We start from the raw sequence: 43,423 nt of genomic DNA on the forward strand, positions 1-43,423 counted from the left end.
GACCGGCGGGTCCAACGTACAGTTTGCGGTCAACCCGGCCAACGGTGACCTGGTCGTCATCGAGATGAACCCCCGGGTCAGCCGGTCCTCGGCGCTGGCCAGCAAGGCGACCGGGTTCCCGATCGCCAAGATCGCCGCCCGGCTGGCGGTTGGCTACACCCTGGACGAGATCCCCAACGACATCACCGAGAAGACCCCGGCCTGCTTCGAGCCGGTGATCGACTACGTCGTCACCAAGGTGCCGCGCTGGAACTTCGAAAAGTTCCCCGGCGTCCCCGAGGTCCTCGGCACCCAGATGCAGGCGGTGGGCGAGGTGATGTCGATCGGGCGCACCTTCCCCGAGTCTCTGCAAAAATCGTTGCGTTCGCTCGAGAGCGGCCACTTCGGCCTGGGCGCCGACCCGACCGAGGTGGCGCTGGCCGAGGTGGACGACGACGAGCTGGCCGGGCGGGTGGTCGTTGCCACCCCGGATCGCATCTTTGAGGTGGGCGAGACCCTGCGGCGCGGCTGGGGGGTCGAGCGGGTGGCCGAGCTCACGGCGATCGACCCGTGGTTCCTCGACGAGATGTCGACGATCTACGAGGAGCGCGAGACGATCCAAGCGGCCACGCCCGACACGCTGAGCCGCGCCGGATGGCGGCGGGCCAAGCGGCTGGGCTTTGCCGACGCCCAGCTCGCCCACCTGTGGGGGGTGGAGGAGGCGACGGTGCGCACCGCCCGCCTGGCGGCCGGCGTCGTGCCCACCTACAAGACGGTCGACACCTGCGCCGCCGAGTTCGAGGCGGACACGCCCTATCACTACAGCACGTGGGAGGACGAGACCGAGGTGCAACCCTCGGACACCCCGCGGGTGCTGATCCTCGGGTCGGGGCCCAACCGCATCGGGCAGGGCATCGAGTTCGACTACTGCTGCGTGCACGCCAGCTTCGCCCTGCGCGACGCCGGGTACGACACGGTGATGGTCAACTGCAACCCGGAGACCGTGTCCACCGACTACGACACGTCCAGCCGGTTGTACTTCGAGCCCCTCACGCTCGAGGACGTGCAGTCGGTGATCGACGCCGAGTCCGAGGCCGGCCCGGTCGCCGGCGTGATCGTGTCGCTCGGCGGGCAGACCCCGCTGAAGCTGGCGGGCGACCTACCCGAGGAATTGATCCTCGGCACCTCGCCGGCCTCGATCGACCTGGCCGAGGACCGCAACCGCTGGGGCGCCCTGTGCGCCCAGCTCGAGATTCCCCAGCCGCCCGGTGGAACCGCCACCACCCTCGAAGGCGCCCGTGAGGTGACCGAGCGGATCGGCTATCCGGCGCTGGTCCGGCCGAGCTACGTGCTCGGTGGCCGGGCGATGGAGATCGTCTACGACGACGACGATCTGGCCCGCGCCTGGTCCGCCCTCGCCCTCGAAGGCTCGCTGGGCCGGGAGGGCGGGCTGTCCGCCGACCGACCCGTGCTGGTCGACCGGTTCCTCGAGGACGCCACCGAGGTGGACGTCGACGCCATCCGCGACGCCTCCGGCGAGGTGCTGATCGGCGGCATCATGGAACACGTCGAGGAGGCCGGGGTGCACTCGGGCGACTCGGCCTGTGTCATCCCGCCGGTCACGCTGGGTGCCGGCGTCATCGACGTGCTGGGCGACGCCACCCGCCGCATCGCCGAGGCGCTCGACGTCAAGGGGCTGATCAACGTCCAGTTCGCCGTCAAGCGGGCCGGCATCCACCCCGACGCCGCCCAGGTGTTCGTCATCGAGGCCAACCCACGCGCCAGCCGCACCGTGCCGTTCGTCGCCAAGGCGACCGGGCGCCCGCTGGTGAAGATCGCCGCCCGGGTGATGGCCGGCGCAACGCTTGGCGAACTGCGCACCGAGGGCCTGCTCGGCGAGGTGTCCAGCGGGGACCACACCGCGGTCAAGGAGGCGGTGCTGCCCTTCAACCGCTTCCCGGAGGCCGACCCGCTGCCCGGGCCCGAGATGCGTTCGACCGGCGAGGTGATGGGCATCGACCTGACGCCGGGCCTGGCCTTCGCCAAGGCCCAGCTGGCCGCCGGCGATCGCCTGCCCGAGGGCGGCTGCGTGTTCCTCTCGCTGGCCGACCGCGACAAGGTGGCCGGTTTGGAGGTGGCCCGCGGGCTGATCGGCCTCGGCTTCGAGCTGATGGCCACCGGCGGCACCGCCACCGCCCTGGCGGACGCCGGCATCGCCGTCACCGGCACGATCACCAAGGTGGCCGACGCCGATTCGGGCACCGAGGGTGCCACCGCCCCCGAGCTGATCGCCGACGGGGAGATCGGCCTGGTGATCAACACGCCGAGGGGTCGCGGCCCCCGGGCGGACGGTCACGAGATCCGCGAGGCGGCGGGTCGGCACAACGTGCCGCTGATGACCACGATCTCGGCCGCCTCCGCCGCCGTGCGGGGCATGTCGGACCGCCGGGCCCACCCGATGGCGGTGCGCACCCTGCAGGAGTACCAGGCCGGCGTCGACCGCAGTTCGGCGGCCGATCACCGTGCCGACGAGCGGGGCGCAGCGTCGGACCAACGTGGTTGATCTCACCACAGCGGTCGGGGCGGTTGGCCTGCCCAACCCGGGGATGTGCGCCCCGGGCACCGCCGGTCACGGGGCCGAACTCGGCGCCTTCGTCGACCTGGCCCAGCTCGGTGCGGTCGTGGTCAAGTCACTGTCGGCCGGCCCGTGGCCGGGCAACCCGGCGCCCAGGGTGCACCCGTTGAGCACCGGCATGATCAACTCGGTCGGGCTGGAAGGCCCCGGGATCGCCGCCTGGGCGCACGACGAGCTTCCTGCGCTCCGCCGGGCCCAAGCCCGGGTGGTCGTGTCGATCTGGGGTCGCAGCGTCGAGGACTACGCCGCCGCCGCCGACGCGCTCGCCGAGCATGCGCCCGCCGGGACGGCGAGCGACCCGATCGTTGCGGTCGAGATCAACCTGTCGTGCCCAAACCTGGCCGGCAAGAAGATGTTTGCCCACGACGTCGGCGCCGCCGCCGACGTGATCACCGCCACCGCCGGGCTGGCATATCCCCGCTGGGCCAAGCTGTCGCCCAACACCGACGCGCTGGTGGCGGTGGCCGAGGCGTGCGCCGGGGCCGGGGCCGACGCGGTGACCCTGACCAACACCCTGCTCGGCCTAGTGATCGACACCGACAGTCGCCGCCCGGCGCTGGGCGGTGGCGGGGGAGGGGTGTCGGGGCCGGGCCTGGGCCCGATCGCGGTGCGGGCGGTGTGGGAGGTGGCCCGGGCCATGCCCGAGCTGCCCATCGTCGGCGTCGGCGGGGTGCACGATGCCAACTCGGCGTTGCAGCTGTTGATGGCCGGCGCCTCGGCGGTGCAGGTGGGCACCGCCAACTTCGCCGACCCCCGGGCGACGATCCGGGTGCTCGACGAGCTGGCGAGCTGGTGCGACAGCCATGGGGTGGCGACGATCGCCGAGCTGATCGGTGCGGCCCACCCATGAGCGCAACACCTCAGGCGGTGTATCGTCGCTGCGCGCCCATGGCCGTCCAGGCCGCTTTCTCCCCAAACCGGAAGAGGACCACATCGTGAACGTGAGCGACGGAACCGGCGTCCACTCGGTCGATCCCGAGTCGGAGGACGTTCCCGACGAGCCCGATTGGGCCGAGCCGTCGGTGCGCAACCACCTGTGCCTGGTGTTGGACACCGACGACATGGTGCAGGCCGAACGCACCGCCATTGCGCTGATGGGATACTTCGGGGTGGTCAAAGTGGGCCTTGAGCTGTTCTCGGCCGCCGGCCCCAACGCGATCGCCTCGCTGACCGACCTGGGCTTCGACGTCTTCTGCGACCTCAAGCTGCACGACATCCCGACGACGGTCGGCCGCGCCAGCCGGGTGCTCGGCTCGATGGGCGCCACCTACCTCACCCTGCACGCCAGCGGTGGAACCGACATGTTGCGCGCCGGCGTCGAGGGTCTGGCCGAGGGTGCGGCCAACGCGGGCCAGATGATCCCCCAGGCGTTGGCGGTCACCGTGCTCACCAGCGACGACACCGCAGCCCCCCATGTCGCGGCCGAGCGCATGCGCATGGCGATGGAGGCCGGCTGCGGCGGCCTGGTGCTCGCCGCCGAGGATCTGCACGACGCCTTCACCCTCGCCCCCAAGATGACCCGGGTGGTGCCCGGCATTCGAAGCGCCGGCGGCGACACCCACGACCAGGCGCGCCCGGCCACCCCCGGCGAGGCCATCTCCGCCGGGGCCGACCTGTTGGTCGTCGGGCGGGCGGTCACCCAGGCGGACGACCCGGTTGCGGCGTCGGCATCGATCGCCGACGAGGTCCGAGCGACCCTCGCCCTCCGTTGAGCGCCGACCGCGCTCGGGCCCACGACTGGGTTGCCTCCACACGGCGACGCTGGCAGGGGCTGCTCGACCGGCTGGCCGACGGCACGATCACCCTGGACCGGCTCTGGCTCGAGGCGGATCGAGACCCGGCGGCGGCCGAGCTGAAGCTGCTGGTGGCGCTCGAGGCCCGACCCGGCGCCAAGAAGGTGCTCACCCGGCGGGCCCTCGACGCTCTCGGCCTTCCGCAGTCGATCACCCTCGGCGAACTCGACGACCGGCTGCGCCGGCGCTTGGAGGCGGTGTTCGCCGACCCGGCTGCGCCCGACGCCACGGCCCTACCCGACTCGGCCGGCACCGACGCGACCCAGCCCGACCAGGCGGGCCTGATCATCGTGATCTCCGGTCCTGGCGGCGTCGGCAAAGGCACGGTGGTGCACCGGCTCCTCGAGCGGGATCCCCGCCTGTGGCTCAGCCGCTCCTGGACCACCCGCGCTCCCCGGCCGGGCGAGGCGGAGGATGCGTACCGGTGGGCGACGACCGAGGAGTTCGGCGCCCACGCCGATTCCGGGGGGTTTCTCGAATGGGTCGAGTTTCTCGACTACCGCCAGGGTTCCCCGGTACCCGATCCGCCACCGGGATGCGACGTTGTCTTCGAGATCGACGTCGCCGGAGCCAGGGCGCTGCGCGAACGCTGGGACGACGCGCTGTGCGTGTTCATCGATACACCCAGTCGCGTGGAGCAGGAGGCCCGCCTCCGCGGCCGTGGCGACGACCCCGAGCGCATCGCGCAGCGGCTGATCAAGGCCGATGAAGAGGTGGCGGCGGCCCTGGCGATGGATGCCATCGTCGTGATCAACGATGACGTCGAGGCGACGGTCGACGAGTTGCAGGCGCTGATCGAATCGGCCCGTCGAGCCCGCCGGCAACCGGGCGGCCCGGCCCCGGCGTAGCCCAATCCACCGGTCGTCGGCGGGGGCCTGTGACCCGGTCCGCTGCGCTATGATGATTTGCTGCGCGTTCGCCAGGCGCCGCCATCCGCACACGAGGAGCCCCCAGCACCGATGAACACCCGCCACGACACGATGATCGAGCCCCAGGTGGAAGGTCTTCTCGACCGGGCGGGATCCAAGTTCTCGCTGGTGACGCTCGCCGCCCGTCGTGCGCGTCAGATCAACGACTACGTGCATCAGCTGGGCCGTACCTCCGGCGGAGCGATCCCGCCGCAGGTGGCGTCGAATGCCTCCAAGCCGCTCTCGATCGCCTTCGAGGAGATCGCTGCGGACAAGATCCTGCCGGTGAACGCCCCCGGGCGCGACAACCCCGCCGGCGTCCAGCTGGACGATGAGGGCCACGTGGTGCACCCGGGTGACGCCTCCGACGACTCCGACGACCCGACCGCGGGCTGAACCACCAAGGTGATTGAACGCCGATGAATGCCACCGGGGCGACCGAGGGGGACGGCCCGCTCGCCGGTCGCCACATCGTCCTTGGCGTCACCGGTGGCATCGCCGCCTACAAGGCGATCGAACTCTGCCGCCGCCTGATCGATGCCGGGGCCTACGTCGCCCCGGTGCTCACCGAGGGCGCCCAGCGCTTCGTCGGGGCGGCCACGTTCTCGGCGCTCGCCTCCGAGCCCGCCCAGAGCTCGCTGTTCGACGGGCCCCATCCCATTCCCCATACCCGTTTGGGTCAGCGCACCGACCTGGTGCTGGTCGCCCCGGCCACGGCACGGGTGCTGTCCGACCTGACGACGGGACGCTCCGACGACCTGCTGGTCGCCACGCTGCTCGCCACCGAGGCGCCGGTGATGGTGGCGCCGGCGATGCACACCGAGATGTGGCGCCATCCGTCGGTCGTCGACAACCTGGCGCTGCTGCGCCGCCGTGGCGTCGTCATCGTCGATCCCGAGTCGGGGCGTCTGGCCGGTGGTGACGTCGGCGAAGGGCGGCTGGCCGGCCCGGAGCGCATCGTCGACCGGGCGATCGAGTTGCTCACCGCCGGCTCCGAACCCGCCGCCCTTCCCGCCGGGGCCCGCCCGCTTCCCGCCGCAAGCGGCGATGTGGGCATGGGATGGCGCGGCCGACGGGTGCTCGTATCGGCCGGGGGAACCCGTGAGGCGATCGACCCGGTGCGCTTCCTCGGCAACCGCTCGACCGGCAAGCAGGGCCATGCACTGGCCGAGGAGGCCGCCCAGCTCGGCGCGGCGGTCACGCTGGTGACCACCTCCGAGCTCCCGACATCACCGGCAATCGAACGGCGACAGGTGACGTCGGCCGCCGAGATGGCCGACGCGGTGCTCGAGGCTGCCCCGAGCATGGACCTCGTGATCATGGCCGCCGCTGTCGCCGACTTCACCCCCGCCGCCGTCGCCGACTGCAAGCTGAAAAAGGCCGATGGGGCGCCGAGCATCGAGCTGGTCCCCACCCAGGACATTCTCGCCGAGCTGGGCCGCCGCAAGCCTGCGTCGCAGGTGCTGGTCGGCTTTGCGGCGGAGACCGACGATGTCGAGGCCAACGCAGCCGCCAAACTCGAGCGCAAGGGCGCCGACCTGCTCGTCGTCAACGACGTCGGTGCCCCCGGGGTGGGGTTCGGCCACGACACCAACGAGGTGCTCATCCTCGGCCACTCCGGCGAGCGGATCAGCGTGCCGCTGACCGACAAGTCGGCGGTGGCAGCGCGGGTGCTCGAATGCGCCGGAGCGCTGGCCGCCGCACGCGCTGCGTCGTCCTAAGCCCTCGCGTCCTCTGACGAGACCCGGCCGCTTCCATCTCGGTGGCGACCGTCACCTACCATTCATCCCGCTTCAACCAATTCGCGATTTTCAACCCTTGAGGAGCTCAACGTGGCCAAGTGGACATTTACGTCGGAGTCGGTGACCGAAGGTCATCCCGACAAGATGGCCGACCAGATCTCGGACTCGGTGCTCGACGCCCTGCTCGAGCAGGATCCCGACTCCCGGGTGGCCTGCGAGACGATGGTGACCACCGGCCTGGCGATCGTCGCCGGCGAAATCTCCACCAAGGCCTACGTCGACATCCAGTCGATCGTGCGCCAGACGATCCGCGACATCGGCTACGACCGCGAGGACGTCGGCTACGACGGCTCCACCTGCGGCGTGCTCGTCGCCATCGATGAGCAGTCGGTCGACATCGCTCAGGGCATCGACGACTCCGAAGAGGTGCGTTCGGGCACCTCCGGCGAAGAGGACCAGCTCGACCAGCAGGGCGCCGGCGACCAGGGCATGATGTTCGGCTACGCCTGCGACGAGACCCCGGAGCTGATGCCGCTGCCGATCCACACGGCCCACCGCCTGGCCGAGCGGATGGCCGAGGTCCGCAAGGCCGGCACGATTCCCTACCTGCGTCCGGACGCCAAGACCCAGGTGACCTTCGAGTACGAGGATGGCAAGCCGGTCGGGCTCAAGGCCGTGCTGATCTCCACCCAGCACAACGAGGGCGTCGACCGCGACGCCGACATCCGCCCGGACCTGATCGAGTCGGTGATCCGGCCGACGATCCCGGAGCGCTTCGCCAACGACGACTTCGACGTCTATGTCAACCCGACCGGTCGCTTCGTCATCGGCGGCCCGGTGGGCGACGCCGGGCTGACCGGCCGCAAGATCATCGTCGACACCTACGGCGGCTCGGCCCGCCACGGCGGCGGCGCCTTCTCGGGCAAGGACCCCTCCAAGGTCGACCGTTCGGCTGCCTACGCCACCCGCTGGGTGGCCAAGAACGTGGTCGCCTCCGGCGCCGCCACCCGCTGCGAGGTGCAGGTGGCCTACGCCATCGGCATGGCGCACCCGATCTCGATCTTCGTCGAGACCTTCGGCACCGAGACGGTCGAGAACTCGAAGATCGAGGCCGCCGTGCGCGACGTGTTCGACCTGCGCCCCGCTGCGATCGTGCGCGACCTCGACCTGCGACGCCCGATCTACCGCCCGACGGCCGCCTACGGCCACTTCGGCCGGACCGGTCCCGGCTTCACCTGGGAGCTGACCAACCGGGCGGACGACCTCCGTTCGGCCCTGGGGCTCTGAGCTCGAGGTCCACAGCCAACCCGGACGAGCCCCGGCTGCCCTTCGGGGAGCCGGAGGCTGGGTTGCCCGGGGAGCCAGAGGTTCGGCTCCCGGACACGCCCGCCACCCCTCTGCCGGCTGAGACCGGCCCCCCGCCCGAGGGGCGACTCGTTCGGGTACTGCCCGAGCCGGCTCGCATCGGGCGGGCGTTCGACTATTCGGTCCCCGACGCGACCGACGGCCCACTCGAGGTGGGCTCGATGGTGCGCGTTGCGCTGGCGGGGCGCCCGGTGGGCGGCTGGGTGCTCGAGTGCGACGTCACCCCGCCCGACGGCGTGACCCTCCAACCGATCCGCAAGATCACCGGTCACGGGCCGCCGGCCGAGGTGATCGACCTGTGCCGCTGGGCGGCACGGCGCTGGGCCGGACGCCTGGCAACGTTTCTCACCACCGCCAGCCCGCACCGGGCGGTGCCGGCGCTGCCCAACCCGCCGACCCCCGGTCCGCCACCCACCGCCTCCGAGGCCGAGATCGCCGAGGTGGTGGCCGCAGCACTCGAGCATCCGGTGGCCACGCTGCGGCTGGCGCCCGCCGCCGACCCCCTGGGCGCCGTCCTCGCTGGGCTGGCGCAGCGGTGGGAGCAGGGGCCGGGCCTGGTCGTCGTGCCCGAGCACGCCCAGGCAGCCCAGCTGACCCGGGCGTTGCGTCGGGCCGGCGTCACGGCGGTGCCCTACGACCGGGCCTGGGCCGCAGCGAAAGCCGGGGGATCGACGGTGGTCGGCACCCGGGCGGCGGCGTTTTCGCCCCAGGGTGACCTGGGGGTGGTCGTCATCGTCGACGAGCACGACGAGTCGCTCCAGGAGGAGGGCTCGCCCAGCTGGCACGCCCGCGAGGTGCTCGTCGAGCGCTGCGCCCGTCTGGGGGTGCCCCTGCTGTTGATCTCGCCGGTGCCCAGCCAGGAAGCGGTGGCACTCGGACCGGTGCTGTCGTTGTCGCGGAGCGCCGAACGGTCGGGATGGCCGCCGATCGACCTGATCGACCTCCGGGCCGAGGATCCCCGGGTCGGGTTGTTCCACCCGCGGATCGTCGCCGCGGCGCGGGCCGCCCATCGCCCGGTGTTCGTCCTCAACCGCACCGGTCGCTCACGGTTGTCGATCTGTCGCAACTGCTCGGCGACCGCCACCTGCGAACGCTGCGACGCTGCGGTCAGCCGGCTCGAAACGGGCATCTTCACCTGCCCCCGCTGCGCCCACGAACGCCCGGAGGTGTGTCTCGCCTGTCGGGGCACCGCCTTCGCCAACCTGCGCCTGGGGGTCAGCCGTGTGGTCGAGGAGGCCTCAGCCCTGCTCGGCGTCGACGTGGCCGAGGCGACCGGCGCCTCCGGCGGACGCGACGGGCTGCCCGAGGGGGGCCCGGTGGTTGGCACCGAGGCCGTGCTGCACCGCGCCGGCAGCGCCGACCTGGTGGTGTTCTTGGACTTCGATCAGGAGCTGTTGGCGCCCCGCTACCGGGCGGCCGAGCAGGCGCTGGCCTTGCTGGCCCGGGCGGCCCGACTGGTCGGGCCCCGCGCCGGCGGGGGCCGGGTGATCGTCCCCACCCGCGAGCCCGAGCATCCGGTACTGCACGCCGCCGTGCTCGCCGACCCCGACCGGGCCGTCGCCGCCGAACGATCGCGTCGCCAGCTACCCGCCCCCCCCCCGTCCGGCGCGGTCGCCGAGATCGCCGGCCAGGCCGCTCCCGCCTACGTCGAACGGCTCACCCCGTTGCTTGACGACGTGCCCGATGCCCAGCTGCTCAACCCCGAGGACGGACGGTGGCTGCTGCGCGCCCCCGGCTGGCAACAGCTGAGCGCGTTGCTCGACCAGGTCGAACGCCCACCCGGGCGCCTGCGCCTCCGGGTCGACCCGCTGCGCCTGTAACGGGTCCGACTACCGGCGTGGTTCGATCGACAGCACCCGGTAGCCGGCCTTGGAACCCAGGCGCTCCACCGGATGCCCCCGGTCCTCCAGATGGCGGTGCAACGAGTCACCACCCAGGTTCTTGCTCATGACGAACACCGCCCGGCCGTCGGGCGCCAGGCGGTCCAGCCACGACTCGAGCAGCGGATAGAGCTCGGCCTTGCCGATGCGCACCGGTGGGTTGGACCACAACAGGTCGATCGGGGCATCGGGACCCCCGTCGGGGCCGACGGTGCGGATCCGCCCGGGTGCCAACCGTTGGGCGTTGATCGCACACAGCTCGCGCGCCCGATCGTTGGGCTCGACCGCCCACACGGTGCCGGTCGGGGTGCGACGCGCCAGTGCCACGCTCAGCGGCCCCCAGCCGGCCCCGAGGTCGACCAGCACGGCGGCGTCGGGCGGGGGTGGCGGTGCCAGCCGCAACAGCGTGGCCGACCCCAGGTCCAGGCGACCGGGCGAAAACACCCCGGAATCGGTCTGGAAGGTCAGCGTCTCACCGTCGAGCGTCACCTCGATCTGCCGGGTGCGCCGCTTGGAGCTCGGTTGGGCGCTGAAATACTGCTGATCCACCGGCGGAGTGTAGGCCGGTGATCTTCGAGGAGCCGGCCCCCGGCGGTACGCTGGGACCATGACTGCGTCACGCATCCGCATCGTCGGCGACCCGGTACTGCGCCAGCGCGCCGAGGTGGTCGATGACATCGACGAACGCCTGGTTCGCCTGGCGGCGGACATGGCCGAGACGATGTACGCCGCGCCCGGCCTCGGTCTGGCCGCCCCACAGGTGGGCATCAAGCAGCGCTTTTTTGTCTATGACCTCGGTGACGACGGCGGTCCAAAGGCCCTGATCAACCCCGAGATCGTCGAGTCGGACGGCGAGTGGCTCTTCGACGAGGGCTGTCTCTCGGTACCCGGCCTCTACTTCGAGATCGCCCGCCCCAGGCAGGTCCACGTGCGGGGGATCGACCTCGACGGCAACGAGGTCGACTGGGAGGCCGACGAGCTCGCCGCCCGCCTGATCCAACACGAGCTCGATCACCTCGACGGCGTGCTGCTGCTCGACCATCTCGAGGCCGATCAGCGCAAGATGGCCAAGAAGCAGGTGCGCGAGATGATGATGGGGGAGCGCGGCCCCGACGAGCTGCCCGACCGATCCAGGAAGCGGCTGGGCAGCGACGCCCTCTTCGGCGGGAGTCGGTGAGCGACGCCCAGCCCCTTCCTCCGCCCCCGACCCGGCCGACCAGCATCGTCTACTTCGGCTCGCCCGCCGAGGCGGTGGCGCCCCTCGAGGCGCTCATCGCCGCCGGCCATCGGGTCGATCTGGTCGTCAGCGCGCCCGACCGGCGGCGCAGCCGCCGGGGCTCGCCGACGCCGACCCCGGTCAAGGCGGCAGCGCTTCGGCTGGGCCTGAAGGTGACCGACGACCTGACCGATGCGGCCACAGCGGCCGAGGACGGCGCCGACCTGGGCGTTGTCGTCGCCTACGGACAGATCCTGCGCCGGCCGCTGCTCGAAGCGCTGCCGATGGTCAACCTGCACTTCTCCCTGCTGCCCCGCTGGCGGGGAGCCGCCCCGGTCGAGCGGGCACTGCTCGCCGGTGACGATGCCACGGGCGTGGCGGTGATGGGTGTCGAGGGGGGCCTCGACACCGGGCCGGTCTATGCCGAGGTCGCCGTGCCGATCGCTCCGACCAGCACTGCCGCCGAGCTACGGACCGAGCTGAGCGCTCGAGGCGCCGAGCTGCTGATCGACACCCTCGGTTCCGGGTTGACCGATCCCCGCCCGCAATCGGGGACCACCACCTACGCCACAAAGATCACGGGCGACGATCTCGAACTGCGCTTCGACGAGGCCCCCGCGATCGAGCTGGACCGTCGGGTGCGGGTCGGCGGGGCATGGACCACACTGCGTGGCGAGCGGCTGAAGGTGTGGCGGGCCGAGATCGTCGCACCCTCCGCGGCCGAGATTCCACCGCCCGGCGTGCTCGACGCCGACATCGTCGGCACCGCCTGCGGGGGCCTGCGCCTGGTCGAAGTGCAGCTGGCCGGTCGGGCCCGCCAGGACGCCACCGAGTTCCTGCGCGGCCTGCGCCCCGAGCCGGGGGAGCGCCTCGGTGGCTGAACGACGCGCTGCCAACCGAACTGCCCACCGCCCGGCGAAGGGTGCGGAGGTACCGGGCGTGGCGCCCCGGCGCCTGGCGCTCGACCTGCTCGCCCGCATCGAGGACGACGGCGCGTGGGCCAACCTGGTCGTGCCTCGGGCCCTCGACCGCTGCGACCTGGGCGACGCCGACCGGCGCCTGGTCACCGAGCTGACCTACGGCACGGTGCGCCAGCGCCGCCGCCTGGATGCGATCATCGACCCGTTCCTCGACCGCCGACCCGCCGACGTGGCGGTGCGGGCTCTGCGTCTGGGCGTCTACCAGCTGGAGGTGGGATTTCCCGACCATGCCGCGCTCAACACGACGGTTGGCGCCGTGCCCAAGCGGTGGCGGGGCCTGGTCAACGCCGTGCTGCGCAACGTGGTGCGGTCCGACCCGCCCCGGTGGCGCAGCCTGGGCGAAGAGCTGTCCTATCCGGACTGGATCGTCGAACGACTTGAAACCGACCTCGGTCGCGATGTGGCCGAGGAGGCTTTGGAGGCGATGAACCGGCCGGTGGCGCCCACCGTGCGAGCCGACGGCTACACCCAGGACCGGGCGTCGACCTGGGTGACCGATGCGGTCGGCGCCCTCCCGGGTGAGCTCGTCGTCGACGTGTGCGCCGCCCCCGGCGGCAAGGCGACCGGCATGGCGGCCTCCGGCGCAACGGTCATCGCCGCCGATCTGGTCGCCCACCGGGTCGATCTGGTCGTCGAGAACGCCGCCAGGCTGGGCTCGGACGTGCATGCGGTGCGCGCCGACGCCACGTCACCGCCCCTGCGCAACCGCAGCGCCGACCGGGTGCTCGTCGATGCGCCCTGTTCCGGGCTGGGGGTCATGCACCGCCGTCCCGACCTGCGCTGGCGGGTGGCTCCCGAGGATCCGGCCAACCTGGCCAAGCTGCAGCGCCGCCTGCTCGAGGCGGCGGCGCCGCTGGTCAAGCCGGGCGGCACCCTCACCTACAGCGTCTGCACCCTCACCCGGGCCGAGAGCGTCGACGTGGTCGAAGCGTTCCTCGACGACCACCCCGAGTTTGGCGCCGACGCGCCGCTGGAAGGCCCCTGGGAGAGCGACGGCCCGGTGTCGATTCTGTTGCCCCAGCGTGAAGGCACCGACGGCATGGCCCTGGCTACCCTGCACCGGGCACCCCAGCACTAACATTCATCCCCGGCCACCACGGCCACGCAGATGGCAAGGAGACAGATGACTGGCGACGCCGGGACGACCGACGCAACCGAGGACAAGCAGCAGGCGAAGGTGCTCACCGTATCCGACGGGGTGATGGCCGGCGTCCGCAAGGATTCCTCGGGCGCGGGCTTGGTGTCGCACCTGGAGGCCGCCGGCTTCGAGGTGATCGAGCATCGCACCATCTCCGACGGCGTCGACAACGTCTCCAACACGCTTTCCTACATGGCCCTCAACTTCGTCGGTCTCATCGCCACGACCGGCGGCACCGGATTCGGTCCTCGGGATGACACCCCGGAAGGCACCCGCCGCATCCTCGACAAGCCGGCCCCCGGGCTGACGACCGCCATGGCCACCGCGTCGCCACTCAACCGCCTGTCGCGCGGTGTGGCCGGCGTTCGGGGTCGATCGTTGATCCTCAACCTGCCCGGCTCGCCCGGCGGCGCGGTCGAGACCCTCGAGTCGGTCCTCGACGTCGTCCCCCACGCGCTCGCGCTCCTCGGCGGGAAGCGGGATCCGCACCCGACCCCCGATCAGTAGGGCCGAGATCGACATCATCACCACCACCCGGGATCGGGAGCTGATGCAGCGGGCGATCGCCGCCGGCGCCGACGCGCGCTGGGTGGCCACACCCAACCCGTGGGTGGGTGCGATCCTGGTGACCGCCGACGGCGAGCTGATCACCGGCGCCACCCGTGCACCCGGCCAGGCCCACGCCGAGAAGGTGGCGATCGAGCGGGCCGGCGACCGCGCCGCCGGTGCCACGATGTACGTCACCCTCGAGCCGTGCGCCCATCACGGCCGCACGCCGCCGTGCACCGAGGCCATCATCGCAGCGGGCCTGGCCCGGGTCGTCGTCGGCGTGCTCGACCCCGACCCCCGCACCGACGGCACCGGCGTGGAGGCACTCCGGGCTGCGGGCATCACGGTCGACGTCGGCGTGGTCGCCGACAAGGTGGAGGCCCAGCTGGCCCCCTACCTGCACCAGCGCCGCACCGGCCGGCCCTTCGTCGTGCTCAAGCTGGCGGCGTCCCTCGACGGCTACACCGCCGCTCCCGACGGCAGCTCCAAGTGGATCACGGGCCCCGCCTCCCGCAGCGACGGTCACCGCCTGCGAGCCGAAAGTGACGCCATCATCGTCGGCGCCCAGACGGTCCGTAACGACGACCCCAACCTGACCGTTCGCGACTGGCAGCCGCCCACCGGCGCCCATCCCGAGGACTACAACCCGGTTCGGGTCGTCTTGGGCTCGGCGCCCGAGGGCGCCCTGATCCACCCCTGCCTCGAGCTGTCCGGGGACCCGGAGGACGTGCTCGTCGATCTGGCCGAGCGGGGCATGGTCCAGGTGCTGATCGAGGGCGGGGCTGCGGTGGCCGGGGCATTTCACCGGGCCGGACTGGTCGACCGATACGTCCTGTACTTCGCTCCGGCGCTCTTCGGCGGCGATGACGCCCGCAGCCTGTTCTCCGGGCCGGGGGCGTGGAGCATGGGCGACGTTTGGCGGGGTGAGCTGATCTCGGTCGACCGCCTGGGCGACGACGTGCGCATCGAACTGGCCGCCCGGCCGCCCGAGAAGCCGGCTGAGGCCGACCATGTCACCGATCACCTGGAGCACTGAAGCGATGTTCACCGGAATCGTCGAGGAGCTTGGCCGGCTGCACTCCCAGCGCGGCCAACGGGTGCGGATCGCCGCCGACACGGTGATCGAGGATGCCCGGCTGGGCGACTCGATCGCCGTCAACGGGTGTTGTCTGACCGTCGTCGCCCAGGGCGACGGCTGGTGGGAGGCCGACGTGTCGGACGAGACCGAACGGCGCACCAACCTGGGCGACCTGGCTGTGGGCGACCCGGTCAACCTCGAGCGGCCTCTGCGTCTGTCCGACCGCCTCGGCGGTCACCTGGTGCAGGGCCACGTCGACGCGGTCGCCGAGGTGCTCGAGCCGGTGCCCGACCTTCGGGTGGCCATCCCCGACGGGCTCCAGCGGTACCTGGTCGAGAAGGGCTCGGTGACCGTCGACGGCGTCAGCCTCACCGTGGCGTCGCTCGATGACACCTCGTTCACCGTGGCGGTCATCCCGCACACCGCCGAGGTCACCAACCTGGGTCGGCGCGGGGTGGGGGAGCGGGTGAACCTGGAGGTTGACGTGGTGGCCAAGTACGTGGAATCGATGTTGGGCGGAACCCCCGACCAGCAGCATGCAACCGACAGGAGCGACGATGAGTGAAGCCACAGCCGAAAGGGGCGAGGCGACGACATTCTGCACGGTGCCCGAGGCGATCGCTGCGATCGCCCGCGGTGAGGTCGTCGTTGTCGTCGACGATGAGGACCGAGAGAACGAGGGCGACCTGATCATCGCCGCCGAGGCGGCCACGCCCGAGGCGCTCGCCTTCTTCGTCCGCCACACCTCGGGGGTGATCTGCGTGTCGGTCACCGGTGACCGCCTCGACGAGCTCGACATTCCCTTGATGGTGCGCGACAACAACACCGAGAGCCAGCGCACCGCCTTCACCTACACCGTCGATGCGATCGAGGGTGTCACCACCGGCATCTCGGCCGCCGACCGTTCCAAAACGATCGCCACGCTGATCGATCCCGCCAGCCGTCCGGCCGACCTGTCCCGGCCCGGCCACATCTTCCCGCTGCGCTACGCCGAGGGCGGGGTACTCAAGCGCGCCGGCCACACCGAGGCGGCCGTCGACCTGGCCCGCATGGCCGGGATGTATCCGGCAGGCGTGCTGTGCGAGATCGTCAACGACGACGGCACGATGTCCCGGGTGCCCGACCTGGAGAAGTTCTGCGCCGAGCACGACCTGTTGATGGTGTCGATCGCGCAGCTGATCCGCTACCGCCGACAGAACGAGAAGCTGGTCCGCCGGGTTGCGGAGGCCCGCATCCCCACCGTGTGGGGCGACTTCACCTGCTTCGCGTACGAGTCGGTGCTCGACGGTCAACAGCACGTTGCGCTGGTGCGCGGCGCCGTGTCCGGTGAGCAGAACGTGTTGGTGCGCGTGCACTCCGAGTGCCTCACCGGCGACGTGTTCGGCAGCCTGCGCTGCGATTGCGGTGTCCAGCTCGACGCCGCCATGGCCCAGATCGCCGAGGACGGCCTGGGCGTCGTCGTCTACCTGCGTGGCCACGAGGGGCGCGGCATCGGCATCGGGCACAAGATCCGGGCCTACTCGCTCCAGGACGAGGGCCTCGACACCGTCGAGGCCAACGAGGCGCTGGGCCTGCCGGTCGACTCCCGCGAGTACGGCATCGGCTCGCAGATCCTCAATGACCTGGGCATCACCACCATGCGGTTGATGACCAACAACCCGGCCAAGTACGGCGGGCTCGACGGCTTCGGGCTGGAGATCACCGAGCGGGTGCCGATCGAGTCGGTGCCCAACCCCGAAAACCTGCGCTACCTACAGACCAAGCGGGAGCTGATGGGCCATCTGCTCCCCGGTTTGGACGACGAAGTGGAGAGCCCATGAACGTGATCGAAGGAAACCTCGACGGCACCGGCCTGAGGATCGGCATCGTCGCCGGTCGTTTCAACGACCTGATCACCTCCCGCCTGTTGGAGGGCGCCCGCGACGGTCTGGTCCGCCACGGCGTCGACGAGGACGACATCACCGTCGTGATGGTGCCGGGCGCCTTCGAGATTCCGGTGGCAGCGCGTCGCTGCGCCCAGTCCGGCGCCTTCGATGCGGTGATCACGCTCGGCGCGGTGATCAAGGGCTCGACCGACCATTACGAGCACGTCGCCGGCCAGGCGGCGGCGGGGATCGCCCGGGCGGCGGCCGACACCGGCGTGCCGGTGATCTTCGAGGTGCTGATGACCGAGAACATCGACCAGGCCATCGAACGGGCCGGCACCAAGGCGGGCAACAAGGGCTTCGACGCGGCGATGGCCGCCATCGAGACCGCCCGCGTGCTCGCCGCCCTCGACCAACTGGCCGACTAGCCGCCGACCGCACGTTTTTGGTCCATGCTACGTTTTGTGGCATGGCACGCACGCGGATCTCCACCACGGTCGACGCCGATCGGCTCGAGGATGCGCGGACCCGATCGGGCCTGCGGGATTCGGAGCTATTTGACCGGGCTCTGGAGTTGCTCCTTCAACGGTTGGTGATCGAAGCGGAACTCTCCTCCCTCGATCGGTTCCCCTATGAGTTGGACTCGGACCTGGGCGTTGGGGAGGCCCCCGGCGATCCGGAGGGCGCGTTGCCCTACGACGGCGCCGTTCCCTCACGGATTCAGCGTCTTGCCGAGGAGCGTCGGGCGGAACGCGAGCGGCGCGCTTCGTGACCGTTGTCGGCCACGGGCAGATCTGGTGGGCCGATCTCGAACGCGACAAGGTGCGACCCGTTTTGGTCCTCACACGAGGATGGGTTGCGCCACGATTGTCCAGAGTGCTGGTGGCTCCCATCACCACTCGTGTTCGAGGGATTCACTGCGAGGTGCTGTTCGGGCAAGGCGAGGGCGTCGAGGACGGCAGCGCGGCCAACCTCGACAACGTGCAACTCGTCGATCGTCGAGAGCTCCTCGGCCTCGCCGGCCGTATTCGTCCGGAGCGATGGAGTGAGGTGTGTGCCGCCATGGCCCATGTGATCGCCTGCGAAAGATGAGCCCTGGCCAAGGCCGCTAACCCGTCGCCACCAGAGGTGCCGGGGGTTCATGCGGCGACAGCTTCGGCAGCCGGATCGACGGATCACGCAGGTTGACCTCGACGACTCGGTCATCGCTGCGCCCGACACCCGGTGCCATCCTCCGAACCAGCACAAACGTGGTGACGCTGTCGGTGCTGTCGGCCACCCGCTCGGCCAACGGCACCAGCCCGTACCGAGCCCCGGTGGTGGGCCCGGCCAGCGCCACCCATCCCGGTGCGTCACGGTCTGCGACGACCCGGCAGGCCTCGGCGGTGGAATCGACCGATCGGGTGGGGACGCCCAGCGTGGCCAGGTACGTGCCGCACTGGGCCAGCGCCTGCTCGTGGCTGACGACCCCCTGAAGTTCGGCCACCGCCAGGTCGTCGGGATGCACCCAGGCGGTGAAGTTGACCGCCACCTGGTGGCTGCCGGCCACCGCCAACTCGGCACTGCGCGCGGCCAGCGCCTCGAGGGCGGGCCGGACACCGCCGGACAGCGTGTTGGTCACCGGGATGACCGCCCAGTCCGCCTGGTGGTCGGAGAGCCGGTCGAGCGCCTCGCCGACCGACGCCGCAGCCACCAGCGCTGCGCCGTCGCCGACCGCGTCGGCGCCCAGTGCCCGGGCGGCCTGCTCGGTGAACGTGCCGGGCGGACCGAGGTAGGCAATCACCTCGGTGCCGATCGGCGCCGGCGGGGTGACCAGCGCCTCGACCTGGGCGATCACCGCGTCTCGAACGTGTGCCGGATCGCCATCGGAGCGGATGCTCAGGCGCAGGATCAGCTCGCGGTCGCCCCGAAACCAGCGGTCGGCCACCGGCACCGCCCGGCTCAGGCCGGGCACGAGCGCCGCCAGCATGCGGCCCAGTTCGTCGCCGTTGAGCGACGGCGGCACCAGCACCCGCACATCGCGTTCCAGCGTGGCCAGGTGACCGGCAAGCCACCGCTCCAGCTCGGCGTCGGCCAGCAGACGGTGGCCGGAGAGGGCGAGGGCAACCGGGCGAGGTTTGCCGCCGATCCCCAGCTTGGCCGCCCGGCGCTGGCCGGCGGCATCGGTCACCAGGACCGCCCGGTCGTCGGGGCCGAGCACCACGTCGAGCAGCCGCACCTCGGTGCTGTCCACCGACACCACCGTTCCGATGTGGGGGCGCCGATCGGAGCCTTCCCTCGGCGTCAGGCCCACGACGCGGCCGTCGGCCCGTGCGGCGGCCAGATCGGAGCGCAGTGCCTGAACCGCCGCAACCGCGTCCTCGGCGGTCGCCTGAAGCCGGGTGAGGTCGACGGCGCGCAGCCCCTCGCGCGCCCAGGCGATGAACCCGGCGGTGTCGGCCGGGTCGCCGCTGGCCAGCGCCTGACGAAGCGCGTCGACCGCCTCGGCCAGGTCGTCGGCCCGACCCGCCCCGTCCACCCCGGACTGGATGGCGGCGATCGTCGCATCCTGGCTGGGCGTCAGCACGCGGCCGGCCAGGCCGGCCAGCGCCTCGAAGACCGGGGTGCGGAACCGCCACAGCTCGTCCATGCCCGGCTCGGAGCGACTCACCAGCCCGGCGAACACGATCAGCACCTGGTGGGTCAGCGCCTGCACCCAGCTCATCACCCGGTCGTGCTCGGCGGCCGACACCTCCTGCACGGTGATACCGGCCTCGGTGAACAGGTCGCTCAGCCAGCGGTGTGCAGCGACGTCGTCGGGGTCGGGACATACGACGGCGCTCTGCCCGGCGGGGCCGGGCACCCGGGGACCGAACAGCGGGTGGGTGCCGAAGACCGCCAGATCGTCGCGACGCGCCCGCAGCGCCGCCAGCGGCTGGTTCTTCGACGACGTCACGTCAAAGACGATGCTGCCCGGTGCCAGCAGGGGCAGCACGACCGACGCGATCGTGTCCACCGCGTCGGCGGGCACGGCCAGGCACAGTGCCAGTCGACCCGAGCCGGGCGGGTCGAGCGGCGACGGCGCTGCGCCGCCATCCGCGCCGGTGAACACCGGAATGCCGCCCTCGTAGGCGACCTTCAGCCGCAGCGGCGGGTTGGGGCGCTGATCGTCGGAATGCTCAAAAATGTGATGGGACACGTCGACCAACACCAGCTGCAGGGACGCCTCCGCAAAAATCTGCTCGGCCAGCCAGCGGCCCATGCCCTGGGCCGCACCGAAGATCACGAGTCGACCCGGCATCTCGGCCGGGGTGGGGGAGGGCCGGGGCATTCGCCGATCCTAGGAGGCAGGTGGTCGGCAGGTCTCGGTTCATCCTGATTGGGTGAGGACTGCTGACGCCCCGGTGGACCAACATGGGGGCCATGGCACAGGATCCCCAGGAAGAACTGGCGCTGGCGCGCGCCGAGCGCGATGCAGCCGTCGCCGAGCGCGAGGCCATGCGCGCCGAGATGGCCGGCCTCCGCGACCGACCGCCGTCGCGCCGCCTGGCCCGGCGCACCCTTGCGGTTATCCTCGTGGCCGTCTCGTGCCTGTCCTTCCTCACCGCAGGCATCGGCGTGTGGGCCAACCGCAGCCTCCTCGATACCGACGTCTGGGTCGAGCACACCGGCCCGCTGATCGACGACCCGGTCGTGCAGGCGGCGGTCAGCGCCAAAATCACCGAGGAGACGATGAAGCTCATCGATCCCGAGGCGTTGATCAAGGAGGCGCTGCCAGAACGGGGCCAGGTGCTCGCCGTGCCGCTGTCCAACGCCGTCCAGACCTTTGTGGCGCGCGAGGTGGACAAGGTGGTTGCCACCGAGCAGTTCAAGCGCCTCTGGGTCGAGCTGAACCGCAGGGCGCATGCCAGGGCGGTTCAGGTGCTGCGGGGCGACGCAAAGGGGGTGACCGCCGGGGACGAGTCGGTGACGATCAGCCTGGTGCCGGCGATCAATCAGGTGCTGGCGCAGGTCACGTCGGTCTCACCGGAACTGTTCGGGAAAACGATCAACATCCCAGACGTGTCGATCGACGAGATCCCGACGGTGGCGATCGACAAGGTCAACCAGGCCTTCGGCACCAACCTGCCGGAGGACTTCGGCCAGGTCACGATCTACGACCACGGCAAGCTGAAGGAGACCCAGCAGGCGCTCGCCTTCTTCGACACCCTGTTGTGGGTGTCCGTCGTGGTCTTTGCACTGTCGACCGTCACTGCCATGGCGGCGTCGGTCAACCGCCGCCGCACGTTCCTCGAGCTGGCGGTCGTCGACGTGCTCCTTCTCGTGCTGATGCGCCGGGCGGCGATGATCGCCCAGGCCCAACTGCTCGGCGTGGTTCGGGAGCCGGTCAACAGGCGCGCCGTCGGAGCGACCAGCGACGCTGTGCTCCAAGGACTCTTCGACGGCACTCGAATCCTCCTGTGGATCTTCGGGATTCTCATCGTGCTCATGACGATCACCGGACCGTGGCCCTGGGCGGTGTCGCTCCGTCGGCGCACTGCATCCCTGGTCACCGGCGTTGCCACCGCCGCCCACGACCGGGGGACCGACCCGGCGACGACCAACTGGGTGGTGAAGCATCGCGACCCGCTGCGCATCGCTGGTGTGGTGGTGGCCCTGCTAGTGCTCTGGTGGGGGGCATCGTCCTGGCTCTCGGTGTTGATCGTTCTGGCCATCCTGGCGGCCTACGAGGTGGCGCTGTCCCGCCTTGTGGACGCCGAGCGGACCCCTGAACTCATCGACGAGGTCATCATCGAGGAACCATCGACCCCTGACGAAACGAGCGTTCTATGACGACCACAGCCCCCGCCGTCGCAGCGGGCACCAGCCCGAAGCGGGCCGGCGCGGTGCTCACCGCGCTCATCCTGGCCGCGGCGGTGGCCAACCTGCCCCTGGCGGTGGCCAACGTGGCGCTGCCCGACATCGGCAAGGCCTTCGACGCCTCGCAGACGCAGCTCAACCTGGTCGCCATCGCCTACTCGCTTGGGCTGGCCATGTCGGTGCTCTGGCTCGGAGCGGTGGGCGATCGCTACGGCCGCAAGCAGATGCTGCTCATCGGCGTCGTCGCATCCCTTCCGGCCTGCGTGGTCGCGGCGTGGGCGCCCAGCGTGGAGGTGCTCATTCTCGCTCGCCTGGTCGGCGGTCTGGCCGCCGGCATGGCCTACCCCACCACGCTGTCGCTGATCACGGCGCTGTGGACGGGCGCCGGGCGCACCAAGTCGATCGCACTGTGGTCGGCGCTCGGTGGGGCCATCTCGGCCCTCGGCCCGTTGGTCGCCGGGGTGCTGTTGACCACGTTCTGGTGGGGCTCGGTGTTCCTGGTGACATTGCCGCTGATCATCGTCAGCGTGGTCATGGTCGTCATGGTCGTGCCCGCCCACGTCAACGAATCCGACGATCCGGTCGACCACCTCGGCGGCATCCTCTCAGCGGTCCTCGTCGGCTCGTTCATCCTGGCTATCAACTTCGCCGCCGTGCCCAACGCCGGGACGCTCGTGATCGGCCTGGCCGTCCTCGCCGTCGCCGCGCTGATCGCGTTCGTGATTCAGGAGCGCCGCTCCAAGCAGCCCCTCTACGACCTCGCCGTCGCCGGCCGGCGGACGTTCTGGGTCGCCGCCTGTGCCGGCATCATCGTGTTTGGCGCGCTGATGGGGGCCATGTTCATCGGCCAGCAGTTCCTGCAGAACGTGCTGGGATACAGCACCGTCGAAGCCGGATTCGCCATCCTCCCGGCTGCCGTGGCGATGGTTCTGATCGCCCCGAGGTCGGCCAAACTCGTCGACACCAAGGGTGCGCGCTTCACGCTGCTGGCAGGGTACGCCGCCATCCTTGCGGGCTTCATCATCATGTTGGTGCTGTGGCGGGACGGGGTGTCCTACTGGCCGGTCGGGCTCGGGTACGCCCTGGTGGGTGCGGGCGTGGGCTTCGCCGGCACCCCGGCCTCGCACTCACTCACCGGCTCGGTTCCGGTTACCAAGGCGGGCATGGCGTCGGCCACCGCCGACCTGCAGCGGGACCTCGGTGGGGCCATCATGCAGTCGTTGATGGGCGTGCTGCTCACTGCCGGCTACGCCTCAGCGGCCACGGCAGCGATCGCCGGATCGTCCAAGGCGAGCAGCGTGTCCACCAGCGTGCAGAGCCAGCTGACCAAGTCGTTTAGCGGGGCCGATGCGATCGCTCGGCAGTACCCGCAGTACTCCTCACAGATCGTCGCAGCGGCCAAGCAGTCCTTTGTCGAGGGACAGGACTGGGCCTACGGCGTCGCCATCATCGCCGTGGCGCTCGGGGCGGTGCTCGTCTGGTTCATGTTCCCCAAGGCCGAGGAGGAACAAGCCATGCTGGCCGAGTTCCACCAACAGGACGAGGATGCCGAGGCGTCCACCACCACCACCTCTCAACCCGCCGGCCACCCGGACGGCTGACATGAGCTTGACGCGATCCAGTCGCTGGCGCATTCGTCGGGTCCGCCACTAGATCAAGAGCAGCCTCTGGGTCATTCTCGGTCTGTACGCAGCGGTCGCCTTGGGCACCGGCATCGCGCTCGTGGCCTTCGACCACGACAGCCCGCTCGAATCGTCCCTCGACCTGAGCGCGGTCAGCGCGGGTGCGGCGCTCGCCGCGCTCGGCGGCGGCATGATCACCTTCACCGGGTTCGTCATGTCGGTGGTGCTCCTCGTCGTTCAATTCGGCAGCAGCCAGTTCTCGCCCCGGTTTCTCCGCTGGTTCCGCGACGACCCGGTCATGAAGCACAGCTTGGGCACGTTCATCGCCACCTTTGTGTTCGCGCTGACCGCCACGGCACTCAGCGGGCGCGGCCCCGAGAACATCGTGCCGTACCGAGCGCTGATCGGAGCGACGGTGTTGACCGCCGCCAGCATCGCCTGGTTTCTGGCCCTCATCGCCCGAACGTCGGACAACCTTCGGGTTGCCCACGTCATCCAGCGCATCGACAGTCAGGCGCGCCGGGTGTTCGACGACGTCTACCCGACCACCAGCACCGAGGTTGAGGCGGCCCAGCAGGCGGCGGCGAGCGTCGACCCCAACTCGGCCGTGCAGCAGGTGCGAAATCCAGACGTGGGCGGCGTGCTGGTGGCCGTCGATCGCGACGAGCTGTTGCGGATCGCTCAGCGCCACAACGCGCTGTCACCGGCGGTGAACGACCCGACCACGGCGGTCCAATGCCTCCATCGCATTGCGGACGTGCTGCGCTACGCCGCCGCCAAGCACCTGTCGACCGGCGTCGTGACCGATGACCGGGGAGCGGTGCGCGTGCTCGTTCCGACCCCCACCTGGGATGACATGATCGCCGATCTGCCCGTCAAGCGCCATCCTGCGTTGGCCAGGCAACTGGACTTGCTCGAGGAAGCGGTCGGGCGTGCGTACCCGGCCGAGCAGCGCGCCGATGCGCTCGCAGCGGACCGGCAGGGGCTGGGGATGGCGATCCAGACCGGCGAAAGCGCGCGTGGCGTTTCCTGACCTCAGTAGACCTCGAAGCGGGCATCGAGCAGCGCCATGTCATCGGGATCCCCGGTCAGGATGAAGGTTCCCAAGCTCTGAGCGACAACGGCCAGGTGAGCATCGACGACATCGGAGGTTCCCGTTGCGGCGAGCCGCCGACCAACACTCCTCGACTCGTCGAGCGGGTGGATATCGAAACTGCGCAGCGCTCGTGCCAGGTTTGCCTGTCGGGTTGGGTCCCGCCACACCTGAGCGAGCACGGGATGCGTCGTGTGAAGGTCGTCGCCGCGCTCGGTTGCCCGCTTGATCAGCGCCCATAGCCGCGAGTTGACTTGCTCACCGTCGACGATGAATGGGCCTGCGTCGACGATCACCGCCCAACACCCTGTCGATCAAGAACCTCGTCGGCCCACGCGAGGTGCTCGGCGTCGATGGGCCCATCCTCGGCCTCCCACGATGCGATCAGGTCGAGGATGGCCTGACTTCGGCGCCGTCGTTTCACCTCGGCGAGGAGCGAACGTTTGATCGCCAGCCGCTTGGTGCCGTCGATGGCCGCCAACTCGTCAAGTGCGGCTTCCATTTCGTCATCGAAATTGATGGTCGTCTTGGAAGCCATATGAGTATGGTAACCGAACCGTACAAGTACGGCTAGGTGGTGGCCCAGGCGGTGAACCGACCGTCGCGGCGCTCTAGGTGGAGCGACAGCCCGAAGGTGTCGCTGAGGGATCTGGCCGTGAGCACCACGTCGATCGGCCCGGCGACGCTCACCCGACCGTTGCGGATCAGCAGCGCGTGGGTGAAGCTGGGGGGGATCTCCTCGGTGTGATGGGTGATCAGCACCTGCGCCGGGCCGGCCGGATCGGCGGCCAGGCGGTCGAGGCGGCCGAGCAGGTCCTCCCGGCCGCCCAGGTCGAGCCCGGCGGACGGCTCGTCCAACACGATCAGCGGTGCGTCGGCCATCAGCGCCCGGGCCAACAGCACCCGCTGGCGCTCGCCCGAACTCAACGACCCGAAGGTGCGCTCGCCGAAGCCGGCCATGCCCATCGCGGCCAGCGCTGCCCCGGCCCTGGCGTGATCGTCGGCGGTGTAGTGATGCCACCAGGTCTCCAGCGCGCCGTGGCGGGCCGAGACGACGACGTCGTGGGCCGTGACTCCCGGACGGATCTTGTCGGCGAAGGCCACGCTGACAAAGCCGACCTGGGTGCGCACCGTGCGCACGTCGGCTCGGCCCAGCCGATGGCCGAGCAGGGTCAGCTCCCCGGCCGACGGTCGGTCCCACCAGGTGGCCACCCGCACCAGCGTGGTCTTGCCCGATCCGTTGGCGCCCAGCACCACCCAGTGCTCGCCGGGCAGCACCGCCCAGGTGACGTCGGACAGCAGGCGTCGTTCGCCCCGCCAGACGCTCAGGCCGCTCACCGACAGCAGCGGCTGGGACACGTTCCACCTCCGTCGGATCGGCGGCGACGCTTTCGCCAGAAGCCCGACGCTCCCACACGGCGGGCACCGAGGCGATTCATGGCCGGATGGTGACCCCCAACTACCATCGCCCCTCATGAAGATCGGTGTACTTGGAGCAACTGGACCGGCCGGAAGCGGGCTGGCGGTGCGACTGTCGTCGCTTGGATACGAGGTGTGGATCGGTTCCCGGTCCAAGTACCGGGCGATGGAGGTGGTCGACGGTCTCACCGACAAGTGGCCGGACAAGGACCTCAACCTGCATGCGGGCGACAACCAGGACGCCGCCCGTGCCGACGTCGTCGTCGTGGCCACCCCCTGGGACGCGGCGGCCGCCACCGTGATGCCACTGGCCGACCTGCTGGCCGGCAAGGTCGTCATCTCGATGGCCAACGCCCTGGCCAAGGTGGCCCACGAATTCCAGCCCCTCGTGCCGCCCCGCGGCTCGGTGGCGGCGTCGATCCAGGCCGCCATTCCCCAGTCGCTCGTGTCGGCGGCCATGCACCACGTGCCCGCCAAGGAGCTCGGCGACCTGGCCAACCCGGTCGAGTCCGACGTGCTGGTGTGCTCCGACCACGACGAGGCCACCAACACGACGCTCGAGATCGTCAACGCCATCCCCGACCTGCGGGGCCTGGATGCCGGCGAGCTGTCCAACGCCGCCCCGATCGAGGCCTTCGCTGCGGTGCTGTTGCAGCTCAACGTGAAGTACCGCACGCGGGCCGCCGTGCGCTTCACCGGGATCGATCCCAAGAACCGGCGCACCAAGTCCCCTGGACGCACCGCGCAGGCCGCCGCCAAGCCTGCGGCTTCCAAGGCACCCGCCGCCAAGGACACAGCCGCGCCCGCCACGGCGTAACGCCACCTCCGTGCGCCTCTACGACACCCTCCGCCGCAAGATCGTGCCCTTCGAGCCGGGCCCGGTGGTCACGATGTACACGTGCGGAATCACGCCGTACGACTCCACCCATCTGGGGCACGCTGCGACGTACCTGACCTACGACGTGTTGCAGCGCCGCCTGCGCGACGCGGGGCACGAGACCCGCGCCGTTCGCAACATCACCGACGTCGACGACTCGATCCTGCCCAAGGCGCGCGAGCTCGGCGTGCACTACCTCGACCTGGCAGCCGCGGAGATGGCCCGCTTCGATGCCGACATGGAGGCGCTGGGAATGCTGCCGGCGTACTCCGAGCCCCGCGCGACGTCGGCCATCCCCGACATCCGAGGGTTCATCGGCATGGTGATCGATACCGGCCACGCCTATGAGGCGGGTGGCTCGGTGTACTTCGAGGTGGCCACCTTCCCACGCTTCGGTGAGCTGTCCGGCTACTCGCGCGACGAGATGCTGGAACTGGCTGCCGAACGGGGCGGCAACGTCGACGACCCCAACAAGCGGGACCCGCTCGACTTCGTGCTGTGGCAGCCATCCGCCGAGGACGAACCGGCCTGGGAGTCGATGTGGGGCCCTGGCCGACCCGGGTGGCACATCGAGTGCTCTGCGCTGTGCCTGCGGGAGCTGGGCACGACCATCGATCTGCACGGCGGCGGCAGCGACCTGATCTTCCCCCACCACGAGTGCGAGGCCGCCCAGTCCGAGGCCGCCACAGGCGAGCCGTTGGTGCGCCACTGGATGCACCAGGCCATGGTCCGCATGGACGGCGAGAAGATGTCGAAGTCGCTGGGCAACCTGGTGTTCGTCAGCGAGCTGTCCACCACCTTCCACCCGATGGCGATCCGACTCGGCGTGCTCACCAACCACTACCGCACCGAGTGGGAGTACTCCGACGAGCTGATGCCGGACGCCCAGCGACGCTGGGAGCGCTGGCTGGCGGCGGGGGAGGGGACCGGCGCGTTGAACGACGTGCGGGCCGCGCTGGACGACGACCTGGACACGCCGGCTGCGATCGCTGCGATCGATGCTGCGGTCGAACGGGGCGAGGGCGTGTCGGAGGCGGCCATGCTGCTCGGCGTCGACTTCGAGCGCTGAGCCGCCCACCGGGCGCCGGCCTTACGTTGTCGCCATGAATATTCTCAGGTCCGAATGAGAAATCGCCCGTTAGCGGTACCAATCATCATGGGCATAGGACAGAATAGGCCGTCACCAAAACTTCATGAAGGAGCGCAAACTGCGATCAGCATGAGTGCGTTCCGCAGGTGACCGAAATGTAAGGGGAGTACATGCAACTCGAGGTCGGACAACTCCAAAAACCCATCAAGGCGGTTCTCAAGCCGCTCTTCAACTTTGCGTGGCGAGTGAGCACCGACGGCCTTGAAAACATCCCCACCGATGGCGGCGCCATCATCGCCCCCAACCACCTGTCGGTGCTGGATTCGTTCTTCGTGCCCTGCTCGCTGCCCCGTCGCATCACCTACGTGGGCAAAGCCGAGTACCTGGACGATTGGAAGACCAAAGTACTGTTCCCGGCGATGGGCATGATCCCGATCGACCGGCGCGGCGGGGAGCACGCCCAGGCTGCGCTCGACGCAGCAGCGGACGTGCTCAACCGCGGGGAGCTGTTTGGCATCTACCCGGAGGGCACCCGCAGCCGCACCGGCGACCTGCACAAGGGGCACACCGGCATCGCTCGCTTGGCGATCGAGACCAACTCGCCCATCGTGCCGGTGGGCGTCCTTGGCACGGTCGAGGTGCAACCCCCCGACGCCAAGTTCCCGCGGCCGTTCCGCAACGTGCACATCCGCTTCGGTCAACCGATCTCGCCCGAGCGCTACCTCGACCGCCTCGACGATCGCATGGCGCTGCGTCAGCTGACCGACGAGGTGATGTTCGAGATCCGCCGCCTCACCGGACAGAACTACGACGACTCCTACGCCACCAAGGCGGCTAAGCCGGAGCAGCCCAGCGCACCGGCCACCGCTCCTGCGTCCTCCTCGACGGTGCTCACCGGCGCCGGCGGCGAGGTGCGCCACGGCCGCCACCTGCGCACCGGTACGTCGAGCCCCACCCAGAGCGGCGCCACGCGCCCCTCGTCCGGATCGGTCCTGGCGGCGCGCCCGCTGGTGCCGGCCGGTAGCTCCCCGGTGCCGGCGCCGGACCCGGCTGCCGCCAGGGAACAGGCCGCCGCCGCGGTCGACACATCCTCCGACCACGACGACATGCTCAGCCGGGCCTCGTCGGCGACGGTGCTGCAGCCAAGGCCGCTCGTGCGGGCCTAGGCAACCCGCTTCCGGGTTCCGTACCCGCACGAGTAGCCTCGGTCCCCTTATGTCAGCGATCACGGTCACCCTTCCCGACGGTTCTCAGCGAGAGCTCACCGACGGTGCCACGGGGGCCGACCTGGCCGCCGACATCGGTTCGGGCCTGGCCAAGGCGGTTCTGATCGCCGAGGTGAACGGCCATCCCAGCGACCTGTCGGCGCCGCTGCCCGACGGGGCCGAGGTGCGGTTCCTGACCAAGCGCGACCCGGAGGTGCTCGAACACCTGCGGCACTCGACCGCCCACGTCCTCGCCCAGGCGGTGCTCGACCTGTGGCCGGGCGCCACGTTCGCCGGCGGCCCGCCGATCGAGGACGGCTTCTACTACGACTTCGAACTGCCCGATGGCGGCACCTTCTCCGAGGGCGACCTGGCCCGCATCGAAGAGCGGATGCGCCGGATCATCAAGTCCAACCAGCCTTTCGAGCGGTACGAACTCGAGCTGGACGATGCGATGGCCGAGATGGGCGACCACCCCTACAAGCAGGCGTTCATGTCCGCCGCGTCCGGCGGTGACGACTCGGACGGGGAGGCCCCCGCCGGTGAGACGATCAGCTTCTACCGCAACGGCGACGGCTTCGTCGACATGTGCCGCGGCCCTCACGTGCCGTCGACCGGCAAGCTGGGCTGGTTCAAGCTGATGCGGGTGGCCGGCGCCTACTTCCGGGGCTCGGAGGCCAACCCGATGCTCCAACGCATCTACGGCACGGCCTGGACCTCCAAGGACGACCTGACCGCCCACCTCGAGCGGCTCGAGCAGGCCGCAGCGCGCGACCACCGCAAGCTGGGGGTCGAGCTCGACCTGTTCAGCTTTCCCGAGGAGATCGGCTCCGGGCTGGCGGTGTTCCACCCCAAGGGCGGCATCGTCCGAATGCTGATGGAGGACTACTCCCGCAAGCGCCACGCCGAGGCGGGCTACGAGTTCGTCAACTCCCCCCACATCACCAAGGAAAAGCTGTTCCAGATCTCGGGGCACCTCGACTGGTTCGCCGACGGCATGTTCCCCCCGATGCAACTCGACCTGGACGGCGACGGCGAGGCGACCAACTACTACCTCAAGCCGATGAACTGCCCGTTCCACATCCTGATCTTTCAGGCCAGGATGCGCAGCTATCGGGAGCTGCCGCTGCGCATGTTCGAGTTCGGCACGGTGTACCGCTACGAGAAGTCCGGCGTGCTGCATGGCCTCACCCGGGTGCGCGGCCTGACGATGGACGATGCCCACATCTTCACCACCAAGGAGAACATGGGGGAGGAGCTGTCGTCGTTGCTCGACTTCGTGCTGTCGTTGCTGCGCGACTATGGCCTCGACGACTTCTACCTCGAGCTGTCCACCAAGCCCGAAGAGAAGGCGGTCGGCACCGACGAGGAGTGGGACGAGGCCACCGAGGCGCTGCGCCAGGTCGCCGTGGCCCAAGGCCTCGACCTGGTGATGGATCCCGGCGGTGGTGCCTTCTACGGCCCCAAGATCTCGGTGCAGGCCCGCGACGCCATCGGCCGCACTTGGCAGATGTCGACGATCCAGGTCGACTTCCAGCTGCCCCAACGCTTCGAGCTGGAGTACGTGGGCTCCGACGGCGAGCGGCACCGGCCGATCATGATCCACCGGGCGCTGTTCGGTTCGGTCGAGCGCTTTTTCGGCGTGCTGGTCGAGCACTATGCCGGGGCGTTCCCCACCTGGCTGGCCCCGGTGCAGGTGGCCATCCTGCCGGTGGCCGACGCCCACGACGACTACGCCCACGACCTGGCCGCACGGCTGCGCACGGCGGGGTATCGCCCCGAGGTGATCGAGGCCAACGACACGTTGGGCAAGCGCATCCGCAACGCCAAGGGGCAGAAGCTGCCGTACGTGTTGGTCGTCGGGGACGATGATGTGGCCCACGACACTGTGGGTGTCAACCCCCGGGGTGGCTCGGTCGAGCGGGACGTGTCGGTCGACGCCTTCCTCGAGCGGCTGGCAGCCGAGGTGGAGTCCAAGGGCATCGGAGCCGGGCCGGGCACGCCCGTCGGTGTCGATGCCGGCTCGCTCGACCCCGACGGCGTCCCCCAGGCGGTGATCGAGGCCGCCTCGCGCCCCGGTCCGTCGTGACGCTCGATCACTTGTGGAGCACCTGGCGATCGAACTACGTCTCGACGCTGGGCGACCCGCAGGGCGACGCCGAGGGCACGCTGTTCGAGCGCATCCTCGGCGCACCAGAGGGTGATCGCGAGAAGTTCGTCGTCGCCCGCGGCCGTCGCTGCTTTGCACTGTTGAACCTGTTCCCCTACACCGCCGGCCACGTCATGGTGCTGCCCAACCGCGGCGTCGCCGGGCTGGACGACCTGAACGACGAGGAGTTCGCCGAGCTGTGGGCGATGGTGCGCGACGCCACAGTGGCCTGCCGCGAGGGGCTGGGCTGCGACGCCGTCAACGTCGGCGTCAACCTCGGCCCGGCGGCCGGCGGCTCCCAGAGCGACCATCTGCACGTCCACGTCGTGCCCCGTTGGGCCGGCGACGCCAACTTCATGACCGCCACCGCCGACACCCGCACCCTGCCGGTGTCGCTGCCCGAGGCCTGGGACCGCCTGCGCGCCGGGTGGCCCGGCGGGGCACCCCCTGCTTGGATGAAAGGACAGGCCAATGACTGACGAGGCCGAACACATCGACGAACTACCCGACGACCTCGACATGACCAACTTCGTCGGCCCGGTGACGTTCCCCAACAACAACCGTCGCCGCATCCCGGCGCTGATCTACCTCCTGCTCGGCGTGGCCGCCATCGCCGTCTCCATCGCCTACAAAGGTGAGGCGGTGGTCAACACCGGGGTCGCCGTCGCCGGCGCGCTGCTGGCGGTCTTCGGCCTGTACGGGCTGATCGCCGGCCGCACCTTGGCGGTCGACGACCAGCAGGCGTTCGCCACCGCCGGTTCTGTCGTCGGGTTCCCGGTCGGGCACGCGTCGGCACAGCAGGTGTGGCGGGGTTGGCGCTCCACCCCGACCTGGCGCATTCTCATCTACTCAAACGAGAACCCGCCCCAGAACCGCGGCATCGTGTTGATCGACGGTGTCAACGGCGAGATCGTCGAGTGGTTCGCCGAGGAGAACCCGGAGCGCTGGGACCCGCAGCCCGGCGCCTGAACCACCCGGGTCCGAGAGGTCCGTCCGGCACCCGTCGAGCGTCTACGCTTCACAGAAGACACCCGGGTCGCTATGCTTGCAAGAGTTAGCACCCCGAGGGGAGACAGCATGTTCGACGGAAACTTCCGTCCTCAGGTCGAGGCCAAGCTCAAACCGGTCGGCCAGCAGATCAAGCGCACCGGCATCACGGCCGACCACCTCACCATCGCGGGGCTGGTCATGGCGGTGGGCGCTGCGGTCGTCATCAGCTTCGGTTGGTGGCACCTCGGGCTGCTGTTCGTCGTGCTCACCGGCGTACCCGACCTGCTCGACGGTGCTGTGGCCAAGGCGTCGGGCACCGCAGGGCCTCGTGGGGCCTTCTTCGACTCGGTCAGCGACCGCGTCACCGATGCGCTGCTGTTCGGCGCGATCGCCATCAACTACAGCCAAAACCAGCCCAACTGGGTGTGGCTGCCGGTCGCCGTGCTCGCCAGCGCCTCCTGGGTGAGCTACATCCGGGCCAAGGCCGAATCGCTCGGCTTTGACGCCAGCGGCGGCATGGTCGAACGGGCGGAGCGCTTCATCATCCTCCTGGTCGCCCTGCTGTTCCCCATGCTGATGATCCCCGCCCTGATCCTCATGCTGGTCCTCAACGTCGGCACGGCCGGACAGCGCTTCGTCAAGGTGTGGAAGCAGGCCTCGGTCGAGCGTCCCCGCCCGCCCCGCCAGCGTCGCCGTGCCCGCCGCAGCGAGACGACGATGGCCGAGCGTTGGCAGATCCGCCGGGACGCCCGCGACCGCCGCCTGGCCAGCCGCCGCTAACCAGGTCCTTCGGTTCACGGCGTGGTACTGGGCATCTCGGTCCTCGACCTGTTCAAGCTGGGCACCGCCGCCGCCGGTGTGCTGCCGAGGCCGGGCGCCAACATCGTCTCGCAGGGCCTGGCCAGCGCCGTGGCGCCGATGCTCTCCGAGCGGCGCCTGCTGATCGGCCGGAACCTCGATCGGGCGACCGGTCGCCGGCTCACCCCCGTTCGACGCGAGGCGCTCACCAACGCAGCGATCCGCTCCTATGGGCGCTACTGGGAGGACCTGTTGCGCCTGCCGACGGTCTCGACCCGCGAGCTGGCCGCCAACTTCGACAGCCAGGGACTCCACCACCTGGACGAGGCGGTCGCAAGTGGCACCGGACCCATCCTCGCCATGCCCCACGTCGGCCGCTGGGAGTGGGCGGCCGCATGGCTCACCCGCGTGCACGGCGTCGAGGTGACCGCCGTCGTCGAAGCGATCGAACCTCCGGAACTCTTCGACTGGTTCCGAAACAAACGCGAGGCGCTCGGCATCCACGTCGTGCCTCTGGGGCCGGACGCGGTCGGGTCGATCAGCCGGGCGATCAAAGCCGGCCACGTCGTGTGTCTGCTGTCCGACCGCGACATCAGCGGCGGCGGCCCCGAGGTGGAGTTCTTCGGGGAGCGCACCCGCCTGCCCGCCGGCCCGGTCACCCTGGCCCTGCGCACCGGCGCCCTGCTCTTGCCCACCGCGGTCTACGAAACGCCGGGCAACCGGGTGCTCGGCGTGGTCCGCCCCCCGATGGACCTCGAACGCGAGGGGCGCCTTCGGGCCGACGTCGCCCGGCTCACCCAGGTCCTCGCCTACGAGCTCGAGGAGCTGATCGCCGCGCAACCCCAGCAGTGGCACCTTCAGAGCCCCAACTGGCCGAGCGATGTCGCGGCGCTGCGGGCGGCCGGCTACTCGCCGGAGTCGTTGCCTGGGAGCGCTCCAGGGCATTCCAACTAGCCTCACCCCGATGCGTATCGGCCTCGTCTGTCCCTACAGCCTCAGCGTGCCCGGTGGGGTCCAGGGGCAGGTGCTCGGCCTGGCCAAGGCCCTGCGCCGTCGAGGCCACGAGGTTCGCGTGCTGGCGCCCTGCGACGGCCCGCCGCCCGAACCGGGGGTCACTCCGCTGGGCGCCTCCATCCCCTTCGCCACCAACGGGTCGGTCGCCCCGCTCGCCCCAGACCCCTCGGCGCAGCTACGGACGATGCGGGCCCTGTGGGACGAGGACTTCGACGTGCTGCACCTGCACGAACCGCTCGTCCCCGGCGTCACCAACACCGCCCTGGTCGTCAAGCCGTGCCCGATGGTCGGTACGTTCCACGCCTCGGGCGATTTCTCGGCCTACTCCTCCTGGCTCAAGCCGCTGGGATCGTGGGGGGTGCGGCGCCTCGACGTGCGGGTGGCGGTCTCCGACGACGCCCGCAGCACCGCCGGTGTGTGGTTCACCGATGACGACATGTTGGTGCTCTACAACGCCGTCGACACCGAGGCGTTTCGCCAGGTGGTGCCCACGCCGAGCGACGGGCCCTCGATCTTCTTCATCGGACGCCACGAGACCCGCAAGGGCCTGGCCGTCCTGCTCGAGGCGATGAAGCAGTTGCCCGCCGACGTCACCCTGTGGGTGGCGGGCACCGGCCCGCTCACCGAGGAGCTCCAGGCGGCCAATGCCGGCGACGAGCGGATCGAGTGGCTGGGCCGGATCAGCGACGCCGAGCGGGATGCCCGCCTGGCCGGGGCGAGCGTGTTCTGTGCGCCTGCCCTCGGCGGCGAGAGCTTCGGCGTGGTGCTTCTCGAGGGGATGGCGGCCGGCACCCCGGTGGTCGCCTCCAACATCCCCGGCTACAACAACGTGGCCACCCACGACCGCAACGCCCTGCTCGCCGAGCCCGAGGATCCCACGGCGTTGGCCGAGGCGCTCACCGCTGTGCTGACCGACGACGCGCTGGCCGCCCGGCTGACCGAGGCGGGCCACCAGCGGGCCAACGCCTACTCGATGGACCGCCTGGCCGCCGCCTACGAGCAGCTGTACCGGGATGCGATGGCCCGGACCCCGGCGGCCGAGCCGGTGCGCTCCGGCGCTTGAGCCGCATCCCGCGTTGGTTGGCCCCGGCGGCGCTGGCCCCGGCGGCCGCACTCGATGCGGCCTGGGCGCTCGGCATCAACGGCCCACCGGCCCACGTGATCGCCCAGACGTTGGCGCTGCCGGCGCACGCCGCAGCCCTGGCGGCCTTGCCGGCTGCCGCTCTCGCCCCCGGCCGCAGGGCACGCCAGCTCAACGCGGCCGCCGCCCTCGCACTGCTCGGCACCGGCGTCGGCCTGCTGGCTGGGGACTGGGGCGGAGGGCCCCGACCGGGAGACGCCACCCTCACCGTGTACTCCGCCAACCTGGAGTTCGAGCGGAGCGACGTCTCGGCCAACATCGAGGAGATGCTGGCCGCCGGCTGCGACGTCGCCGTGTTTCAGGAGGTCACCCCGGACTATCTCCGGCAGCTGCGCGCCGGGCTCGAGGGCTGCTACACCGAGGTGGTGTCGACCTCCCGCGACGATGCGCTGGGGGCAGCGATGTTCGCCCGGGTGGAGGTGCGCAACGCCACGATCGAGTCGGCCGCCGGGTCGCCCACGCCCTCAGCCGACGTGGTCGCCGGCGACGGCACGGTGGTGCGCGTACTGGGGGTGCACACCACCCCGCCGATCCACGGGGTGGGCCCGTGGACCGCCCAACACGACCGGCTGGCGGCGATGGCCAGGGAGGCCGATCGCGTGGTGGTGGCCGGTGACTTCAACGCCAGCGGTCGGCACCAGCCGATGCGCCAGTTGGTGGCCGGCGGGCACCTGCGCGACGCCCACCGGGAGGTGGGGCAGGGGTTGGGGCTCACCTGGCCCGCCCGGCTGCCGATTGCCCGTCTCGACCGGGTCCTGTTCCGGGGCCTCGAACCGCTGTCGCTCAGCGTGGGATGTGCAGCCGGTTCGGACCACCGGCCGGTCACCGCAAGGTTCTCGACCGCCGGGCGTAGGGTGTCGGCCGTCGTCGAGAAGGTACGGGAGCGAGCGTGACCAACACGGTAGGTATGGGTGACCCGGGTGCAACGGGCCGCTTTGGCGAGTTTGGTGGGCGCTACGTGCCCGAAACCCTCATCCCGGCATGTGAGGAGCTCGAGGTGGCGTTCCGCGACGCCTGGGTGGACCCGGCCTTTCGTTCCGAGCTCGACGGACTGCTCGCCGATTACGCCGGGCGTCCCAGCCCGCTGACCGAAGCCCACCGGCTGTCCGAGGAGCTCGGCTGCCGGGTGCTGCTCAAACGGGAGGACCTCAACCACACCGGCTCGCACAAGATCAACAACGTTCTCGGCCAGGCGCTGCTCGCCCGCCGCATGGGCAAGTCCAAGCTGGTGGCCGAGACCGGTGCCGGCCAGCACGGCGTGGCCACCGCCACCGCTGCGGCGCTGCTCGGCATGGAGTGCATCGTCTACATGGGCGAGGTCGACATGGCCCGCCAGGAGCTCAACGTCTTTCGCATGCGCCTACTCGGGGCCGAGGTTCGCTCGGCGATGAGCGGCAGTCGCACCCTGAAGGATGCGGTCAACGAAGCGATGCGCTCCTGGGTGGCCACCGTCGAGACCACCCACTACTGCCTGGGCTCGGTGATGGGACCCCATCCGTATCCGTGGATGGTGCGGGAGTTTCATCGGGTGATCGGCGACGAGGCCTACGCCCAGGTCCACAAGTTGACCGGCGCCGACCCCGACGTCGTCGTCGCCTGCGTGGGTGGTGGATCGAACGCAGCCGGAATCTTCTCCGGGTTCGTCGATACCGAGGCCGAGCTGGTCGGCGCCGAGCCCGCCGGCGGGGCGGCGATCGGCGGCGGGGCGGTCGGCGTCGTGCACGGCATGGCCTCGTACCTCAAGCAGGACGATGTCGGTCAGGTGATGGAGGCCCACTCGATTTCGGCCGGGCTCGACTACCCGGGGGTGGGCCCCGAGCACAGCTTCCTCGCCGCCGAGGGCCGGGCCCGCTACGAGCCCGTGACCGACGCCGAGGTGATCGAGGCCTTCGTGCTGCTCAGCCGGACCGAGGGCATCATCCCGGCCCTCGAGCCGGCCCACGCCCTCGCCTGGGTGGCCAAGGCCAAGGACGAGCTCGCCGGCAAGACCGTGCTCATCAACCTGTCGGGACGCGGCGATAAGGACGTCGCCCAGATGATGGAGGTGCTGGGATGAGCGCCGCCCAGCCGTCACACGTCCCGGGCCCGCTGGAATCGGCGCTGCGCCGCCGTCGCGACGCCGGGGGCAAGTCCCTCGTGCCCTACATCACCGGTGGGTTGGGGGAGTGGATCCCCACGATCGAGGCGGTCGCCCAGGCCGGCGCCGATGCCATCGAGATCGGCATTCCCTTCTCCGATCCGGTGATGGACGGCCCCACCATCCAGGCGGCCTCCGACCTGGCCTTGCACCAGGGGGCCCTTCCCCACGAGGTGATCGAGGCCGCCGGTGCTGCCGATGTCGGCATCCCCTTGGCCGTCATGACCTACTACAACCTGGTGTTCCGCCCGGGCGTCACCCGCTTCGCCGGAGAACTGGCCCGGGCCGGCATCGTCGGGGCCATCCTGCCCGATCTGCCTCTCGACGAGGCCGGCCCGTGGATCGATGCGGCCGACACTTCTGGGGTGGAGACCGTGCTGTTGGCGGCGCCAACCACCCCCGACGAACGCCTCGACCGCATCGCCCAGCGGTCGCGGGGCTTCCTGTATGCCGTCGGGCTGCTCGGCGTCACCGGCGAGCGGGCCACCCTGGCCGATTCGGCCAAGGAGATCGCCCGGCGCGCCAAGGACATCACCGACCTGCCCGTGCTGGTCGGGGTCGGCGTCTCCAGCCCCCAGCAGGCGGTCGAGGTGTGCGAGGTGGCCGACGGCGCAGTCGTCGGGTCAGCGTTCATGCGCAAGATCCTCGACGGTGCCTCCCCCGATCAGGTGGCCGACCATGTGGGGGAGTTCCGAGACGCGCTCGACCGGGGGATGTGACAGTAGGACCCTTGCAGCCGCCGCTTGAAGCCCGCTCAAATCGCAGATTCGTTGTGCCCCTAGGTGTCTGCGCTCATTCCTGGTAGAGTTACACCGTTGTCATTCACATCCGGCTTCACCGAATTCCGGGCTCCGGCCTGGTTTCGAGGTTGCAGAACGTGACGGGCGGCGCAATAGGGTCACAACGACCCCGAACCAAGTCGGTTCGTACATGATCCAAGCGGACGAACCGCTGAGGAGGCACACATGAACAAGAGTGAACTGGTCTCGACCATCGCCCGTCGCACCGAGATGTCCGAGAAGGACGTCAACGCAGTGCTGGGTGAGTTCATCACCGTCGTCGGCGAGGTCGTCGCGAAGGGCAAGGACAAGCTGACCATCCCCGGCTTCATCTCCTTCGAGCAGACCGAGCGCAAGGCCCGCATGGGTCGCAACCCGCAGACCGGCGAGCAGATCCAGGTTCCGGCCACCAAGGCCGTCAAGATCTCCGCTGGCTCCAAGCTGAAGAAGATCGCCAAGGGCGAAGAGACCCCGTAGTTGGCTGGGGCCGATTGGCCCCGAACAACTGGTGCTACCTGCGATGGGAGCGTCCTCGGGCGCTCCCATCGTCGCGACCGGCGGCAACCCTCGGTGCTCAGTCTCCGAACGGTGCAGTGTCGGGGTTGAACTCGCTCAGGTTCCGTCGGAACGCAATCTCCCGCGCCAGCATGACGCCCAAGATGATGATGACGAGAACCTTCAGTAGGCGACTCACGCTGTGGATCGTATCGGACGAACTACCGATCCGGGCCCTGAACTGCGGCAATGGTGAGCGAACGCGTCGACGGGTTACCATCGACGCTCCACCCAAAGCCCGGGTGGCGGAATGGCAGACGCGGGGGATTCAAAATCCCCTGTCCGAAAGGGCGTGTGGGTTCAAGTCCCACCCCGGGCACTCAAGGATCGATCGGCTCGCTTGGCGGGGCGCCGGCGACCTACTCCAACTGGCTTCCGTCAGGTCGTGTGGTGTGCCACCCGCCGGTCGGATCTCGCTGGATCGTGAAGCCCTTCTGCTTCCAGCGGTTGTGTTTTCCGCACAACGGCGCTGCGTTGGCCGGTTGTGTTGTTCCGCCTCGGCCGTGTTCGTGGAGGTGGTCGATCTCACAACGGCTGGCGGGTGCGTGGCAGCCAGGCCAGATGCAGTGGGTGTGGCCGGCGGTGGCGGCCACACGGGCCGATCCAGTGAACCGTCGGGCCCGCCCGAGGTCGATCACCACCCCGGCTGCGTCGACGATCATCCTGCGGACCTTGTGGAGCAGGCTGTTGGCCGCTGCTTCGGTCGGGTCGACGTCGTGGCCGTCTTCGGTGCGACACATGAACGTCTCCGGATCGAACCGTGGCGGCCGGTCAGCGTCCATCGCCGACAGCATCTCCTCGTAGGCGGCCGCCGACCAGTGGATGTTGTGCACCCACCCGGGCGCAATGGCCGATCCATCGGCGGCGGCTGCATCTCGGAACACCCGCACCAACGCGTCAGCGCGGCGTTGGGCATCGGTCCGCTGCAGATCGTGCTTGGTGATTCCGTCGCCGAACAGGCCGTCCGGGCCCAGCCGGGCTTTGGCTTCGGCCCAATCAGCCTCAAATTCGGCGTCGACGTAACGGTCGAGGATCTCTCGGAGCTCCGCACCCTGTGCGGACGCGAAGAACCCGGTCAGCTCCCACGACAGATCCCACGGGTTCTGCACCAACCGGGCATCCCGCTTCTTGTGGTTACGTTCGTTGGCCGGTTCGGGGCCGTCCTCGTCGATCAGGCGTGCCCAGCGATGCACCTTGTGCGCAAACGTCTTGGCACCCATCGTCTGGGCGTCGCGCAGGAACTCGTCGTCACGGGCTCTCATCGCCGCCGCCACCCGAGGGTTGGCATCCACCCGACCCAGCGCGCGGACCGCGCAGGTGGATACCTCACCTGCCTTCCATGCTGTGGTCACCTTCGGCATATCGCGAGCAAGCCGGGCGGTCTTGGCCCGGGCCGTCGCCTCAGCGTTGGTGAGGTGGGCGACATGGCGCACCATGATCTTGGCCGACCCGTGCCCGTCGGCCGTGTGCAACACCCTGCGCTGGATCGACTCAACCAACTCAGAACGGGCAGCATCCACCCGACGCCCAAGCCGTTCCAGCTCGTCGATCCAGACGACCGCATCCTGAGAATCGTCGGGTTCCACCCCGGCGGCGAACAACTCATCGATCGACGATTCGGCGTGGGCCAAGGCAAGCGCCGCAGCCGGATTGCCCACCTCCACCCGCCCAAGATCGCGCTCCGGACCCACTCCCTCCGGACCGCTCCCGGTCGGCTCGAAATCGGTGATCGAAGCCATGGGTCCAGTCTGATCAACGGGTGTGACAACGAAGCCAGCCGCTGGAGAAGATTTCCGAGAATTCTCGGCGATCCTGATGCGGTGAGCGACGCCTCAGACCGGCATCAGGTCGGCCGTATCTGCCGTGCCTTCGGGTGCCCCATCCATCAGGACGCCGGCTGGGTGTCGGCTGGTGGGGGAGAGCGGCAGCGCTGCTATGCTGACCCGCTTGCACCGGGCGAAAACCGGGGTCACGTCGGAGTGGCGGAATTGGCAGACGCGCTAGGTTGAGGGCCTAGTGCCCGTTAAGGGCGTGGGGGTTCAAGTCCCCCCTCCGACACAACTCAACCCCGAGTCCTTGAGCCCGACTTCGGAGAATCCCACGTTGAGCGCTGGCGCTCCGTGCAGGGTCACCGAGAGCCGGTCTGCGTGGACTGTGACGTCTTGGAGCAGCTTCGTCGAGCAGCGTCCTGCGCTCTGCCTCGTGGGCGTGATCCCACAGGCCCGCGGTGCGGGCGGTGCTGGTTGTAGTCGAGCAGGAGAGCGCGAAGCTGGCGTTCGTTCCAGATGAAGGTGCGGTCGAGCAGTTCGTGACGCAGCGTGCGCACCCATCGTTCGGCGAACGCGTTCGCTTGGGGTGCTCGCGGGCGTTGTAGCTAGACCGGCTCAGCGTCGACCCAGTCAAAGGTGCGGGTCACGGCCTTCTTCCATTGGGCGAGCTCCCGCTCCCGGGTGGCCTCGTCCATCTGGGGCAGCCAGCGCTTGTCCTCGACCCACTTGGCCCGCAGCACCTCGGTACTCGGCCAGAACCCGACGGCGAGCCCTGCTGCATACGCGGCACCGATCGCCGTGGTCTCGGTCAGCGACGGCCTGATGATGGGGATGCCGAGGATGTCGGCCTGGAACTGCATGAGCAGCTCGTTCTTGACCATGCCGCCGCCGACGCGCAGCTCGTGGAGGGTCACGCCGGAGTCGGCCTCCATCGCATCGACCATCTCGCGGCCCTGGAACGCCGTGGCCTCAAGCGTGGCGCGGGCGATGTGGCCTCCCTCCACGAAGCGGGTCAGCCCGACGATCACGCCACGGGCGTCATCACGCCAATACGGGGCGAATAGTCCCGAGAACGCCGGGACGAAATAGCAGCCACCGTTGTCGTCCACACTGCGGGCCAGCTCTTCCACCTCCGCCGCCGAGTCGATGAGGCGGAGGTTGTCGCGAAGCCACTGGACGAGCGCCCCGGCGATGGCGATCGACCCCTCGAGGGCGTACACGGCGGGGGCGTCACCGAGCTTGTAGCCGACCGTAGTGACCAACCCGTGATCCGAGCGCACCGGCTCGGTGCCCGTGTTGAGCAGGAGGAAGTTGCCGGTCCCGTAGGTGTTCTTGGCGTCGCCGGCGTCGAAGCAGCTCTGGCCGAACAGCCCGGCCTGCTGATCGCCGAGGTCACCGGCCACCGGCACCCCGGCCACGGAAGCGAGGCGGGCTTCGCCGTAGACCTCGCTCGACGAGCGGATCTCCGGCAGCATCGACGCGGGAATGCCCAGCGCCGCCACGATGTCGGGCGCCCAGTCCAGGGTGGCCAGGTCCATCAGGAGCGTCCGGCTGGCATTGGTGACGTCGGTGATGTGCAGTCCACCGTCGACGCCGCCGGTGAGGTTCCAGATGATCCAGGTGTCGATCGTCCCGAACAGGAGCTCGCCGGCTTCGGCGCGCGCTCGTGCGCCGGGTATGTTGTCGAGGATCCAGACGACCTTCGGTCCCGAGAAGTACGTCGCGAGCGGGAGCCCCGTGGAGGCCCGGAATCGGTCACGACCCGCGTCGGCGGACAGGTCGCGGCAGATCTGATCGGTGCGGGTGTCCTGCCAGACGATGGCGTTGCCCACCGGTTCGCCGGTGAACCGGTCCCACACGACCGTGGTCTCGCGCTGGTTCGTCACGCCGATGGCCACCAGATCTGCCGCGGTCAGCCCGGTGGTAGCGAGGGCGTCAGCGATGACCGCCTCGGTCCGGGCCCAGATCTCCTGCGGCCGGTGCTCGACCCAACCCGGCTGAGGGTAGACCTGCTCGTGCTCCTGCTGCGCCATGCCCACGGATTGCCCGTCGGCGTCGAAGATCACGAAGCGCGTGCTGGTGGTGCCCTGGTCGATGGCGGCCACATACCGAGACATCTGTGCTCCTCATATGGTTCGTCACAGGATCTGCACCCCGCGTAGGACGTTCATTCTTCTTCGAGGACGACTTCACCGACGGTCCTGGCGTGGGGGGTCTCTGCCGTTCCCCGGGCGGCCAGGACGTTGTGGATCGCCAGGTCGTACACGAGTGCACCGAAGATGGCACCAACGATGGGGCCCAGTATCGGGACCCACCAGTAGGCGCCGAGGTTCGCCGAGGTCCCCGGTAGGGCGGCATCACCCCATCTGGCGACCCACGCGAAGAACCGGGGGCCGAGATCCCGGGCCGGGTTGATGGCGTAGCCGGTGCCGGCACCGAACGAGGAGCCGATGGCGAAGACGGCGAAGCCGATGACGAGCGGGCCGAGGTTGGCTCGTGGCGGGGTGTTCATGAGATCGCTCACCGCGAAGATGAACACGACGAGGAAGGCGGTGGCCACGGCTTCGGTCAGAAACGGACCCCAGTAGCTCGTGTAGTAGTCGGCCGGCGCGGTGACGAAGATGCCTATGCTCGCACCCCCGTGACGCACGATCCCACTGGAGCGTTCGAAGGCCTCGATGGCCTCGAAGAACAGGGCGTACACGAGGGCGGCGCCGACGAAGGCGCCGAGCAACTGCGCCGCTATGTAGCCGGGCACCTTCGACCAGGCAAAGCCCCGACGTAGCGCGAACGACAACGTGACCGCCGGGTTGAGGTG

At 69.9% G+C, this 43,423-nt stretch carries 42 protein-coding genes, 2 tRNA genes and 1 pseudogene; 36 read left to right on the top strand and 9 right to left on the bottom strand.

The window, feature by feature from the left end:
- The 8 genes from carB to PKD89_RS09805 form a co-directional block, all read left to right on the top strand.
- On the top strand, positions 1-2,542 hold a 2,542-nt coding region (gene carB / locus PKD89_RS09770; protein ID WP_289012595.1), incomplete at its 5' end, for a carbamoyl-phosphate synthase large subunit.
- A complete protein-coding gene (locus PKD89_RS09775) occupies positions 2,535-3,464 on the top strand; it encodes a dihydroorotate dehydrogenase (RefSeq protein ID WP_289012596.1) in 930 nt (309 codons plus the stop codon). The genes carB and PKD89_RS09775, both read left to right, overlap by 8 nt.
- A 91-nt stretch (positions 3,465-3,555) precedes the next feature.
- Positions 3,556-4,326, top strand: coding sequence for an orotidine-5'-phosphate decarboxylase (pyrF, locus tag PKD89_RS09780; protein WP_289012597.1), 771 nt, complete (start codon positions 3,556-3,558; stop codon positions 4,324-4,326).
- The gene (locus PKD89_RS09785; RefSeq protein WP_289012598.1) at positions 4,323-5,255 is read left to right on the top strand and encodes a guanylate kinase; all 933 of its coding nucleotides are present in this window, start codon (positions 4,323-4,325) and stop codon (positions 5,253-5,255) included. The genes pyrF and PKD89_RS09785 overlap by 4 nt, the downstream gene beginning before the upstream one ends.
- A 111-nt stretch (positions 5,256-5,366) precedes the next feature.
- The gene (gene rpoZ / locus PKD89_RS09790) at positions 5,367-5,711 is read left to right on the top strand and encodes a DNA-directed RNA polymerase subunit omega (RefSeq protein WP_287379190.1); all 345 of its coding nucleotides are present in this window, start codon (positions 5,367-5,369) and stop codon (positions 5,709-5,711) included.
- 23 nt (positions 5,712-5,734) lie between these two features.
- On the top strand, positions 5,735-7,036 hold the full coding sequence (locus PKD89_RS09795) for a bifunctional phosphopantothenoylcysteine decarboxylase/phosphopantothenate synthase (protein WP_289012599.1): 1,302 nt from the start codon (positions 5,735-5,737) through the stop codon (positions 7,034-7,036).
- 111 nt (positions 7,037-7,147) lie between these two features.
- Entirely contained in the window at positions 7,148-8,344 is a 1,197-nt protein-coding gene (metK, locus tag PKD89_RS09800) for a methionine adenosyltransferase (protein ID WP_289012600.1), read from the top strand.
- Between the two features lie 62 nt (positions 8,345-8,406).
- Positions 8,407-10,242, top strand: coding sequence for a hypothetical protein (locus PKD89_RS09805; protein WP_289012601.1), 1,836 nt, complete (start codon positions 8,407-8,409; stop codon positions 10,240-10,242).
- Between the two features lie 9 nt (positions 10,243-10,251).
- Here the strand turns inward: PKD89_RS09805 and PKD89_RS09810 are convergent, their stop codons facing one another.
- Positions 10,252-10,851 carry a class I SAM-dependent methyltransferase gene (locus PKD89_RS09810; protein ID WP_287379187.1) on the bottom strand — a complete coding sequence of 200 codons (600 nt, stop codon included), beginning with the start codon at positions 10,849-10,851 and terminating at the stop codon, positions 10,252-10,254.
- Positions 10,852-10,909: 58 nt separating this feature from the next.
- On the opposite strand from PKD89_RS09810, the gene def reads away from it, so the two are divergent.
- Genes def through PKD89_RS09860 form a run of 10 tightly spaced genes read left to right on the top strand, consistent with a single transcriptional unit; the run spans position 10,910 to position 18,220 of the window.
- Positions 10,910-11,479 carry a peptide deformylase gene (def, locus tag PKD89_RS09815; RefSeq protein WP_287379186.1) on the top strand — a complete coding sequence of 190 codons (570 nt, stop codon included), beginning with the start codon at positions 10,910-10,912 and terminating at the stop codon, positions 11,477-11,479.
- Positions 11,476-12,399: a methionyl-tRNA formyltransferase gene (locus PKD89_RS09820; RefSeq protein ID WP_324332414.1), complete on the top strand. Its 924-nt coding sequence runs from the start codon at positions 11,476-11,478 to the stop codon at positions 12,397-12,399. The genes def and PKD89_RS09820 overlap by 4 nt, the downstream gene beginning before the upstream one ends.
- Positions 12,392-13,576 (top strand): transcription antitermination factor NusB, encoded by a 1,185-nt coding sequence (locus PKD89_RS09825; protein ID WP_289011038.1) that lies wholly within the window; start codon positions 12,392-12,394, stop codon positions 13,574-13,576. The genes PKD89_RS09820 and PKD89_RS09825 overlap by 8 nt, the downstream gene beginning before the upstream one ends.
- 45 nt (positions 13,577-13,621) lie before the next feature.
- Complete coding sequence (locus PKD89_RS09830) at positions 13,622-14,143, top strand: MogA/MoaB family molybdenum cofactor biosynthesis protein (protein WP_287393134.1); 522 nt, start codon at positions 13,622-13,624, stop codon at positions 14,141-14,143.
- Positions 14,144-14,159: 16 nt separating this feature from the next.
- A complete protein-coding gene (gene ribD, locus PKD89_RS09835) occupies positions 14,160-15,221 on the top strand; it encodes a bifunctional diaminohydroxyphosphoribosylaminopyrimidine deaminase/5-amino-6-(5-phosphoribosylamino)uracil reductase RibD (RefSeq protein ID WP_289011056.1) in 1,062 nt (353 codons plus the stop codon).
- A gap of 4 nt (positions 15,222-15,225) precedes the next feature.
- Complete coding sequence (locus PKD89_RS09840; protein ID WP_425591242.1) at positions 15,226-15,828, top strand: riboflavin synthase; 603 nt, start codon at positions 15,226-15,228, stop codon at positions 15,826-15,828.
- Positions 15,821-17,083: a bifunctional 3,4-dihydroxy-2-butanone-4-phosphate synthase/GTP cyclohydrolase II gene (locus tag PKD89_RS09845; RefSeq protein WP_287393130.1), complete on the top strand. Its 1,263-nt coding sequence runs from the start codon at positions 15,821-15,823 to the stop codon at positions 17,081-17,083. Before PKD89_RS09840 ends, PKD89_RS09845 begins: the two co-directional genes overlap by 8 nt.
- Positions 17,080-17,556, top strand: coding sequence for a 6,7-dimethyl-8-ribityllumazine synthase (gene ribH / locus PKD89_RS09850; protein ID WP_287379181.1), 477 nt, complete (start codon positions 17,080-17,082; stop codon positions 17,554-17,556). Before PKD89_RS09845 ends, ribH begins: the two co-directional genes overlap by 4 nt.
- A gap of 41 nt (positions 17,557-17,597) precedes the next feature.
- A complete protein-coding gene (locus PKD89_RS09855) occupies positions 17,598-17,900 on the top strand; it encodes a hypothetical protein (RefSeq protein WP_287393128.1) in 303 nt (100 codons plus the stop codon).
- Positions 17,897-18,220 (top strand): type II toxin-antitoxin system PemK/MazF family toxin, encoded by a 324-nt coding sequence (locus PKD89_RS09860; protein WP_289011040.1) that lies wholly within the window; start codon positions 17,897-17,899, stop codon positions 18,218-18,220. Before PKD89_RS09855 ends, PKD89_RS09860 begins: the two co-directional genes overlap by 4 nt.
- 16 nt (positions 18,221-18,236) lie before the next feature.
- Here the strand turns inward: PKD89_RS09860 and PKD89_RS09865 are convergent, their stop codons facing one another.
- Positions 18,237-20,438 (bottom strand): prephenate dehydrogenase/arogenate dehydrogenase family protein, encoded by a 2,202-nt coding sequence (locus tag PKD89_RS09865; protein WP_289011041.1) that lies wholly within the window; start codon positions 20,436-20,438, stop codon positions 18,237-18,239.
- Between the two features lie 92 nt (positions 20,439-20,530).
- On the opposite strand from PKD89_RS09865, the gene PKD89_RS09870 reads away from it, so the two are divergent.
- Genes PKD89_RS09870 through PKD89_RS09880 form a run of 3 tightly spaced genes read left to right on the top strand, consistent with a single transcriptional unit; the run spans position 20,531 to position 24,622 of the window.
- Positions 20,531-21,940: a hypothetical protein gene (locus tag PKD89_RS09870; protein WP_289011042.1), complete on the top strand. Its 1,410-nt coding sequence runs from the start codon at positions 20,531-20,533 to the stop codon at positions 21,938-21,940.
- A complete protein-coding gene (locus tag PKD89_RS09875) occupies positions 21,937-23,568 on the top strand; it encodes an MFS transporter (RefSeq protein ID WP_289011043.1) in 1,632 nt (543 codons plus the stop codon). The genes PKD89_RS09870 and PKD89_RS09875 overlap by 4 nt, the downstream gene beginning before the upstream one ends.
- A 52-nt stretch (positions 23,569-23,620) precedes the next feature.
- Positions 23,621-24,622, top strand: a complete 1,002-nt coding sequence (locus PKD89_RS09880) for a DUF2254 family protein (RefSeq protein WP_289011057.1) — start codon at positions 23,621-23,623, stop codon at positions 24,620-24,622.
- Between the two features lie 2 nt (positions 24,623-24,624).
- Here PKD89_RS09880 and PKD89_RS09885 read toward each other — a convergent pair whose 3' ends face one another.
- From PKD89_RS09885 to PKD89_RS09895, 3 genes are read right to left on the bottom strand one after another with little or no spacing between them, the layout of a single operon-like run.
- Positions 24,625-24,978 carry a hypothetical protein gene (locus tag PKD89_RS09885; protein WP_287393118.1) on the bottom strand — a complete coding sequence of 118 codons (354 nt, stop codon included), beginning with the start codon at positions 24,976-24,978 and terminating at the stop codon, positions 24,625-24,627.
- Complete coding sequence (locus PKD89_RS09890; protein ID WP_287393116.1) at positions 24,975-25,220, bottom strand: hypothetical protein; 246 nt, start codon at positions 25,218-25,220, stop codon at positions 24,975-24,977. The genes PKD89_RS09885 and PKD89_RS09890 overlap by 4 nt, the downstream gene beginning before the upstream one ends.
- A gap of 32 nt (positions 25,221-25,252) precedes the next feature.
- Positions 25,253-26,041 carry an ABC transporter ATP-binding protein gene (locus PKD89_RS09895; RefSeq protein WP_287393114.1) on the bottom strand — a complete coding sequence of 263 codons (789 nt, stop codon included), beginning with the start codon at positions 26,039-26,041 and terminating at the stop codon, positions 25,253-25,255.
- A gap of 115 nt (positions 26,042-26,156) precedes the next feature.
- On the opposite strand from PKD89_RS09895, the gene npdG reads away from it, so the two are divergent.
- From npdG to PKD89_RS09965, 14 genes are all read left to right on the top strand, one after another.
- Entirely contained in the window at positions 26,157-26,918 is a 762-nt protein-coding gene (npdG, locus tag PKD89_RS09900) for an NADPH-dependent F420 reductase (protein ID WP_287379171.1), read from the top strand.
- 10 nt (positions 26,919-26,928) lie between these two features.
- Entirely contained in the window at positions 26,929-28,047 is a 1,119-nt protein-coding gene (cysS, locus tag PKD89_RS09905; RefSeq protein WP_289011044.1) for a cysteine--tRNA ligase, read from the top strand.
- Positions 28,048-28,238: 191 nt separating this feature from the next.
- Positions 28,239-29,234 carry a lysophospholipid acyltransferase family protein gene (locus tag PKD89_RS09910; protein WP_289011045.1) on the top strand — a complete coding sequence of 332 codons (996 nt, stop codon included), beginning with the start codon at positions 28,239-28,241 and terminating at the stop codon, positions 29,232-29,234.
- A gap of 49 nt (positions 29,235-29,283) precedes the next feature.
- Positions 29,284-31,362, top strand: a complete 2,079-nt coding sequence (thrS, locus tag PKD89_RS09915) for a threonine--tRNA ligase (RefSeq protein WP_289011046.1) — start codon at positions 29,284-29,286, stop codon at positions 31,360-31,362.
- Positions 31,359-31,901, top strand: coding sequence for an HIT family protein (locus tag PKD89_RS09920; protein ID WP_289011047.1), 543 nt, complete (start codon positions 31,359-31,361; stop codon positions 31,899-31,901). Before thrS ends, PKD89_RS09920 begins: the two co-directional genes overlap by 4 nt.
- A complete protein-coding gene (locus PKD89_RS09925; RefSeq protein ID WP_287393261.1) occupies positions 31,894-32,391 on the top strand; it encodes a hypothetical protein in 498 nt (165 codons plus the stop codon). The genes PKD89_RS09920 and PKD89_RS09925 overlap by 8 nt, the downstream gene beginning before the upstream one ends.
- 108 nt (positions 32,392-32,499) lie before the next feature.
- Positions 32,500-33,192 (top strand): CDP-alcohol phosphatidyltransferase family protein, encoded by a 693-nt coding sequence (locus tag PKD89_RS09930; protein ID WP_287379164.1) that lies wholly within the window; start codon positions 32,500-32,502, stop codon positions 33,190-33,192.
- A 21-nt stretch (positions 33,193-33,213) separates the two neighbouring features.
- On the top strand, positions 33,214-34,164 hold the full coding sequence (locus PKD89_RS09935) for a phosphatidylinositol mannoside acyltransferase (RefSeq protein WP_287379163.1): 951 nt from the start codon (positions 33,214-33,216) through the stop codon (positions 34,162-34,164).
- A gap of 10 nt (positions 34,165-34,174) precedes the next feature.
- Complete coding sequence (locus tag PKD89_RS09940; protein ID WP_289011048.1) at positions 34,175-35,287, top strand: glycosyltransferase family 4 protein; 1,113 nt, start codon at positions 34,175-34,177, stop codon at positions 35,285-35,287.
- Entirely contained in the window at positions 35,284-36,258 is a 975-nt protein-coding gene (locus tag PKD89_RS09945) for an endonuclease/exonuclease/phosphatase family protein (protein WP_287379161.1), read from the top strand. Before PKD89_RS09940 ends, PKD89_RS09945 begins: the two co-directional genes overlap by 4 nt.
- 14 nt (positions 36,259-36,272) lie before the next feature.
- Positions 36,273-37,421 (top strand): tryptophan synthase subunit beta, encoded by a 1,149-nt coding sequence (trpB, locus tag PKD89_RS09950; protein WP_349257339.1) that lies wholly within the window; start codon positions 36,273-36,275, stop codon positions 37,419-37,421.
- Positions 37,418-38,221, top strand: coding sequence for a tryptophan synthase subunit alpha (gene trpA / locus PKD89_RS09955; protein ID WP_289011049.1), 804 nt, complete (start codon positions 37,418-37,420; stop codon positions 38,219-38,221). Before trpB ends, trpA begins: the two co-directional genes overlap by 4 nt.
- A gap of 246 nt (positions 38,222-38,467) precedes the next feature.
- Positions 38,468-38,758 (top strand): HU family DNA-binding protein, encoded by a 291-nt coding sequence (locus PKD89_RS09960; protein WP_287379158.1) that lies wholly within the window; start codon positions 38,468-38,470, stop codon positions 38,756-38,758.
- Between the two features lie 314 nt (positions 38,759-39,072).
- Positions 39,073-39,155, top strand: a tRNA-Leu gene (locus tag PKD89_RS09965).
- A 40-nt stretch (positions 39,156-39,195) separates the two neighbouring features.
- Here the strand turns inward: PKD89_RS09965 and PKD89_RS09970 are convergent.
- Positions 39,196-40,575: an HNH endonuclease signature motif containing protein gene (locus PKD89_RS09970; protein ID WP_289011050.1), complete on the bottom strand. Its 1,380-nt coding sequence runs from the start codon at positions 40,573-40,575 to the stop codon at positions 39,196-39,198.
- Positions 40,576-40,809: 234 nt separating this feature from the next.
- Between PKD89_RS09970 and PKD89_RS09975 the strand changes: the two genes are divergently transcribed.
- Positions 40,810-40,894 (top strand) — tRNA-Leu (locus tag PKD89_RS09975).
- Between the two features lie 70 nt (positions 40,895-40,964).
- On the opposite strand, the pseudogene PKD89_RS09980 reads toward PKD89_RS09975, so the two are convergent.
- The 3 genes and pseudogenes from PKD89_RS09980 to PKD89_RS09990 all read right to left on the bottom strand — a co-directional run.
- Positions 40,965-41,192: pseudogene (locus PKD89_RS09980) on the bottom strand (integrase core domain-containing protein); the annotation flags it as partial.
- An 18-nt stretch (positions 41,193-41,210) separates the two neighbouring features.
- Positions 41,211-42,722, bottom strand: a complete 1,512-nt coding sequence (gene glpK, locus PKD89_RS09985) for a glycerol kinase GlpK (RefSeq protein ID WP_289011051.1) — start codon at positions 42,720-42,722, stop codon at positions 41,211-41,213.
- A 50-nt stretch (positions 42,723-42,772) separates the two neighbouring features.
- Positions 42,773-43,423 (bottom strand): MIP/aquaporin family protein (locus PKD89_RS09990; protein WP_324332417.1); only part of this gene is annotated, 651 nt, incomplete at its 5' end.

This window comes from Candidatus Neomicrothrix sp., from assembly GCF_035329545.1.
In the GTDB taxonomy this organism is placed as follows: Bacteria; Actinomycetota; Acidimicrobiia; order Acidimicrobiales; family Microtrichaceae; genus Microthrix; species Microthrix subdominans.

Bases quoted from the DNA above. Each gene is read 5' to 3' on its own strand.
- npdG (WP_287379171.1), top strand. From the start codon at position 26,157: ATGAAGATCGGTGTACTTGGAGCAACTGGACCGGCCGGAAGCGGGCTG.
- trpA (WP_289011049.1), top strand. From the start codon at position 37,418: ATGAGCGCCGCCCAGCCGTCACACGTCCCGGGCCCGCTGGAATCGGCG.
- PKD89_RS09875 (WP_289011043.1), top strand. From the start codon at position 21,937: ATGACGACCACAGCCCCCGCCGTCGCAGCGGGCACCAGCCCGAAGCGG.
- PKD89_RS09865 (WP_289011041.1), bottom strand. From the start codon at position 20,438: ATGCCCCGGCCCTCCCCCACCCCGGCCGAGATGCCGGGTCGACTCGTG.
- PKD89_RS09970 (WP_289011050.1), bottom strand. From the start codon at position 40,575: ATGGCTTCGATCACCGATTTCGAGCCGACCGGGAGCGGTCCGGAGGGA.
- def (WP_287379186.1), top strand. From the start codon at position 10,910: ATGACTGCGTCACGCATCCGCATCGTCGGCGACCCGGTACTGCGCCAG.
- PKD89_RS09930 (WP_287379164.1), top strand. From the start codon at position 32,500: ATGTTCGACGGAAACTTCCGTCCTCAGGTCGAGGCCAAGCTCAAACCG.
- PKD89_RS09870 (WP_289011042.1), top strand. From the start codon at position 20,531: ATGGCACAGGATCCCCAGGAAGAACTGGCGCTGGCGCGCGCCGAGCGC.
- rpoZ (WP_287379190.1), top strand. From the start codon at position 5,367: ATGAACACCCGCCACGACACGATGATCGAGCCCCAGGTGGAAGGTCTT.
- PKD89_RS09795 (WP_289012599.1), top strand. From the start codon at position 5,735: ATGAATGCCACCGGGGCGACCGAGGGGGACGGCCCGCTCGCCGGTCGC.
- ribH (WP_287379181.1), top strand. From the start codon at position 17,080: ATGAACGTGATCGAAGGAAACCTCGACGGCACCGGCCTGAGGATCGGC.
- PKD89_RS09830 (WP_287393134.1), top strand. From the start codon at position 13,622: ATGACTGGCGACGCCGGGACGACCGACGCAACCGAGGACAAGCAGCAG.
- PKD89_RS09925 (WP_287393261.1), top strand. From the start codon at position 31,894: ATGACTGACGAGGCCGAACACATCGACGAACTACCCGACGACCTCGAC.
- thrS (WP_289011046.1), top strand. From the start codon at position 29,284: ATGTCAGCGATCACGGTCACCCTTCCCGACGGTTCTCAGCGAGAGCTC.
- PKD89_RS09910 (WP_289011045.1), top strand. From the start codon at position 28,239: ATGCAACTCGAGGTCGGACAACTCCAAAAACCCATCAAGGCGGTTCTC.
- PKD89_RS09845 (WP_287393130.1), top strand. From the start codon at position 15,821: ATGAGTGAAGCCACAGCCGAAAGGGGCGAGGCGACGACATTCTGCACG.
- PKD89_RS09840 (WP_425591242.1), top strand. From the start codon at position 15,226: ATGTTCACCGGAATCGTCGAGGAGCTTGGCCGGCTGCACTCCCAGCGC.
- PKD89_RS09960 (WP_287379158.1), top strand. From the start codon at position 38,468: ATGAACAAGAGTGAACTGGTCTCGACCATCGCCCGTCGCACCGAGATG.
- PKD89_RS09890 (WP_287393116.1), bottom strand. From the start codon at position 25,220: ATGGCTTCCAAGACGACCATCAATTTCGATGACGAAATGGAAGCCGCA.
- trpB (WP_349257339.1), top strand. From the start codon at position 36,273: ATGGGTGACCCGGGTGCAACGGGCCGCTTTGGCGAGTTTGGTGGGCGC.
- PKD89_RS09855 (WP_287393128.1), top strand. From the start codon at position 17,598: ATGGCACGCACGCGGATCTCCACCACGGTCGACGCCGATCGGCTCGAG.
- glpK (WP_289011051.1), bottom strand. From the start codon at position 42,722: ATGTCTCGGTATGTGGCCGCCATCGACCAGGGCACCACCAGCACGCGC.
- PKD89_RS09940 (WP_289011048.1), top strand. From the start codon at position 34,175: ATGCGTATCGGCCTCGTCTGTCCCTACAGCCTCAGCGTGCCCGGTGGG.